General features: G+C 69.4%; 50 protein-coding genes (2 of these 50 only partly in view). 25 read left to right on the top strand and 25 right to left on the bottom strand.

The features are described 5' to 3' along the window. Positions 1-1418 carry the 5' portion of an ATP-binding protein gene (locus ABFX45_RS35305; protein WP_346134809.1) on the bottom strand. Its footprint begins 982 nt before the window's first position, so the window shows 1418 of its 2400 coding nt (coding positions 1-1418); it begins with the start codon at positions 1416-1418; its stop codon lies off the left edge, out of view. Positions 1419-1497: 79 nt separating this feature from the next. On the opposite strand from ABFX45_RS35305, the gene ABFX45_RS35310 reads away from it, so the two are divergent. Together ABFX45_RS35310 and ABFX45_RS35315 are read left to right on the top strand one after the other, a co-directional pair. After that, complete coding sequence (locus tag ABFX45_RS35310; RefSeq protein ID WP_109641596.1) at positions 1498-2259, top strand: IclR family transcriptional regulator; 762 nt, start codon at positions 1498-1500, stop codon at positions 2257-2259. Between the two features lie 30 nt (positions 2260-2289). After that, positions 2290-3735, top strand: a complete 1446-nt coding sequence (locus ABFX45_RS35315; protein ID WP_346134812.1) for an aldehyde dehydrogenase family protein — start codon at positions 2290-2292, stop codon at positions 3733-3735. On the opposite strand, the gene ABFX45_RS35320 is transcribed toward ABFX45_RS35315, so the two are convergent. The 7 genes from ABFX45_RS35320 to ABFX45_RS35350 all read right to left on the bottom strand — a co-directional run bounded on the left by ABFX45_RS35320 (position 3698) and on the right by ABFX45_RS35350 (position 10589). After that, on the bottom strand, positions 3698-4363 hold the full coding sequence (locus ABFX45_RS35320) for a response regulator (RefSeq protein ID WP_112225709.1): 666 nt from the start codon (positions 4361-4363) through the stop codon (positions 3698-3700). The genes ABFX45_RS35315 and ABFX45_RS35320 overlap by 38 nt on opposite strands. Further along, positions 4360-5232 carry a sensor histidine kinase gene (locus tag ABFX45_RS35325; protein WP_346134814.1) on the bottom strand — a complete coding sequence of 291 codons (873 nt, stop codon included), beginning with the start codon at positions 5230-5232 and terminating at the stop codon, positions 4360-4362. Before ABFX45_RS35325 ends, ABFX45_RS35320 begins: the two co-directional genes overlap by 4 nt. Next, the gene (locus ABFX45_RS35330; protein ID WP_346134816.1) at positions 5220-6473 is read right to left on the bottom strand and encodes a serine hydrolase domain-containing protein; all 1254 of its coding nucleotides are present in this window, start codon (positions 6471-6473) and stop codon (positions 5220-5222) included. Before ABFX45_RS35330 ends, ABFX45_RS35325 begins: the two co-directional genes overlap by 13 nt. A 98-nt stretch (positions 6474-6571) precedes the next feature. Next, positions 6572-8122, bottom strand: a complete 1551-nt coding sequence (locus ABFX45_RS35335) for an MDR family MFS transporter (RefSeq protein WP_346134818.1) — start codon at positions 8120-8122, stop codon at positions 6572-6574. Further along, positions 8119-8748 carry a TetR/AcrR family transcriptional regulator gene (locus tag ABFX45_RS35340; RefSeq protein WP_346134820.1) on the bottom strand — a complete coding sequence of 210 codons (630 nt, stop codon included), beginning with the start codon at positions 8746-8748 and terminating at the stop codon, positions 8119-8121. The genes ABFX45_RS35335 and ABFX45_RS35340 overlap by 4 nt, the downstream gene beginning before the upstream one ends. Positions 8749-8810: 62 nt before the next feature. Beyond that, positions 8811-9566, bottom strand: coding sequence for a DUF427 domain-containing protein (locus ABFX45_RS35345; RefSeq protein WP_346134822.1), 756 nt, complete (start codon positions 9564-9566; stop codon positions 8811-8813). A gap of 39 nt (positions 9567-9605) precedes the next feature. Beyond that, positions 9606-10589 (bottom strand): ribose-phosphate diphosphokinase, encoded by a 984-nt coding sequence (locus tag ABFX45_RS35350; protein ID WP_109641604.1) that lies wholly within the window; start codon positions 10587-10589, stop codon positions 9606-9608. 269 nt (positions 10590-10858) lie between these two features. On the opposite strand from ABFX45_RS35350, the gene ABFX45_RS35355 reads away from it, so the two are divergent. From ABFX45_RS35355 to ABFX45_RS35365, 3 genes are read left to right on the top strand one after another with little or no spacing between them, the layout of a single operon-like run. Further along, on the top strand, positions 10859-10993 hold the full coding sequence (locus tag ABFX45_RS35355) for a hypothetical protein (protein WP_267899832.1): 135 nt from the start codon (positions 10859-10861) through the stop codon (positions 10991-10993). Positions 10994-11012: 19 nt separating this feature from the next. After that, positions 11013-12497, top strand: coding sequence for an alpha/beta hydrolase (locus tag ABFX45_RS35360; RefSeq protein WP_346134824.1), 1485 nt, complete (start codon positions 11013-11015; stop codon positions 12495-12497). Between the two features lie 36 nt (positions 12498-12533). Further along, a complete protein-coding gene (locus ABFX45_RS35365) occupies positions 12534-14015 on the top strand; it encodes an alpha/beta hydrolase (protein WP_346134826.1) in 1482 nt (493 codons plus the stop codon). 65 nt (positions 14016-14080) lie between these two features. On the opposite strand, the gene ABFX45_RS35370 is transcribed toward ABFX45_RS35365, so the two are convergent. Next, positions 14081-16840 carry a DEAD/DEAH box helicase gene (locus ABFX45_RS35370; RefSeq protein WP_346134828.1) on the bottom strand — a complete coding sequence of 920 codons (2760 nt, stop codon included), beginning with the start codon at positions 16838-16840 and terminating at the stop codon, positions 14081-14083. A 43-nt stretch (positions 16841-16883) separates the two neighbouring features. Between ABFX45_RS35370 and ABFX45_RS35375 the strand changes: the two genes are divergently transcribed. Continuing rightward, positions 16884-17798: a phosphotransferase enzyme family protein gene (locus ABFX45_RS35375; RefSeq protein WP_346134897.1), complete on the top strand. Its 915-nt coding sequence runs from the start codon at positions 16884-16886 to the stop codon at positions 17796-17798. 1 nt (position 17799) lies between these two features. Here ABFX45_RS35375 and ABFX45_RS35380 read toward each other — a convergent pair whose 3' ends face one another. From ABFX45_RS35380 to ABFX45_RS35390, 3 genes are all read right to left on the bottom strand, one after another. Continuing rightward, positions 17800-19614 (bottom strand): S8 family peptidase, encoded by a 1815-nt coding sequence (locus ABFX45_RS35380; RefSeq protein ID WP_346134830.1) that lies wholly within the window; start codon positions 19612-19614, stop codon positions 17800-17802. Between the two features lie 163 nt (positions 19615-19777). Next, positions 19778-20716 (bottom strand): sigma-70 family RNA polymerase sigma factor, encoded by a 939-nt coding sequence (locus ABFX45_RS35385; RefSeq protein ID WP_211337735.1) that lies wholly within the window; start codon positions 20714-20716, stop codon positions 19778-19780. A gap of 201 nt (positions 20717-20917) precedes the next feature. After that, the gene (locus ABFX45_RS35390) at positions 20918-22201 is read right to left on the bottom strand and encodes a hemolysin family protein (RefSeq protein ID WP_109641610.1); all 1284 of its coding nucleotides are present in this window, start codon (positions 22199-22201) and stop codon (positions 20918-20920) included. A gap of 93 nt (positions 22202-22294) precedes the next feature. Between ABFX45_RS35390 and ABFX45_RS35395 the strand changes: the two genes are divergently transcribed. From ABFX45_RS35395 to ABFX45_RS35415, 5 genes are all read left to right on the top strand, one after another. Beyond that, positions 22295-22690, top strand: coding sequence for an ATP-binding protein (locus ABFX45_RS35395; RefSeq protein ID WP_346134833.1), 396 nt, complete (start codon positions 22295-22297; stop codon positions 22688-22690). 79 nt (positions 22691-22769) lie between these two features. Then, a complete protein-coding gene (locus ABFX45_RS35400) occupies positions 22770-23174 on the top strand; it encodes a hypothetical protein (RefSeq protein ID WP_346134835.1) in 405 nt (134 codons plus the stop codon). Between the two features lie 10 nt (positions 23175-23184). Further along, the gene (locus ABFX45_RS35405) at positions 23185-24246 is read left to right on the top strand and encodes a sensor histidine kinase (protein WP_346134837.1); all 1062 of its coding nucleotides are present in this window, start codon (positions 23185-23187) and stop codon (positions 24244-24246) included. Further along, positions 24243-24848: a response regulator transcription factor gene (locus tag ABFX45_RS35410; protein WP_346134839.1), complete on the top strand. Its 606-nt coding sequence runs from the start codon at positions 24243-24245 to the stop codon at positions 24846-24848. The genes ABFX45_RS35405 and ABFX45_RS35410 overlap by 4 nt, the downstream gene beginning before the upstream one ends. 9 nt (positions 24849-24857) lie before the next feature. Further along, positions 24858-25364 (top strand): hypothetical protein, encoded by a 507-nt coding sequence (locus ABFX45_RS35415; RefSeq protein ID WP_346134841.1) that lies wholly within the window; start codon positions 24858-24860, stop codon positions 25362-25364. A gap of 34 nt (positions 25365-25398) precedes the next feature. On the opposite strand, the gene ABFX45_RS35420 is transcribed toward ABFX45_RS35415, so the two are convergent. Continuing rightward, positions 25399-26055: a GntR family transcriptional regulator gene (locus tag ABFX45_RS35420; RefSeq protein WP_346134843.1), complete on the bottom strand. Its 657-nt coding sequence runs from the start codon at positions 26053-26055 to the stop codon at positions 25399-25401. A gap of 57 nt (positions 26056-26112) precedes the next feature. Here ABFX45_RS35420 and ABFX45_RS35425 point away from each other — a divergent pair, with 57 nt between their 5' ends. Together ABFX45_RS35425 and ABFX45_RS35430 are read left to right on the top strand one after the other, a co-directional pair. After that, complete coding sequence (locus ABFX45_RS35425) at positions 26113-26529, top strand: VOC family protein (protein ID WP_109641617.1); 417 nt, start codon at positions 26113-26115, stop codon at positions 26527-26529. Positions 26530-26643: 114 nt separating this feature from the next. Further along, positions 26644-27885: a cytochrome P450 gene (locus ABFX45_RS35430; RefSeq protein WP_346134845.1), complete on the top strand. Its 1242-nt coding sequence runs from the start codon at positions 26644-26646 to the stop codon at positions 27883-27885. Here the strand turns inward: ABFX45_RS35430 and ABFX45_RS35435 are convergent. Next, positions 27875-28465, bottom strand: a complete 591-nt coding sequence (locus tag ABFX45_RS35435) for a TetR/AcrR family transcriptional regulator (RefSeq protein WP_109641619.1) — start codon at positions 28463-28465, stop codon at positions 27875-27877. The genes ABFX45_RS35430 and ABFX45_RS35435 overlap by 11 nt on opposite strands. 138 nt (positions 28466-28603) lie before the next feature. Between ABFX45_RS35435 and ABFX45_RS35440 the strand changes: the two genes are divergently transcribed. After that, positions 28604-31672: a S8 family peptidase gene (locus ABFX45_RS35440; protein WP_346134848.1), complete on the top strand. Its 3069-nt coding sequence runs from the start codon at positions 28604-28606 to the stop codon at positions 31670-31672. Here ABFX45_RS35440 and ABFX45_RS35445 read toward each other — a convergent pair. Beyond that, positions 31657-32481, bottom strand: coding sequence for an NmrA family NAD(P)-binding protein (locus tag ABFX45_RS35445; protein ID WP_346134850.1), 825 nt, complete (start codon positions 32479-32481; stop codon positions 31657-31659). The genes ABFX45_RS35440 and ABFX45_RS35445 overlap by 16 nt on opposite strands. A 454-nt stretch (positions 32482-32935) precedes the next feature. Here ABFX45_RS35445 and ABFX45_RS35450 point away from each other — a divergent pair, with 454 nt between their 5' ends. Genes ABFX45_RS35450 through ABFX45_RS35470 form a run of 5 tightly spaced genes read left to right on the top strand, consistent with a single transcriptional unit; the run spans position 32936 to position 41863 of the window. Continuing rightward, on the top strand, positions 32936-36667 hold the full coding sequence (locus ABFX45_RS35450) for a discoidin domain-containing protein (RefSeq protein WP_346134852.1): 3732 nt from the start codon (positions 32936-32938) through the stop codon (positions 36665-36667). 25 nt (positions 36668-36692) lie between these two features. Further along, positions 36693-40022: a CARDB domain-containing protein gene (locus ABFX45_RS35455; protein WP_346134854.1), complete on the top strand. Its 3330-nt coding sequence runs from the start codon at positions 36693-36695 to the stop codon at positions 40020-40022. Positions 40023-40076: 54 nt separating this feature from the next. Further along, on the top strand, positions 40077-40928 hold the full coding sequence (locus ABFX45_RS35460; protein ID WP_112225730.1) for a universal stress protein: 852 nt from the start codon (positions 40077-40079) through the stop codon (positions 40926-40928). 6 nt (positions 40929-40934) lie between these two features. Further along, positions 40935-41327, top strand: coding sequence for a hypothetical protein (locus ABFX45_RS35465; protein WP_346134856.1), 393 nt, complete (start codon positions 40935-40937; stop codon positions 41325-41327). Beyond that, complete coding sequence (locus tag ABFX45_RS35470) at positions 41324-41863, top strand: hypothetical protein (protein WP_211337739.1); 540 nt, start codon at positions 41324-41326, stop codon at positions 41861-41863. Before ABFX45_RS35465 ends, ABFX45_RS35470 begins: the two co-directional genes overlap by 4 nt. 1 nt (position 41864) lies before the next feature. Here ABFX45_RS35470 and ABFX45_RS35475 read toward each other — a convergent pair whose 3' ends face one another. From ABFX45_RS35475 to ABFX45_RS35485, 3 genes are all read right to left on the bottom strand, one after another. Continuing rightward, positions 41865-42797, bottom strand: coding sequence for an alpha/beta hydrolase (locus tag ABFX45_RS35475; RefSeq protein WP_346134859.1), 933 nt, complete (start codon positions 42795-42797; stop codon positions 41865-41867). Between the two features lie 90 nt (positions 42798-42887). Then, on the bottom strand, positions 42888-44888 hold the full coding sequence (locus ABFX45_RS35480) for a neutral/alkaline ceramidase (RefSeq protein WP_346134861.1): 2001 nt from the start codon (positions 44886-44888) through the stop codon (positions 42888-42890). A gap of 25 nt (positions 44889-44913) precedes the next feature. Beyond that, a complete protein-coding gene (locus tag ABFX45_RS35485; protein WP_346134862.1) occupies positions 44914-45774 on the bottom strand; it encodes an EamA family transporter in 861 nt (286 codons plus the stop codon). A 69-nt stretch (positions 45775-45843) separates the two neighbouring features. Here ABFX45_RS35485 and ABFX45_RS35490 point away from each other — a divergent pair, with 69 nt between their 5' ends. Beyond that, positions 45844-46692 (top strand): LysR family transcriptional regulator, encoded by an 849-nt coding sequence (locus ABFX45_RS35490; RefSeq protein ID WP_346134864.1) that lies wholly within the window; start codon positions 45844-45846, stop codon positions 46690-46692. 21 nt (positions 46693-46713) lie between these two features. Here ABFX45_RS35490 and ABFX45_RS35495 read toward each other — a convergent pair whose 3' ends face one another. From ABFX45_RS35495 to ABFX45_RS35505, 3 genes are all read right to left on the bottom strand, one after another. After that, complete coding sequence (locus tag ABFX45_RS35495; RefSeq protein ID WP_346134866.1) at positions 46714-47442, bottom strand: DUF1963 domain-containing protein; 729 nt, start codon at positions 47440-47442, stop codon at positions 46714-46716. 668 nt (positions 47443-48110) lie between these two features. After that, entirely contained in the window at positions 48111-49556 is a 1446-nt protein-coding gene (gene argG / locus ABFX45_RS35500; RefSeq protein WP_109641628.1) for an argininosuccinate synthase, read from the bottom strand. A gap of 8 nt (positions 49557-49564) precedes the next feature. Next, a complete protein-coding gene (locus ABFX45_RS35505; RefSeq protein WP_109641629.1) occupies positions 49565-50071 on the bottom strand; it encodes a polysaccharide deacetylase family protein in 507 nt (168 codons plus the stop codon). A 58-nt stretch (positions 50072-50129) separates the two neighbouring features. Between ABFX45_RS35505 and ABFX45_RS35510 the strand changes: the two genes are divergently transcribed. Continuing rightward, positions 50130-50486 carry a MerR family transcriptional regulator gene (locus ABFX45_RS35510; RefSeq protein ID WP_346134870.1) on the top strand — a complete coding sequence of 119 codons (357 nt, stop codon included), beginning with the start codon at positions 50130-50132 and terminating at the stop codon, positions 50484-50486. A gap of 9 nt (positions 50487-50495) precedes the next feature. Here ABFX45_RS35510 and ABFX45_RS35515 read toward each other — a convergent pair whose 3' ends face one another. Next, positions 50496-50975: a hypothetical protein gene (locus ABFX45_RS35515; RefSeq protein WP_346134872.1), complete on the bottom strand. Its 480-nt coding sequence runs from the start codon at positions 50973-50975 to the stop codon at positions 50496-50498. 78 nt (positions 50976-51053) lie between these two features. Between ABFX45_RS35515 and ABFX45_RS35520 the strand changes: the two genes are divergently transcribed. Further along, the gene (locus tag ABFX45_RS35520; RefSeq protein ID WP_211337740.1) at positions 51054-51875 is read left to right on the top strand and encodes a siderophore-interacting protein; all 822 of its coding nucleotides are present in this window, start codon (positions 51054-51056) and stop codon (positions 51873-51875) included. Here ABFX45_RS35520 and ABFX45_RS35525 read toward each other — a convergent pair. Next, positions 51845-52201, bottom strand: a complete 357-nt coding sequence (locus tag ABFX45_RS35525) for a hypothetical protein (protein ID WP_346134875.1) — start codon at positions 52199-52201, stop codon at positions 51845-51847. The genes ABFX45_RS35520 and ABFX45_RS35525 overlap by 31 nt on opposite strands. A 306-nt stretch (positions 52202-52507) precedes the next feature. Between ABFX45_RS35525 and ABFX45_RS35530 the strand changes: the two genes are divergently transcribed. Beyond that, positions 52508-53254, top strand: coding sequence for an NPP1 family protein (locus tag ABFX45_RS35530; protein ID WP_233440211.1), 747 nt, complete (start codon positions 52508-52510; stop codon positions 53252-53254). A 163-nt stretch (positions 53255-53417) separates the two neighbouring features. Here ABFX45_RS35530 and ABFX45_RS35535 read toward each other — a convergent pair whose 3' ends face one another. After that, positions 53418-54089, bottom strand: a complete 672-nt coding sequence (locus ABFX45_RS35535; protein WP_109643018.1) for a TetR/AcrR family transcriptional regulator — start codon at positions 54087-54089, stop codon at positions 53418-53420. Between the two features lie 93 nt (positions 54090-54182). On the opposite strand from ABFX45_RS35535, the gene ABFX45_RS35540 reads away from it, so the two are divergent. Together ABFX45_RS35540 and ABFX45_RS35545 are read left to right on the top strand one after the other, a co-directional pair. Next, the gene (locus ABFX45_RS35540; RefSeq protein WP_346134877.1) at positions 54183-54908 is read left to right on the top strand and encodes an SDR family oxidoreductase; all 726 of its coding nucleotides are present in this window, start codon (positions 54183-54185) and stop codon (positions 54906-54908) included. Then, a complete protein-coding gene (locus tag ABFX45_RS35545; RefSeq protein ID WP_346134879.1) occupies positions 54908-55780 on the top strand; it encodes an SDR family oxidoreductase in 873 nt (290 codons plus the stop codon). Before ABFX45_RS35540 ends, ABFX45_RS35545 begins: the two co-directional genes overlap by 1 nt. Before the next feature lies 1 nt (position 55781). Here ABFX45_RS35545 and ABFX45_RS35550 read toward each other — a convergent pair whose 3' ends face one another. Continuing rightward, positions 55782-56346 carry the 3' portion of a polysaccharide deacetylase family protein gene (locus ABFX45_RS35550; protein ID WP_346134881.1) on the bottom strand. Its footprint extends 155 nt past the window's final position, so the window shows 565 of its 720 coding nt (coding positions 156-720); the start codon falls outside the window, past its right edge; the stop codon is at positions 55782-55784.

A 56346-nucleotide genomic window follows, 5' to 3' on the forward strand; every position in this document is an offset into this window, starting at 1 on the left:
AACACTACCGCCTTGTCAATCTCGAACCGGCCGATGTGCAGGTAGATCCGCAGGGCGTCGGCGAGCTGCTGCGCGTACGGCGACGGCGCGGCAACGACCGCCGCGACCAGGTTGGAGTGCTCCTCCTCCAGCCACGCCCCCGCGTCGTCCCGGTCGGCGAAGGTGAGGCTCGGCCCGTCCAGGTCGGGTTCGGTCAGCAGGCTCGTCTCGGGCACGATCTTGCTGACGGCATTGAAGGCGGTCCTCAAGTACCACGCGTACATGTCGAGCAGCCCGGCCTGGTCGTCGTCGTCCGCGGCGTCGCCGGCGAACAGCCTGATGAGGTCGTGCAGCTGATAGCGAACGCCAACGTGGTCGACGAGCCCGGCCCGCACCAGCTCGTCGAGCTGCACCTCGGGATCGCGCCCCGCGAGCGCCGTGGCCGCGTCGAGCCCGATGTCCGCGCCAGGCGTCAGCCCGAGCCGCCGGAACACGCGCTTCGCCTCGTCGCTGAGCGCCCGGTAGGACAGCTCGAACGTGGCCCGCACGGCGGCGTCGCCGTCGATCTCCAGCACGTCCAGCCGATCGCCGCGCAGCTCGTCCAGGTAGTCCTCGATGTGCCCGTGCGCCACGTTCGCCCCCGCGATGCGCAACGCGAGCGGCAGGTGCGCGCACAACCGCACGAGCTCGGTGCGTTCCTCGGCCGTGCCTCCCACGCGCATGCTGACCAGCAGGTCGTGCGCGGCGTCGTCCGCCAGCACGTCGAGCCGCAGCTGACCGGGCAGGTCGTGCCGGCTCGTGACGATCGCGAGGCACCCCGGCCGATCCGGCACGAGCGGTTCGATCACGTCCTCGACGGCGTTGTCGAGCACGACCAGCACCCGCTTGCCGTCGAGCTTCTCCCGGTACAGGCCGACCTGCGCGTCAAGACTCGCCGGAATCGCCGCCTGCGGCACCCCGAGCGCCCGCAGAAACCCGCTCAACGCCTGCTCCGGCGTCACCGGTGGCCCGGACGCGAACGCCCGCAGGTTGACGTACAGCTGCCCGTCGAAGTACCGCTCCCGCAACCGGTGCGCGAGCCGCACCGCGAGCGCCGTCTTGCCCACACCGGGCGGCCCGGTGATCGCGACCACGCCCTCCTGCCGTTCGAGGCTTTCCAGTTCGTGCTCGCGGCCCACGAAGTCCGGCAGGTCGGCGGGCAGCTGGCACGGGCCCGGTGTGCGTACCTTCAGGCGGTATCCGGACGCGTCGGTGACCACTTCGTCCGGAATGGACCGGCGGAGCCGCTTCACCAGCGTGCGCAGGGCCGGCAGCGGGCCTGTGGGTGGGTTGTCGCCCCACACCTCCCGGATCAGGTCCGCGAACAGCACTGGTTCGTCGGGATGCGCGGCGAGTGCCCGGTGCAGCGCACGGAGTTTTCCTTCTTGAGTTCCGGCCACCAGCCGATACTAAGTGCGGGTCAGCGCTCCCCCGGCGTCGTCAGCAGCCGTTCCCAGGCGAACGGGGCAGAATTCGCGAATGGCCGCCACCGTCTCCGCCAAACTGCTCTCGCTGCTCGGCACGTTCGACACCCGCCACCGCCGCCAGACCCTGAGCGGCATCGCGCGCCGCAGCGGCCTGCCGATCAGCACCGCGCACCGGCTCCTGGCCGAGCTGGTCGCGTGGGGTGCGGTGCGCAGGCTGGAGTCCGGCGAGTACGTCATCGGCCGGCGGATCTGGCGGCTCGGGTTGCTCGCGGCGGGCGAGGTCGACCTCAGCCGGGTGGCCGAGCCGTTTCTGCACGACCTGCACGCCGCGACGCGGGCCGTGGTGCATCTGGCCGTACGCGAGGGGACGGAGGTGCTGTACCTCGACAGGGTGTCGGGGCACGCTTCGGTGCCGATCGTCAGCTCCACCGGCAGCAGGTTGCCGTTGCACTCGACCGGTGTGGGGAAGGTGTTGCTCGCGCACGCGCCCCCTGAGGTGCAGGAGGAGGTGCTGCAGCACCGCCTGACGCGGCTCACGGCCTACACGGTCACCGAGCCGGGGCGGATGCGGGCGCAGTTGCAGCGGATCCGGCGGGACGGGTACGCGCAGACGTTCGAGGAGATGACGCTCGGGGCGTGCAGCGTGGCGGTGCCGGTCGAGGTGGACGGGCACGTCGTGGCGGCGCTCGGGATCGTGGTGCCCGACCTGCGCAACGTGCGGGCTCGGCTGGTGGCGGCGTTGCAGGTGGCGGCCAGCGGGATCGGGCGGACGTTGGAACCCGGTTTCCATCCACCGGAAGCCGGGCTTGGATGAACCACGTCACTACCGGTTGAATCTTCAACCGTGGCAAGCGAAACACGTCAGCTCTTCATCGGCGGCGAAAGTGTTCCCGCACTGGACGGCCGCACCACTGATGACCTCAACCCTTACACGGGTGAGGTGCACGCCGTTGTCGCCGCTGCTGGGAAAGCGGACGTCACGCGTGCTGTCGACGCGGCGCAGGAGGCGTTCGCGGAGTGGTCGGCGACCTCGCCGTCCACCCGGCGCCGGATCCTGTTGCGCGCGGCAGACTGCATGGAGGCCCGCACGTCCGAGGCGATCGCGCTCATGGCCGGGGAGGTTGGCGGCGTCGGCGGGTGGGCCGGGTTCAACATCATGCTGGCGGCCAACATCCTGCGTGAGGCAGCCGCGGCGGTCTCGCAGCCCGTGGGCGAGGTGCTGACCACGGAGACGCCGGGGCAGCTGTCGCTCGCGGTGCGGGAGCCGCTCGGGGTCGTGGCGGCGTTCGCGCCGTGGAACGCGCCGATCATCCTCGGCACGCGGGCGGTTGCGGCGCCGATCGCCGCGGGCAACACCGTGGTGCTCAAGCCGAGCGAGGACGCGCCGATCGCGTCGGGGCTGTTCATCGCCGACGTGCTGCAGGAGGCCGGGCTGCCGGCGGGTGTGGTCAACGTCGTGACGAACGCGCCGGACGACGCGGCCGAGGTCGCGCAGGTGCTGATCGGCGACCCGCGGGTGCGGGCGGTGAACTTCACCGGGTCGACCGAGGTCGGGCGGATCATCGGAACCCTTGCCGCGCAACACCTCAAGCCCGCCGTGCTGGAGCTCGGCGGCAAGAACTCGTTGCTGGTGCTCGATGACGCCGATCTTGATCATGCGGTCGACGCGGCGACGTTCGGCTCCTTCCACAACGCGGGCCAGATCTGCATGTCGACCGACCGGATTCTCGTGCACCGGGCAGTGGCAGAGGAGTTCACGGCGAAGCTCGCCGCCAAGGTCGCCTCGCTGCCCCACGGTGACCCGGCCGACCCCGGCACGGTGATCGGGCCGGTGATCAGCCCGCGCGCCGCCGAACGCGTGGCCGCGCTGGTCTCCGAGGCGGTCGGCGCCGGCGCGCGGATCCGGACCGGTGGTGACGGTGCGGCGACCGTGCTGGACGGCGTGACCCCGGACATGCGGATCTTCCAGGAGGAGATCTTCGGGCCGGCCGTCGTCGTGACGGCGGTCGCGGACGACGACGAGGCGGTCGCCATCGCGAACGACACCGAACACGGCCTCAGCACGGGCATCCTCACCGAGGACTCGCGGCGCGGCCTCGCCCTCGCGCGCCGGATCCGCACGGGCATCGCCCACGTCGGCAACCAGACGGTGGACGACGAGCCGCAGGCACCGTTCGGCGGCGTGAAGGCCAGTGGCTACGGCAGGTTCGGTGGCCGGTGGGGCATCGAGGCGTTCTCCGCCACGCGCTGGGTCACGGTCGCCGGAGGTCCTGGCCACTTCCCGTACTGATCAGCCCGGCCTCGTGCGCCACGATCGCCGCCTGCACCCGGTTCTGCGCCCCGAGCCGGGTCAGGATGGCGCTCACGTGCCCCTTCACGGTGCCCTCGACGAGGTCCAGCCGCCGCGCGATCTGCGCGTTCGACAGGCCTTCGCCGAGCAACGCGAGCACGTCCCGTTCCCGCGAGGTCAGCGACTCCACGCGGGAACGGGCCTCTCCGACCCGTCCCCCGCGGAACCGTGTGATCATCCGGGCAGCGACCTTCGGCGCCAGGTAGGCACCGCCGGACGCCAGCGCGTGCACGCCCGCGATCAGCTCGCGCGGATCCCCTGACTTCAGCAGGAAGCCGCGCGCACCGCCGTCCAGGGCCTGTTCGAGGTAGCCGTCGTCGTTGAACGTCGTCAGCATCGCCACGCCGAAACCCAGGCGCGCCAGCTCACGTGCGGCTTCGAGCCCGTCGAGCCTGGGCATCCGGATGTCCAGCAGCACGACGTCCGGCCGGTGCCTGAGCGCCAGGTCGATCGCCTCGCGACCGTCCGACGCCTCCGCGACCACCTCCAGTGCCTGATCCGAACCGAGGATGGCGCGCACACCCGCGCGCACCATCGCCTCGTCGTCGGCCAGCAGAACGCGAATCACAGCTCCCCCGAGTGCGGAAGCGTGGCGACCAGCTCGAACCTGCCGTCACCACGGCTGGTCCGGAGCGTACCTCCCGCGAGCCGCACCCGTTCCCGCAGCGCGATCAACCCCAGCCGGCTGCCCGCGCCACGCCGCAGCCCGGCGTCGTTGCCCGCCTCGACCACCGTCGTGGCATCGGCCGTCGACACCTTCAGCAGCACCACGGACTTCGGCGCGTGCTTCGCGGCGTTCGTCAACGCTTCCTGCACCACCCGATGCACGGTCCGTTCCACAGTGGACGGAATCCGACCCTCCACCGTGAACTCGACCCGCATCCCGGACGCCATCGCGCGGTCCACGAGGTCCTGCAGGTCCGCCACCGCGGGCGGGTCGCCGTCGCGCAGCAGGAACACGAGGTCCGCCAGGCGTTCCGTGGCCGCGGCCGCCGTCATCCGGAGCTGAGCGGCATCCGCCTGGTGCTCGGGCGGCAGGTTCATCTCCAGCGCACCCGCCTGCAGGGCCAGCAGGCTGAACTCGTGGCCCAGCGTGTCGTGGACCTCGTGCGCGATCCGCGTACGTTCCCGCAGGTGGGCGGCCTCGACCCCGGTCGCGGCCAGCGCGGCCTGCTGGTACGCCACCCGGCCGAGGAACCACGGCAGCGCCACCGCCAGCCCCACGACGATGAGCGCTGTGAGCTCCAGGAGACCTCCCGCCAGGAACAGGAACGTGGGCCAGCCGGGTTCCATCCGGCGCCCGAGCAGGAACGCGGCCACGAACGCCACGGCGCACACCGCGATCGTCCACGGCGGCACGTTCTCCCGCATGAAGTACGACACCGCAACGGCAGCGGCGACGCACGCCGCGAGCGCCACGACCCTCAGCGCTGCCATTTCACGACTCCTACCCCGAGGTTCATCACGCCGGACACGCCCAACCACACCACAAGCGGCAGCGCGTAGTGCACCAGTTGGAAGAACGAGATGTCCCGCCCGCCGTACAGCAGCCCGAGCAACGCCGGCAACGCCACCAGCACGCCCAACGGCACCAGCCTGAACACCTGCCACGCCTTGTGCAGCTTGCGCGGCCGCCGCAACGCCCGCGCCCCCAGCACCAACGACAACACCGTGAGCCCGGCCAGCACGAGGTCGACGACCAGCCGGTACGACGAGGGTGAGGCGGGCGTCCTGCCGTCGAGGACGTCGGCGATGCCGTTCTCCAGCGCGTACGTGCCCTCGTTGCCGAGCCCGATGCCGCTGTTGACCATCACCGCGATCCCGTAGCCGGACGGCGTCAGCAGCTGCCCGGCCGTGCTCGTGAACCAGATCCCGTTGTGCCGCAACACCCCCTGCGAGTCGGTCTCCCAGCCCATCCCGTCCTGCGGTGCCAGCTTCGGCTGTGCGGCCAGCCACTTGGCCATGTCCGCCGCGGTGCTGATCACACCGTCCGAACCCGTGAGGAACCGATGTGGCTCGGTCACCGCGACCGAGAACCCGTAGGCGTAGCCGTGGCCGCGCCGGTAGTCCGGCGGCAGGTCGCGCGGCGCCACGTCGATCGCGACCGTGTCCCGCATGCCCAGAGGTTCGAAGACGTGCTTGCGCAGATACGAGTTGAAGTTCTCCCCGGAAGCCAGCTCGACCAGCCGCGCGGCCAGGTGGTAGTTGGTGTTGGTGTAGCGGAACCGGCCGTCGGGCTCGGCTGAGCGCAGGACTTCCCGCGCCCGCTCCACCGCCTCCTCGGTCGTGTTCGGCTGCGGCAGGCTCTTCTCCGGCAACGTGCGGTCGCTGAGGCCGGACGTGTGGCTGAGCAGCTGGCGCGGCGTGACCCGCGAGTCGAACACCGGCCGGTCCAGGTCGATCTTCCCGGCGTCGGCGAGCTGGCGGACCGCCAGCGCCGTGAACGACTTGCTGACCGACGCGATGGCCATCTTCGAGTCGGGGGTGATCGGCGCACCGGCCGAGTCGTGTCCGTAGCCCCTCGCCGCGATCACCCGGTCCCCCTTGGTGACCGCGACGGCGACGCCGGGATAGGAGGCCGAGTCCATGAACGACCGCACATAGCCGTCCACAGAAGACAGATCGGTCGGCGTCACGCTGAACACCAGCGCGATCACCGCACCCCAGATGCTTTTCATGAGCGGAAACCTAGGGACCGGGCGAACAGAAGACCCGACCTGAAAGACAGACCGGACCCCCGACGAAAGTCAGGGGTCCGGTCAGCGCAACGAGGTGATCAGTGGCTCGCGGCCATCTCCGCCGCAAGCCGGTCGTCACCGCTCTGCTCCTTGAGCGGCTTCTCCTTGATGAACAGCACCGCGAGCAGCGCCAGCACCGCGAACGGCGCTCCCACCAGGAAGATCTCCGCCGTGGCGGTCGCGTAGATGTCGGCGACCACGGCCTTGATCTCGGGCGGCAGCACCGAGACGTCCGGTACCTGGTCACCGCCGGAGGTACCGCCCATCGGGCCGAACTTCTCCGCCGCCAGCGAGGAGACCCTGCTGGCCAGCACAGCGCCCAGCGCAGAGACACCGATCGCACCGCCCAGCGAGCGGAAGAACGTCAGCGTCGACGTCGTGGCACCCAGGTCCTTGGCCGGCACGTCGTTCTGCGCCGCCAGCACCAGGTTCTGCATCAGCAGGCCAACGCCGACGCCGAGCACGAACATGTGCACCGACACCATGAACACCGTGGTCTGCGCCGTGATCGTGGACAGCAGCAGCAGGCCGGCGACCATGGTCACGCCACCGGCGACCAGGTACGCCTTCCACCTGCCGTACTTCGTGATCAGCTGACCCGCCACGGTCGACGAGACGAGCAGGCCGAGGATCAGCGGCAGACCCAGCAGACCGGCCTGGGTCGGCGTCTTGCCGAGCGACAGCTGGAAGTACTGCGAGAGGAAGACCGTGCCGCCGAACATCGCGACACCCACCAGGGCGCTGGCGATGGTCGTCAGGGACACCGTGCGGTTGCGGAAGATCGACAGCGGCACGATCGGGTCGTGCGCGGTGGCCTCGACGCGGACGGCCGCCACCAGCAGCAGGACGCCCAGCGACACGAGGCCCGCGGTCCAGCCCGACCACCAGTCGAACTTCTGACCGGCGAGCGACGACCAGATCAGCAGCGTCGACACACCGGACACGATCAGGAACGCGCCCAGGTAGTCGATCTTCGTGTCCTCCTTGCGCACGACCGGCAGGTGCAGGGTGCGCTGGAGCAGCCAGATCGCGGCGATGGTGAACGGCACGCCGATGAAGAAGCACCAGCGCCAGCCGAGCCACGAGGTGTCGACCAGCACGCCACCGATCAGCGGGCCGGCGACGGTGCCGACGCCGAACACGGCGCCGAACAGGCCGGAGTACCTGCCGAGCTCCCGCGGCGGGATCATCGCGGCCATCACGATCGTCGCGAGCGCGGTGACGCCGCCGGCGCCCAGGCCCTGCACGATGCGGCTGGCGATCAGCATCTCGATGTTCTGCGAGAAGCCGGCGATCAGCGAGCCTACGACGAACAGGCTGAGCGACGCCTGGATCAGCAACTTGCGGCTGTAGAGGTCGGCGAGCTTGCCCCACAGCGGCACGGTCGCCGTCATCGCGAGCAGCTCGACCGTGACGATCCAGGCGAAGATCGACTGCGAGCCCTTGAGCTCGGCGACGATGCGCGGCAACGCGTTCGACACGACGGTGCCGGCCAGGATCGCGACGAACATGCCGAGCATCAGGCCCGACATGGCCTGCACGACGTCGCGTCTGCTGTGGACTGGTGTCACTTCGGTTTCGGTGCTCATGACGATCCCCCTTCGTGGTGGTGCGGCGGTACGTGAGCCAGCCCGGTGCCGAAGAGGTCCAATGCATCCCTGACCAGGTCCCCCAGCGCGACGCTGTCGTCGAGCGCCCAGCGCGTCACCGCACAGCGGAACGCGGCGCTTCCGGCGGCGACGAGCAGCCGCGGGTACAGGTCGGACTCGGGCAGCCCCGCCCGCCGTCCCACCGCGTTCGCGAGCAGCTGCTCGGACTCCGCGCTGTTGGCGAACGCCCTGACCAGCAGGTCCGGCCGCTGCATCAGGACCTCCTTGCGCAGCAGCCACAGGTCGCGGGCGTTGTTCAGCTCGTCGGTGATCTCCGCGAGCACCGAGTCCCGGTACGCCTGGAACGGCGTGACGTCGTCGGGCGCGGCCAGGATGCGCTCGGCCATGCGCGGCCCCGTCTCCGGGTCCGCGCCGATCAGCGCCTCGTCCTTGCTCACGAAGTAGTTGAAGAACGTGCGCACCGAGACGTCGGCCTCGGCGGCGATCTCCTCAACGGTGACGTGGTCGTAGCCCCTCTCGGCGGCGAGACGCACGGTCGCCCGCTCGAGCGCGGCACGCGTGCGGCGCTTCTTGCGGTCGCGCAGGCTCTCCCCCAGCTGGTTCACGAGGCAAGAGTACAGGATCGTTTTGCAGTGACTGCAACTTTGCAGAGTGTGAAATGAGTCGCTTACGACCAGGGGGTTTTCGGCTTCGGCTGGAGCTCACCGTCGAGGAAGAGATCGACTTTCTCGGTGTAGAAGCACGCCAGCCCCGCGACTTTCTGACTCTCCGGCAGCGGCGTCCGGTAGATCCAGACGAGGTCCTCGTGCACCTTCCCGCCGACCTCGACCGACCAGTAGGTGGCGGTTCCCTTGTACGGGCACTGCGACTGCGTGTCCGACGGCCTCAGCAGGTCGAAGCGGACGTCGCTCAGCGGCAGGTAGTAGCGCGGTGGCAGACCCGTCTCGAACAGGATCCGCGGCTGCGAGGACGCCGCCAGCGTCACCCCGTCCAGTGCGATCCGGACGTGCCGCGAGCTGCCCAGCACGTCGACGCGCTTGTACGGGTCGCGCGGGTGGACGTAGATCGGCTCGTCCTCCTCGAGCCACTCGTCCATCGCCGCGAACTCGACCCGGACGAGGTCCCGCAGCTCCTCGATCGGAGAGTCGGTGTAGATCAACGCCGCGCCCTCGGCCGTGCCACGGGCCGTGACGACGTCGTGGACGACTCCCTCGCCCCTGCTCGGCGAGTGACTGGTCTCCCCCGTCGGCTTCAGCTCGGCGCGCACGGAGGAAAGCGGCAGGTAGTAGGCCGGGTAGTACGGGATCTCCCAGACCAGGCGCGGCGAGGTCGTGTCCGCGACCAGATCGCCACCGAAGAACGCACGGACGCGCTTCGCCGAGTGCTCAACCCGCACGCGGCCACGCTGCTGCTCGTTGCCCATGTCACATACCAACACGGACCGGGCAGGAGTGCTTCCCGGTCAGGCGTTCCCGTCGAACAGGCTGGTCACGGAGCCGTCCTCGAACACTTCCTGGATGGCGCGGGCCAGCAGCGGCGCGATGCTCAGCACGGTCAGACCCGGGAACCGCTTCTCGTGCGGGATCGGCAGCGTGTCCGTCAGGATCACCTCGCGCGCCTTGCTGGCGACGAGCCGCTCGTACGCGTCAGCGGACAGCACACCGTGCGTGGCGACGAGGACGACGTCCTTCGCGCCCTGCTCCAGCAGCTGCCGGGCCGCGCCCGTGCTCGTCAGCGCGGTGTCGATCATGTCGTCGACCACGACGCAGGTGCGTCCCTCGACGTCACCGACGACGCGGTTCGCCATGACCTCGTTGGGGCGCAACGGATCGCGGGTCTTGTGGATGAACGCGATGGGGCACCCGCCGAGCAGGTCGGCCCACTTCTCGGCGAGTCTGGTGCGGCCGGCGTCCGGGGAGACGATCGCCAGGTCCTCGCCCTGGTACCTGGCACGGACGTGGTCGGTCAGCAGCCACATCGCGTGCAGGTGGTCGACGGGGCCGTCGAAGAAGCCCTGCGCCTGCGCGGTGTGCAGGTCGACGGTGACGATCCGGTCCGCGCCGGCGGTCTTGAACATGTTCGCGACGAGCCGCGCCGAAATCGGTTCACGTCCGGCGTACTTGCGGTCCTGGCGCGCGTACGGGAACGAGGGGACGACCGCGGTGATCCGCTTGGCCGAGGCGCGCTTGAGGGCGTCGACCATGAGCAGCTGTTCGATCAGCCAGTCGTTGATGGGCGCGCTGTGGCTCTGCATGACGAACGCGTCGGCGCCGCGCACCGACTCCTCGAAGCGGACGAAGATCTCCCCGTTCGCGAAGTCGTAGGCGGCCTGCGGGGTGATCGCGGCGCCGAGGTGCTTGGCGACCGCCTCCGCGAGCTCGGGGTGGGCCCTGCCGGAGAGCAGGATGAGCTGCCGTTTGGCGATGCCGGGCTTGCCGCTGACCATCGTCACGCTCCACGTCCGTCCGGCGATGAGCCCGATGGTTCAGCATTGCCGCGAGATCACGCAAACGGGCCGTCCGGCGGGTGAGATTCCACGTTGCAGCGCATGATGGATTCCCTCCATCGGGCACACCCACAGGTGGCCCTCTAGCACGCCACGACCCCCACCCTGGGTATAGATCGGCTGATTCAGATTCACCTCTTGGGGTACGTCCAGTGTGATTTCTTGATCAGCGTGCTTGATGGGTCAACGGCCGTCTCTACCCTCGACCCATGCCTGCAGACCAGGACACCTCCGGACCGACAGCGTCGGCACCACCACCGAACCCGATCGTGATGAGCACCCCCATCCACGACCAGATCGCCGACCGCCTGGGAGTTCGCCAAAAGCATCGACGGCTCGACTGACCGTCGCTATGAATGGCCCATGCGTCTCATCGTGCTCGGCGCCGTGGTGGCGCTCGTGGTCGTACCCGCACCCGTCGCCCAGGCCGAGGTTCCACCGATCGAGTGGACCGCGTGCGGGCCGGAGCACCCCGGCTTCGAGTGCGCGACCGTCACGGTTCCGCTGGACCACGACCACCCGCGCGGAGCGGCCACCACCGTCGCGTTGACGCGCAAGCCCGCCACCGACAAGGCACGGCGCATCGGGTCGTTGCTGTTCAACCCCGGTGGCCCCGGTGCGTCCGGCATCGAGTACACCTGGGCCTGGGGCGCGAAGATGTCCGCCGGCACCGAGGGCCGGTTCGACATCGTCGGCTTCGACCCGCGCGGCATCGGGCGGTCGAACCCGTTGCGCTGCTTCGCGAGCGAGCAGGAGCGCGCCGAGTTCCTCGCCGCCGGACCGATCTTCCCGTACGCGCCGCAGCAGGAGCGGCCGTTCTTCGACAGGTACCGCTCGCTCGCCTCCCGCTGCGACCAGCCGATCGCGCGGCACATGAGCACCGCCGACGTGGCACGCGACATGGACCTGCTGCGCCGCGCACTGGGCGACCGCAAGATCACCTACTTCGGCACGTCGTACGGCTCCTACCTCGGCACCACGTACGCGAACATGTTCCCCGGCAACATCCGTGCGCTGGCCATCGACGGCGTGCTCAACCCAGAACTGTGGTCGAGCGGACGCCAGATCGAGTCGGACCGCGTCGCCGCGCGCGAGGTGCTCGACGAGTTCTTCCGGCTGTGCGACGAGGCCGCCTGCGCGTTCGGCCCTGACTCGAAGCGACGGTGGGAGGCGTTGCTGGCGTCGGTGCGGGTCAAGCCCATCCAGCTCGGTGGCGAGGTGTGGACCTACGACCGCGTGATCGAGCGGGCGCTCTTCGCCGGGTACGCGTCGGAAGCCTGGACGGACATCGCCGCGACGCTCGACCAGCTTTCCGACGCGTCCGCAGGGGTTTCCACCGCCGCCGCGGTCTACGACAACTTCTTCGACGCCAACCTCGGAAACATGTGCGCGGACATCGAGTTCCCGCGCACGTTCGGCGCCTACCGGGCGGTGTCCCGTTACGCCGCAGCGGGTTCGGAGTTCGGGCCGTACTGGTGGTGGAGCACCAGCGCGTGCGCGGACTGGCCGGTCAACTCCGACCGCTACACCGGGCCCTGGCGTGCGGTCACCTCCGCGCCGGTTCTGGTGGTGGGCAACCACTTCGACGGCTCGACGGACTTCCGCGGCGCGCAAGCCGTCGCCCGGCAGCTCCCGAACAGCAGGCTGCTGGCGTACGCGGGATGGGGGCACATCGCGTACCGGCGCAGCCAATGCGCGATCGACCACATCCACGCGTACCTGCTCAACGGCACGCTGCCCGCGGCCGGGACGGTGTGCCCGGCGAACCCGAACCCGTTCCTCGATCCCGCACATCAGTTGGGCGATCAAGACTTTCGTCGGTCGACGTGGCCGGTGGCGGGAAGGTAGGAATGGCCCCTCTGCGGACAAGAGGGGAGCTTGCCGATGCGTATCACCGTGCTCGCCGCGGCGGCCGCACTCCTGGTCACCGGCGCGCCCGTCGCGCTGGCGGACACCGGAGTGCCGCGGATCGACTGGCAGGCGTGCGGACCGGAACACCCCGGCTTCGACTGCGCCTCGGTGAAGGTGCCACTGGACTACGACAAACCGCGCGGGGCGACCACTTCCGTCGCGCTGGCGCGCAAACCCGCGACGGACAAGGCTCGCCGGATCGGGTCGCTGTTCCTCAACCCCGGCGGACCGGGCGGGTCCGGCGTCGACTTCGCGCTCGGGGCCGGCAACGCGCTGTCGGCCAACCTGCAGGGCCGGTTCGACATCGTGGGCTTCGACCCGCGCGGCATCGGCCGGTCGGATCCCCTGCACTGCTTCGCCAGCACCGAGGAGCTCGACAAGTTTTTCGAGGGCATGCCCGGTTTCCCGTACCAGGCGGCGCAGGAACGGCCGTACTTCGAGCGGTACCGCTCGCTCGGCCCGGAGTGCCGCGACGACCAGGCGATCGCGCGGCACATGAGCACCGCCGACGTCGCACGGGACATGGACCTGCTGCGCCGCGCCGTCGGTGACCGCAAGATCTCGTACCTGGGCTTCTCGTACGGCTCGTACCTGGGCGCGACCTACGCGAACCTGTTCCCGAACAACATCCGCGCCCTGGTGGTCGACGGAGTGCTCAACCCCGAGCTGTGGTCGAGCGGGCGGCAGATCGAGTCGGACCGGATCGCGACGAAGGAGGAGTTCCGCGAGTTCCTCCGCAACTGCGACGAGGCGGCGTGCGTCTTCGGCCCGAACTCGGAGAAGCGCTGGAACGCGTTGCTGGCCTCCGTGCGTGCCAAGCCGATCCAGCTGGGCGACCAGCTGTACACCTACGACGCGGTCATCGGCGCGGCGATCGGCGCGATGTACAACCCGCGCGACTGGCCGGACACCGCCACGTTGTTCGACCAGCTGTCCGACGCGGCCACGTTGAGCGTCGCCGCGGAACCGGACTACCCCAACGGTTTCGACGCCTACAACGGCAACGTGTGCGCGGACATCGAGTTCCCGCGCGCCTTCGAGGCCTACCGGGCGACGGCCCGTTACGCCGAGGCGGGTTCGGAGTTCGGCCCGGCGTGGTGGTGGGGCAACGCGGCGTGCGCGAACTGGCCCGTCAACCACGACCGCTACACCGGACCGTGGCGCACCCGCACCAACGCCCCGGTTCTGGTGGTGGGCAACCATTTCGACGGCGTCACGGACTTCCGCGGCGCCCAGGCCGTGAACCGGCAGCTCGCGGGTAGCCGGTTGCTCGCTTACGCGGGTTGGGGACACACGGCGTACGGGCTGAGCAAGTGCGCGACCGACCACACCAACGCGTACCTGCTCAACGGAACGCTGCCGCCGGTCGGGACCGTGTGCCCGGCCAACCCGAACCCGTTCCTGCCCGCGACCGCGGCCCTCTCAGAGCCGCTGTTCCAGCCGACCCACCGCTGACGGGCCTGCGTTTTCGGCGTCTGCAAGTACTGCCGCCGCTGAGTTGGTGGTACTTGCAGACGCCATCAGCGACGGAGCTCGTGAGCCAGCTCGACCGCCGCGCGGGCGGCATCGTGGTCGAAGCGGCTGCCGAACGCGTCGTGCACCCGCCACCCCGCGTGGGTGAGCGCCCGCCATCGGGCGAGGTGCGCCTGCGGCCCCTCCGGGTGCGGCCGTGTCTCCAGCGCCACCGCGTCGCTCCTCTCCCCCACCACGAGGTCGACCCGCCACTGCCCCACCGGATAGCCCGTCCGCACGGTCAGCCCCGCGGCAGCGAGCTCCTCCGCCAGACGCGCGGTCCACTCGTCAGAAGGCGCGACGCCGGCGGTCTCCGTCGGCGGCACGTCCGCGTGCGCCAGGTACTCGCCGATCAGCCCGGGCGGCGACGCGGCCGACGTGATCACGTGCACCAGCCGCCGCGCCCGCGTGGTCAGCACCGCCAGCAGGTTGCGGTCGTTCACGAACCGCCACGCGCCCGGCTTCTCGTCGGCCGCGAGGCTGATCACGACCTCGTCGAACTCGCTGCCCTGCACACCGTGCACGGTGCCGACGCGGACACCACCCGTGGTGATCTCGTCCAGCGTCAGCTCACCCAGCAGCGCTTCCTCCAGCGCGTCGGCCTGCGGGCGGAACGGGGTCACCACGCCGATCGACCGCACGCCCGCGGCGACCCGCTTGCGCACGTGGGCGAGCACGGCGTCGACCTCGACCCGGTTGACGCCCTTCGCGGTGCGCTCACCGGCGACGCGCTCGGTGTCGATGCAGTCGACGTCCGCGATCGACGGGTGCGTGGTGAGCAGCGCGATCTTGCCGTCGTAGAACTTCGACGCGGCGAACCCGATCAGGTGCGGCGCGCAGCGGTGGTGCTCGTCGAGCCAGTGCACGCCCGCGGTCGCCGCCGCCGCGTCGAACAGGCTCACCTTCGGCACGTCCAGGCGGTCGCGCAGGTCCTGCGTGCCCTCCGCCTCGACCGCCGCCCGCACAGCCTCGTCACTCACGAACGACACGTGCCGCAGCTGACGGGGATCGCCACCGATCACCGCGGATCGTCCCCGCAGCAACGCCGGTCCGGCCAGCGGCTGGTCGACGTGACTCGCCTCGTCGATGATCACCAGGTCGAACATGCCCGCCACCGGCGGCAGGATGTCCTCCACATCGGACAACGTCCCGACCCACAACGGCAGTGCCGCCACCAGGTCCGCGCTGTCGATCTCCGCGAGACCGCGCCGCCGGGCGGCCCTGCCGGACCGCAACGCCTTCGCCAGCGCCGCCACCGCCCGGCGCGCACCCGAGCCGCGGCGACTGACCGCGTACTCCTTGAGCCACGCGGCAGTGGCCTGACGCGACACGGCGTCCTGCTCGGCCAGCAACGGCCGCAGCTCGCCGAACGTCGTGCCGCCACCGGCACCGAGCCGCACGAGCGCCGCAGTCTGCTCGGCGGCCTGCACAGCGGCCCCGAGGTCCTCGGCCGACACGTCACCGGCACCGGTCCGCTTGCGCGCCTTCGACAGCGCCCACCCGGTGCGCAGTCCACTCAGGAACCCCGTGCGCGGCCGCAGAAGCCCGTGCAGCTCGGCGAAATCCACGCCCGCACCGAACGCCTTGGGCGCCACCTCCCGATGCGCCGGCATCAACGCCTGGTGCCGCCGTGCCTCGGCGGCCAGCTGCTCGTCCGTCAAAGCAGCGGCGACGGCACGCTCGACCCGCGCCACCGCCGCGGCACCCGCGCGCCGCGCCCGGTCGAGCTCCTGCAGCTGGTCGGGACTGCTCGTCGCGGACAGTCCGTCCGACAGCTCCCGCGCCATCTCCTGGCGCAGCTCCGAGTCGCCGAACAGCACCGGCACCGGTCCGCCCGCCCGGCGCAGCGCGGCTCCGAGCACGTCGGCGGCGTTGCGCGTGCGGCTCGCGAGCAGCACCGACCGTCCCGCCGCCACGGCGTCCAGCGCCAACGCCGCGAGGGTGTGCGTCTTGCCGGCCCCCGGCGGCCCGCCGACGACGGTGATCCGCGCGCGGCGGGCGTGCTCGACCGCTCGCATCTGGCTGTGGCTCAGCGGCAACGCCGAACTGATCGGCTCGTCGTGGTCGTCGAGCGCCTCACCAGCCCCGTAGAGCGCCGCGAACGCGGTCTCCGCCACGCGCGGCTTGCGAGCCCACTCGTACAGCGCGGCGCCCTGCTCGGTTTTCACGACTGGCTCACCCGCGTGCAACCCGGCGCCCATCGCCACCACGAGCTCGCTGCCGGAGATCAACCTGTTGGGGTCGTCGCGCACGATCGGCACGTTCTCGAACCCGGCCTGCCGCAACGTCTCGGTGATCCACGCACTGGTCGGCTCGAGCGCGGCCTCCCGTTCCGCGGTCTTGGCCCAGTCGTCGATCAACGGGAACACGCCAGCGTCACCGGCGACGTGGAAGGCGTAGGTCAGGCCCAAGCCGTGATGCAGCCGCACGGGCCGTGAGATCAACGGCAGGCACACGCGCCGGCGCTGGCCACCGATCTCGGCCGGTCCCGCCAGGAACGCCCAGCCCAGCCGCAGCAGCCGGTCCTCCTGGTGCAACGCGTCGTAGGCGGCGAGGTGCTGCACCTGGTCACGGCCGTACTTCGGAGCGGTCCAGGTGATCGGTGTCCACTCCTGGCCCTGCTGCGTCGCCGTGATCGCCCGCCACGACGGCTCGTGCTCGCCGAGCCACAGCAGGCCCGCCGTCTTCGACAGGTCGAGCTGGACCTTCTGCGGCTGCTCGGCGGCACTCAGCCGGGCCAGGGTGCGCAGGACGGCGGGCACGTTCACGCCGCACATCGTGCCATTCGAGGCGGTAGCTTCGTGCGCTGTGATGGATCTTCCCGCGGGCTTGTCCGACCGCGACCTCACCGAGGGCCTCGCACGGTTCGGCATCTCCGGGCCCGTGCAGTACGCGCCCCTCGGGTTCGGCGACTACCACTGGACGGTGGCGGGCCGCTGGTTCACGTCCGTCGCCGACCTCACGAACAAGGCCCACTGCGGACCCGATGCGCTCGCCGGGTTGCGCAACGCGATGGACACGGCTTCGGCACTGCAGCTCCCGTTCGTCGTCGCACCACTGCGGACGGACGACGGCGAGACAGTCGTGCCGCTCGACGACCGGTACGCGCTGAGCGTCTTCCCCCTCCTCACCGGGAAGTCTGGAAGCTTCGACGACCGGTTCAGCGACGAGGAGCGCGACGAGGTCCTCACGTTGCTGGCGGAACTGCACAGCCACGAACCGCCCGCGGGAACTCCAGTCGCACCGGTCGATTCGGACGGGCGCGATGCTCTCGAAGAGTTGCTCGACGAGCCCGGTGAGTGGGCGGGCGGACCGTACTCGGTCGACGCGCGGGAGGTGTTCGTGGCGAACACACAACGGATCCGCGATCTGCTGGCCGAGTTCGACCGGCTGGCCGCGCAGGTACCGCCACGACGCGTGGTGACGCACGGCGAACCGCATCCCGGCAACCTGATCCGCACACCGGACGGCTACCGCCTGGTCGACTGGGACACGGTGGGCCTGGCCCCGCCGGAACGCGACCTGGCCCTGCTGGACGGTGATCTCTCGAAGTACACGGAGCTGACCGGCCACGAACCCGTCGCGGCCGGTCTCGCCCTCTACCGGTTGCGCTGGCGGCTCAACGACATCGGGGAGTTCGCGGTGTGGCTGAAAGGACCGCACGAGCGAACCCCGGACACCGAGGTGGCGTGGCGAGGGTTCCGGGAAACCCTCGCCACGCCTTAGCTCACAGCGTCAGGCTCCACGTGTCGATCGTGCCGACGTCGGCGGTCGCCGCGTCACGGACCCGAAGCTGCCAGGTGCCGTTGCGGGTCTCCGACGACAGGTTGACCGTGAAGATCTGGTCGATGTTGTCCGCGCTGCCGCCAGAGCGGTTGCTCAGCGAGTAGGCCGAGCCGTCCGGCGCGATCAGGTCGACCACCAGGTCACCGCGGTAGGTGTGCTTGATGTGCACCTCGACCTTGCTGGACGCCGACGCGGTGCCGGTGCAGCCCGTCACGGTGATCGACGACGACACCGTCGAGTTGTCCGGGATGGCCACGTCGGTGCCGTTGGTCTGCGTGGCACACGTCGACGAGCCGACCGTCCACGTGAACGAGGTGCTGCCCGAACCACCGGCCGTCGCGGTGGCCGTGGCGGTCACGTTGTACGTCCCGGCAGTGGTGGCCGTGCCGCTGATGAGACCGGACGAGCTGATCGACAGGCCGGTAGGCAGACCGGTCGCCGACCACGTGTACGGCGCGGTGCCGCCGGACGCCGACAGCTGCAGGTTCGCCGTGCCGTTCAGCGCGGTGGCCTGGTTGCCGGGGTTGGTGACGGAGACGCCGGGAACACCACCGGAGTTGGTGCGCAGCAACAGGTTCGCCGAGTTGGCACCGGGGTTGGTGACCTTGTTCGGCGTCGCGGACGCGAGGATCGCGGCGTGCACCTCGGCCGGCGTCTTGGACGGGTTGTCCGCCAGGTACAGCGCGGCCGCGCCCGCGACGTGCGGCGAGGCCATCGACGTGCCGCTCATCGTGGCGGAGCCGGTGTTGTTGCTGTAGGACGCGGAAACGATGTCCTGACCCGGTGCGAACAGGTCACTGCACGTGCCGTAGGAGGAGAACGACGCACGGGCATCGGTGCGAGCGGACGCCATGACGTTGATCGTCTCGGTGACGCGCTGCGGCGAGTACTTGCACGAGTCGTCGTTGAAGTTGCCCGCCGCCACGACGTACGAGACGCCGGCGCGGATCGACGCGCGGACGGCGTCGTCGAGCACGCGGCTCGGCTCGTTCGCGGTGCCGGTGTAGAGGCTCATGTTCGCGACCGCCGGCAGGACGGCGTTCGCGGTGACCCAGTCGACGCCCGCCGCCTCGGTGGAGACGGAGCCGCCACCCTGGCAGTTGAGCACGCGGACGGCCTTGAGCTTGACGTTCTTCGCCACGCCGTAGGTCGAGCCGCCGACCGTGCCCGCCACGTGCGTGCCGTGGCCCTGGCAGTCCTTGCCGTTGCGGCCGTCGGTGAACGCGTCGAACCCGAACGACGCGCGCCCGCCGAAGTCGGCGTGGTCGTAGTTGATGCCGGTGTCGATCACGTACGCGGTGACGTTGGAGGCACCGGTGCTGTAGCTGTACTTGCTGTTCAGCGGCAGATCCGCCTGGTCGACGCGGTCGAGACCCCACGACGGCGGGTTGAGCTGGTCGGCCAGGACCTGGACGGTCCGGTCCTGCTCGACGTAGAGCACGGCCGGGTCGGCGGCGAGGCGCTTGGCCTGCTTGGCCGACATGGTGGCGGAGAATCCCTTGAACGCGGCACGGTAGGTGAACCCGACCTTGCCGCCGTACCGCGCGGCCAGACCGTCGGCGCGACCGCTGACCTCGGTGCGCGCCATGCTGTTGTCCTTCAGAACCACGATGTAGCTGTCCTGGACCGCGTTCGGCGCGTTCTCCGCGACGACGGGTCCTTCCGGCTGCGCGGCTGCGGCCGGTTGGACCAACAAAGCCGTACCAACGGCGGCGATTGCCGCCACCCCGAGCGTGCGCAGGGTGCGTTGTCTCATCACTGCTCCTCATTCGCAGGGGAACCACGTGCGAACGCGGGCTGGCCCTCGACAGCCCAAGCAGGTGCGTTCACACGCGGTTGCGAAACAGCGGTAGTCCGTCAGCGGACGTGATGAATCTTTAGTTGAGACAACGATGAGAACAAGCGACTTTCGTCTGTTGTCAGCCGGCCAGCGCGAAAAGATCCTCTGGGCGGCCAGACGACTTGAGCACCGCGAGCGACTGCTTCTCCAGCTGGCGGATCCGCTCACGGGTCAGGCCGAGCTCCTCTGCGACCTCCTGGAGGGTGCGCTCACGCCCGTCCTCCAGCCCGTAGCGCAGGCGCATGATCCGGCTCTGCCGCTCGGGCAGAACGTCCAACAGGGACCGGACACCCTCCTCGAACTGCTGGCGCTCCACGAGCTCCGGCGCCGACACGCCGTCGGTGTCCTGGATCAGGTCCCCCAGCACGGAGCCGCCGTCGTCGCCGACCGGCGTCTCCAGCGAAACGCAGGTGCGCGAGGCGTCGAGCAGGTCCCGCACGCGCGTGGCCGAGGTCTTGGCCTCCGCCGCGATCTCCTCCACAGTGGCCTCACGGCCGAGCGCCGCGGAGAGCTTCTGGCCGACGCGCTTGAGCTTGTTGACCTCCTCCACGACGTGCACCGGCAGCCGGACCGTGCGGGTCTGGTCGGCCAGACCGCGTTCGATCGCCTGACGGATCCACCACATCGCGTAGGTGGAGAACTTGTAGCCCTTGGCGTAGTCGAACTTCTCGACCGCGCGGATCAGGCCGAGGTTGCCCTCCTGCACCACGTCCAGGAACGGCAGGCCCCGGAACGAGTGCTTCTTCGCGACCGACACGACCAGTCGCAGGTTCGCGCGGATCATGTGGTCCTTGGCGCGCTCGCCCTGCGCGACGATCCTCTTGAGCGCGCGGCGATCACGCGTGGTGTCGCCGGTCTCCAGGAGGTGCGCGGCGTAGACACCCGCCTCGATGCGCTTGGCGAGGTCGACCTCCTCGGACGCGGTCAGCAGCGGAGTGCCGCCGACGTCGCGCAGGTACTGGCCGACCAGGTCCGCGTCCTGCTGTCCGGTCGCGCGGTTCTTCAGATCTGCGGGCATGACGAATCCCCCCGTTTCCGTTGGCAGGTAGGTGTGGCGGCCGGACGCGAGTTTCGCGTCGGTCGTCCGGTCGCCCCTTCGGGTCAACCGCCGCAGGCGATTCGGCGCGAAGCGGTGGCCGGACGACCGACTCCCCGGCGAAACTCGCCGCCGTCTGCGGAGCAGCGGCAATCGAACACCGCCGCACTTGTGTGTAACGGTTCAGAGGCCCTGGTCATTCCGCGGTTTCGGCTGTGACTTCAGCCTCACCAGCGTGATCGCGTGGTGCTCCACTTCCAGCACCTCGATCCGCCACCCGGAGACGTGGACCACGTCGCCAGGCTCCTCGGGGATCCGCCCGAGCAGCACCAGCACGAGGCCCGCGATCGTCGCGTACGGGCCGGGCGGCGCGTCCCGCAGCTCGACGCCGACGTCCACCAGGTCGTGGACGGGGAACGTGCCCGGCAGCTCGATCGACCCGTCCGGTTCGGTCCGCACCGCCACCACGTCCGAGTCGGTCTCGTCGTAGATCTCGCCGACGATCTCCTCGAGCAGGTCCTCCAGCGTGACGATGCCGTCGACCGCGCCGTGCTCGTCCACGACCAGCGCCATTTGCTCGTGCTCCGCCTTCATGCGGCGCAACGCGTCCGTGACGCGCAGCGAGTCCGGAAGCACCATCGGCACCCGCACGACGTCGACCAGCTTCACCGAGTCGTCGAGCAGATCGCGCAGGTTCACCACGCCGATCACGTCGTCCAGGTGACCGTCCTTGGTCACCGGAGCCCGGGAATGTCCTGACCTCGCCATGATTTCCCGCGCGGTCGGGGTGTCCAAACCTTCTTCGAGCACGGTCACCAGCCGCCGCGGCACCAGGACCGAGCGCAGCCGCCGTTCGTGGATCTCGAGTGCGCCGGTCATGATCGTGCGTTGTTCTTGGTTGAGATGTTGTTGCACCTCAACGAGATCACGCAGCTCCTCCGGCGACATCTGTCCCTCTTCGACGTCCGGGTCACCGCCGAAGATCCGCACCACGAGGTCGGTCGCCTTGCTGAGCAACCAGACCGCCGGCCGCGACACCGAGGACAGCAGGTCGAGCGGGCGGGCGACGATCTTCGACCACCGCAGCGCGTACTGCATCGCCAGCCGCTTGGGCGCCAGTTCCCCGAACACCAGCGTGAAAAACGTGAGAACGATCGTGACGAGCGCGATCGCGACCCCGTTGGCGGCGCCGCCGAGGAACCCCAGCAGCGGCATCAGCGGCTGCGCCAGCGAGACGGCCGCGGTCGCCGAGGCCAGGAACCCCGACAGCGTGATGCCGATCTGGATGGTCGCGAAGTACCTGTTCGGATCACGTGCGAGGCGGACGAGCGTGCGGTGCCCGTCGCGTTCGAGCGACCGGAGCTGGCCTTCGCGCAACGACACCAGAGCCATCTCGCTGCCCGCGAACGCCGCGTTGAGCAACACCAGCACCGCGACCAGTATGAGGTTGAAGCCGTACCCGTCCACACGTTTGGGGTAGCACGCACGGTGGTATTTCGCGACCTGACGGCCATCTTGAGCAGCCAGGAGGGCCTGAAACAGATTGAGGTGGGGATGGAAATGGACACTCCCGAGGTGCTCAGCGCCTCCGTGAGAACCGTGCACACCCTGCCGGAGGAAAGGCCGGACCTCGTCGCGATGCGCACCTGGGTCTCGTCACTGTTGGGGAACGTGTCCGAGGACGTCCGGCTCGACGTCCTGCTGGTGTGCACCGAACTGGCGAGCAACGCCTACGAACACGCTGACGGGCCGCGGGTTCTGCGGGTCGAACGCCTCGACGACTTCATCAGGATCGAGGTCGACGACGGCACGCCGGCCGTGCTTCCGCACCTGGGCGAGTCGCGGCTCGGTGATTCGCGGGGCCGTGGACTGCTGCTGATCGCCCAGCTCGCCCGTTGCTGGGGCACTCGCGACATGGCGGGCGGCAAGACCGTCTGGGCGGAGATCAACACATAGGTCGTCTGTGTGTTTCGCACAGAAAGGTCATGACATCGCACGGATGGGTTCTGCGGGGCGTTCCTTCGACTCTTGATGCATGACGACGACAACACGAACCCTCAAGACGATCCCGCTGGTGCGGGCGTTCATCGACCGTTGGCCGATGGTGATCGCGTTGGCGATCTCGTGGGACTTCTGGCAGACGCCGCTCGTGCCTCCCGTCTGGACGCTGGTGTTGTGCCAAGCGGCGTATCTGATGTGGGGCTGGCGGACGCCACGGGTGCAGCTCCTGGTCTTCAGCCTGTACACCGTGCTGGCGGCGGCCGTGATCATGGTGTCACCGCACACCGGCGTCCTGCTGATCGCGCTCGGCTGGGGCGCGCACGCCGTCTGGGACCTCGTCCACCACATCCGGAACGCGGTCGTGCCGCGCTGGTGGTCCGAGTTCTGCGGAGTGTTCGACCTGGTCATCTGCGTCACCATCCTGCTGAAGTGGTTCTAGGCTGATGGCGATGAACGATCTTCCGCTCGCCGCGCTGCGCGGGGCTCTCCACGTGCTGTGGGCGGGGACCCTCGTGGTGCCGCTGATCGCGGTGCTGCGCGAGCCGTCCGCCGGTCGCTGGTTCGGAATCCTGGGCCTGCTGATCCTGGCCGTGGCCTACGTGGTGGCGCTGCGGGAGGCCAGGCTCTGGGTGCTCGTGGCCGCCACCCTGATCTCGATTCCGCTGGTGGCGCCGTTCGGGCCCGACGAGCTGTCGACCTGGGCGTGGATCGGCGGTGGTGCCGCCGGTTTCGCGCCGCTGCTGCTCTCCGGTGTGTGGCGGTGGATGGCCGCCATCGGCGCGGTCGTGCTCGCCGGGCTGGTCGCGCCGTTCGTCGGCCACTATCACACGACGTACCAGATGATCGCGGCCGCGGTCGGCCTGACGATCATCGCGATGGCCGGGCTGCCGATGTGGTTCGCCGGGTTGCTGGCGCAGGCACGGGCGGGCCGGGAGGCGCGGGCGGAGCTGGCGGTGAGCGAGGAACGGCTGCGGTTCGCCCGCGACGTGCACGACCTGCTCGGGCACCGGCTGACCGTGATCGCGTTGAAGGCGGAGCTGGCGGGACGGCTCGCGGAATCCGATCCCGAGCGGTCGGCGGCGGAGGCGTTCGAGGCCCAGCGCCTGGCGTCCTCGGCGTTGGAGGAAGTGCGCGACGCGGTGCGCGGCTACCGGGCGGTGAACCTTCCCGAGCAGCTGGAGGCGGTGCGGAACGTGCTGCGGGAGGCCGGTATCCGCTGCACTGTCACGGACGTGCCGGTGCACGGCGAGAACGCCACGCAGCTGGCGTTGGCGTTGCGGGAGGCGTGCACCAACGTGCTGCGGCACAGCCACGCGACGTGGTGCATGATCGACGTCGCCGAGGAGGACGGGGAGGTGCGGATGACCGTCACGAACGACGGCACCGACAAGCCGGCCGCCGAGGGCAACGGGATCAGGGGCATGAACGAGCGACTGGCGGCCGTCGGTGGTCACGTGTCCGTCGAACGCTCCGCCGACGTCTTCACGTTGCAGGTGGTGGTGCCGGCGTGATCAGAGTGCTGCTGGCCGACGACGAGGAGCTGATCCGCGACGCGCTGGCGGCGCTGCTCGACCTGGAGCCGGATCTCGAGGTGGTGGCCCGCGCCGGCGACGGCAGGGCCGCCGTCGAGGCAGCCAGGGCCCACCGTCCGGACGTGGCCGTGCTGGACCTGCAGATGCCGGAGCTGGACGGCCTGGAGGTGACCGAGGAGCTCGCGCGGGTCATGCCGTCGTGCGCCGTCGTGATCCTGACCGGCCGCGGCCGTCCGCCGCACCTGCAGCAGGCCCTGCACGCGGGCGCGAAGGGGTTCCTGCCCAAGGGATCGCCCGGCGGCACGCTGGCCGACGTGATCCGCCGCGTGCACGGCGGGTCGCGCTGGGTCGACCCGGCGCTGGCGGCCGACGCGCTGGCCGCTCCGCCGTGCCCGCTGACGCAGCGCGAGCTGGAAGTCCTGCGGCTGACGGAGTTCGGCACACCGGTCGCGGAGATCGCCGCCCGCACGTCGCTGTCCGCCGGGACGGTGCGCAACCACCTGTCGGCCGCGGTCGCGAAACTCGGGGTGGCGAACCAGGCGGAGGCGTTCCAGCTGGCGCACGACCACGGGTGGTTGTGACAGCAGATCATGAGTGAGTACGCGATCAAGCTGGTCGAGATCTCGCTGACCGCCGCTCAGGCACGGCAGCGCGCGCCCGTGGTCACGTCGTGGCTGCTCGACCGCGGCGTGATCACGCCGAACCTCGCACGCGACGAGATCATGGCGCCGAGCGAGTTCCGTGCCGGCACGCGTTGTTCGGCCGCGGCGCCGGAAGCGGACCGCTGGGTCGGCGGCGGCCACACAGGCATCGACGTCGTTGCGGCACGAACCGTCCACCACGCCACCGGGAACTACGAGCCGCCGACGGGTCCTCACTGCGGTTGCGGCGCGATCAACGACGACGACCACCACGCGTTCATCGAACCGTGGCTCTACGACCGCGTCGAGCCATCCGTGCGGTGTGTCGTGTGTGGACGTTCAACGCTCGCCGGTGACTGGAGGGACGCTGGTCGTTCCACATCGGCGATCTCGCGGTGGTGTTCCACAACTGGCCGCCGCTGCACGACGGGTTCGTCGCCGAGCTGGGTGCCGTGATGGGGCCGCGGACCCGCGTGGTCCTCGCACGCCACTAACCGGTGAGCACGTCGAACGCGTGCTTGCGGTGCTCCGCGAACAACTTCAGCGCACCGTCCACGTTGCCCAGCCGCAGCGCCGCCACCAGGTCGCGGTGCTCCTGCCGGATCTGCTCCAGGTAGCCGTCCGTGCTCACGTTCACCCGCGTGATCAGGAACAGGTGCACCTGCGACCGGATCGCCTCCCACGCCTGCGCCAGCCGTGAGTGGTTCGCGGCGGCGTACACGGCGTCGTGGAACGCGATGTCGCACCGGACCATCTCGTGCGGCGTGTCGGCGCGGTCCATCGCGGCTGCGGCCTTCTCGATCAACGCCAGATCCGCCTCGGACGCCTGGTCCACCACCCGGCGCACGGCCAGCACCTCGAGTGCGGCACGGAGGCTGTCCAGCTCGGCGACGTCCTGCAGGGACAACGCCGTCACGGTGGCGCCGCGGTGCCATTCGGTGCGCACGAGGCCCTCACGTTCAAGCTTCTGCAGCCCCTCGCGGATCGGGCCGCGGCTGACCTCCAGCGCCTCCGACAGCTCCACCTCGCGCAGGGCGGTACCGGGGGCGTAGCGACCGTCGAAGATCGCCTCGCGGATCGCGTCGGCCACCTCGGTGCTCAGGCCGCGGCGGCGCGCTGGGCCCATCTTCGTGCCCATCTCAGTCATGAAGCGATGTTAACAAGGCAACAACCAGACACCTTGTCTGAATGTTAACATTCAGACATGCCGAACATCCCACGCTTTCACCTGGCCATGCCGGTCGACGACCTCGACGCCGCCCGCCGCTTCTACGGCGAGACGCTCGGCCTGGAGCAGGGGCGCAGCTCCGACACGTGGATCGACTGGAACCTGCACGGGCACCAGTTCGTCACGCACCTCGCGCCGAGGACCGAGCGCGTGCACAACCCCGTCGACGGCCACGACGTGCCGGTCCCCCACTTCGGGCTGGTCCTGACCATCCCCGAGTTCGAGACGCTGGCCGACAAGCTCAGGAGCGCCGGCACGAAGTTCGTCATCGAGCCGTACGTGCGGTTCAAGGGCGAGCGCGGCGAGCAGTGGACGATGTTCCTGCTGGACCCGGCGGGCAACGCGCTGGAGTTCAAGGCCTTCGCGGACGACTCCCAGGTGTTCGCGGCGTGACGCGCATCCCAAGCCGCCTTTAGGAATCTTGCACAACGCGCAAGTTTCGGTAGCGTGGATGGTGACCCCGAGCCACGACCTGGTCACACCAGGTCAGACAGGGAGAAGGCCACCATGACCACGGCAGAGCGGCAGCGCAACGCGCAGGAGCTCATCCGTCCGCAGTTGCCCGCCGATCTCCTGCAGCGCGGTGAGTGCCCGTTCGACCCGGCCGGTGGGCTGACCGAGTTGAGCGGGCAGGGGCGGATTCACCGGATCGAACACCACGGCGAGACCGTCTGGCTTGTCACCGGGCACGACGAGGCACGGGCCGTGCTCGCCGACCCGCGGATGAGCGCGGACCGGATCAACCGCCCGCGCGCCCGCAAGCTGATCTCGCCCGAGCTGCACGCGGAGATGTTCCCGCCGGAGCGGCGGGCCGGGTCGTTCATCTTCATGGACGCCCCCGAGCACACCCGCTACCGCAGGCTGCTGACCGGGCAGTTCACCGTCCGGCGGATGCGCGACCTGACGCCGCGCATCCACGAGATCGTCAACGCCCGGCTCGACGCGATGATCGAGAAGGGACCGCCGGCCGACCTCGTGCAGGACTTCGCGCTGCCGGTGCCGTCGCTGGTGATCTGCGAGCTGCTGGGCGTCGACTACGGCGACCGCGAGGAGTTCCAGCGCCGCACGGCCAAGCTGCTCAGCCTGCACACGACGGTCGACGAGCAGATCAAGGTCAACACGGACCTGCGGCGCTTCATGCACGGACTCGTCCGCGACAAGCAGCGCGACCCCGGCGACGACCTGCTGTCCGGGCTGGTCCGCGACACCGACCTCAACACCGACGAGCTCGCCGGCATCGCGAACCTGCTGCTCATCGCGGGTCACGAGACCACGGCGAACATGCTCGCGCTCGGCACGTTCGCGTTGCTCGAACACCCGGACCAGCTGGCGAAGCTGCGGGAGCATCCCGAGCTGGTCGAGAACGCGGTCGAGGAGCTGTTGCGCTACCTCTCGATCATCAGCATGGGCGTCTCGCGGCACGCCAAGGAGGACGTGACGATCGGTGCCGCCACCATCCGCGAGGGCGAGACCGTCGTCGTGTCGGTACCCGCGGTGAACCGCGACGAGACCCAGTACGACGATCCGCACGAGCTGCGAGTCGACCGCCCTCGCGGTCACCACGTGGCGTTCGGGCACGGTATCCACCAGTGCCTCGGCCAGCAGCTGGCCCGCGTGGAGATGGCCGTCGGCTTCACCGAGCTGCTGCGCAGGCTGCCGGCGCTGCGGCTCGCCGTGCCCGCCGATGAGGTGCCGCTGCGGACCGACATGTCGATCTACGGCGTGCACGCGCTCCCGGTCACCTGGTGAACCCGGCGCCGAGCTGGTCGATCATCTTGCCGACCAGCTCGGTCGCCGTGAACCGCTCGGAGGCGGACGGCGTGTCCAGCCACCACTGCACCACCGCGCGCAACGACGCGAGGATCGTCGACGCCGCCACGGCCGGGTAGGGGTCGGCAGCGGGGTCGACTCCGCACCGGTCCGCGATCGCCGCGGTCAGCTCCTGTTCACGGGCGGCGTAGGCGGCGAGCACGTGCGGGAGCATCGCCGGGTGGCGGCGCAGCTCCCGCAGCTGGCGAAGGCGCTCCAGGTCGACGCGCGCCGGGTACATCGCGTGCAACGCCTCGCGCAACGCGACCAGCACCGGCTCGTCCGCGGGCCTGTTTTCGAACTCCCGCACGAACATCTCGGCCATCAGCGTGTCGCCGGCCATGACTGCTTCCTCTTTCGAGGAGAAGTAGTTGAAGAACGTCCGCAACGACACCCCGGCGGCCCGCGCGATCTGCTCGACCGTCACGCCGTCGTAGCCGTGTTCGACGCACAGGCTCCACGCGGCGTCACCCAGCGCCACCCTGGTGGCGGCCTTCTTGCGTTCACGCAGGCCCGTCATGGCGCAAAGGTTAGTGCGCGAACAGGAAAGCTTCGTGCTGAGACGCACCTGTACCGGGAATTGGTGTAGACCTTGCTAGGGAGGTGACCGCCTCACTACGGTCCGTGAGAACGCTCTCACAGACCTGCGGAGGACTGGGTGCGCCTACTCGGAGTCGTCGTCCTGGCCGGTGCCCTGCTCACCGCCGGCCAGGCACATGCCTCGCCCCCACGAGCAGCGAACGCGTCAACCGTCACCTTGATCACGGGTGACCAGGTGCTCACCGGCCAGCGCGCGGTCAGACCGGCGCCGGGCCGCGAGCACATCATGTTCACGACCTACACCGCGCAGGGCCACGAGTACGTCGTGCCCTCGGACGCGATGCCGATGATCGCGAGCGGCCACCTCGACGAGCGCCTCTTCGACGTCACCGAGCTCGCGACGTACGGCGGCGCCCTGCCCGTGATCGTCACCTATCCCGAGGGCACGCTCAGCGCCCAGTCCGGCCTTCAGCTGCGCAGCATCAACGGCGTGGCCTTCGACGCCGCCAGAACTCCGCTCGCAGGTGGCCTGTCGGCGTCCGGGGCGAAGAAGATCTGGCTCGACGCCAGGCGCAGGGCCAACCTGGACCGCAGCGTCGCCCAGATCAACGCCCCTGCCGCGTACAGCGCGGGTTTCACCGGCAAGGGCACCACGGTCGCCGTCCTCGACACCGGGGTCGACCAGACCCATCCGGACCTGAAGGACCGCGAGGTCGGCGAGCGCAACTTCACGTCCTCCCCCGACACGGGTGACCACCACGGCCACGGCACGCACGTGGCGTCGATCATCGCGGGCACCGGAGCGAAGAGCGGTGGCAAGTACCGCGGCGTGGCACCGGACGCCGGCATCCTCGACGTGAAAGTGCTGGGCGACAACGGTTCCGGCCAGGACAGCGGCATCATCGCCGGCATGGAGTGGGCGGTCGAGCAGGGCGCCCAGATCGTCAACATGAGCCTCGGCGGCCACGACACCCCGGAGATCGAGCCCCTCGAGGAGGCGGTCAACCGCCTCAGCGCCGAGAAGGGCACGCTGTTCGTGATCGCCGCGGGCAACAGCGGCCCGAACAGCAGCACCGTCGGCTCACCCGGCACCGCCGACGCCGCCCTCACCGTCGGCGCCGTCGACGACCGGAACCAGATCGCGGAGTTCTCGAGCCGAGGCCCGACCAAGGCCGGCGCGCTCAAGCCCGACCTCACCGCGCCGGGCGTCGGCATCGTCGCCGCGCTGCACTCCGACGGCAGGATCGGCCCGCCCGTAGCCGACGGCTACACCTCGCTCGACGGCACGTCGATGGCCACCCCGCACGTCGCGGGCGCGGCGGCCCTCCTGCGCCAGCAACATCCCGGGCTCACCGGCACCGCGCTCAAGGCCCGCCTCACCGCGAGCACCACGCCCACCGCGACGCTGACCCCGTTCGACCAGGGCTCCGGCCGCGTCGACGTCGCCAAGCTGATCAAGCAGAACGTGACATCGGCCCCGACCAGTCTCAGCTTCGGCTCCCACCGGTGGCCGCACACCGGCGAACCCGCGCTGACCAAGGAGATCACCTACACCAACGCGGGCTCCGAGCCGATCACCCTCGACCTCACCACCGAGACGACCGGCGCGCTCTTCAGCGTCTCCCCCGCCAAGCTCACCGTGCCCGCCAGCGGCTCCGCGACCGCCACGGTCACCGCCGACATCGCGAAGCAGCCGGACGGCGGTGTGCTGGGCGGCGCGATCATCGCGAGTGGCGTGCGCACGGCAGTCGTCGTCGACCTGGAGAAAGAGAGCTACGACGTCACGATCACCGCGACCCAGCGGTCCGGCGTCAAGTCGTCGCCGTCCTACGCGTTCCTGGTCAACGTGGACACCGGCGCCCGTGTCTGGCCGAACGCGGGGGTGGCCCGTCTGGCCAAAGGCCGCTACCTCCTGAACGGCGGCGTCATGGCCTCGGACGGCGCCCACACCCACGACGTGATCAACTACCCGAACCTGACCGTCACCGGCACCACGACGATCGACCTCGACGCCAGGCAAGCCAGGCCGGTCCAGGTGACGCTCCCCGTCACCGCGCAACTCTCGTTGCTGCAGACCGGTTTCGAACGAACCGTCAACGGCACCAGCTACACCATCGGCAACTTCTCGGTGGGCGGCGACATCTCCCACCTCGGCATGGCGAGCCTGGGCCCCGACTCGATCGAGGTGACCGGCAAGATCGCGACGTTCTGGAACGCGGGCCCCGACTTCTACGGCCTCGCCTGGTACCGGAAGGGCCACGCGCCGAACGGCCTGACCAGGACGGTCGTCCGCAAGGACCTCGCCACCGTCGAGGTGGACATGCCGCCGTTGAAGGCGGGCCAGAACGCCACCATCGGCCACACCTCGTCGCCAGAAAACCGTGCCGACTGGGGCTACGGCTCGCTCGACAACCTGGCCCCCGGCCCGCGCACCGAGCACTACGGCGGCGAGGGCGGCGACTGGTCGCGCAGGTTCACCCTGTTCGACGAGAACGGCTACGTCGGCGCCCTGGCAACCCCGCTCCGGCACTACAAGCCGGGCCGCTCGTACCTGGAACCGTTCAACCGCGCGGTGTTCGGCCCGGCCCTGCCTGCCGCTCGCGACGTTCCGCACACGTTCCGCACCGGTGATCTGATGCGCGTCACGGTCCCTCTGTTCGGCGACAACGCGGGCAACGAGGGCTACGCCCCGGTCACCGAGGCCAGGACCACGGTGTACCGCGACAACGCCAAGGTTTGTGAGACCGCCGAGGCGGGCTGGTGCCTGACCGACGTGCAGCCGGGCGCCGCGGACTACCGCGTCGAGACCACGGCGACCCGCTCGGGCCCGCTGAGCACCGTGGTGTCCGGCGTCTGGACGTTCCGCAGCGACACCACGGCGACGCGGACTCCGTTGCCGCTCAGCGTCATCCGCTTCACCCCGCAGCTGGACGACGACGGCCACGCCCGGGCGGGCCGCATGCTGTCGGTGCCGATCTCGACCCAGTCGCAGACCGGCTCGGTGCGCATCACGTCCGTCGAGGTCTCTTACGACGGCGGCACGACGTGGCGGTCCACGCCCATCACCAGTGGCCGTGTGCTGCTCGCCCACCCGAGGGACGCCAAGTCGGTCTCCTTGCGCGCCAAGGCATCCGGCTACGGCCAGACCGTCGAGCAGACGATCGTCAACGCCTACCTGCTGCGCTGACGGAAGTCGCCCGCGTGCTCCTTCGCCCACTCGGCGAACGAGCGCGCGGGCCTTCCCAGCACGTCCTCCACGGTCGGCACGACCGTGTACCCCTCCGCGGGCATGTCCCGCTTCCACCCGAGCAGCACGTCGACGATCTCGGCGGGCCTCCCCGCGGCCAGCATCTCCGCGCGTGCCTCGTCCTCCGACTGCTCGACGTAACGGATCTCCTGCCCGGTCGCCGCGCTGATCGCCGCCACCTGCTGCGGCACCGTCAACGCTTCCGGCCCCGTCAACGTGTACGTGCGGCCGCCGTGCCCACCCCTCACGAGCACGGCGGCCGCCACCGCGCCGATGTCGCCCTCGTGCACGAGCGCGCTCCTCGCACCGGCAAACGGCTCACGCACCTCCCCCTTCTCGCGCACCGACTCGGCCCAGACCAGCGCGTTCGACATGAAGTCCATCGGCCGCAGCACCGTCCACTCCAGCGAACTCGCCGTGACCGCCTCCTCCATCGGACTCCGGTAACCGCTCCACAGCACGGTGATCCGCCGCACCCCGGCCTTCTCCGCACGACGGACCAGCTCGGGCCCGCTGAGCAGCTCGGCGTAGTCGGTGCCCGCGTTCGACAGCAGGTGCACGCCGGTCACGCCGTCGAACGGAATCGTCTCCGGCCTGGTCAGGTCCCCCTCGACGACCTCGACCTGCTCGGGCAGCCGCGCCAGAGCGGCGTTCCTGGTCACAGCACGTACCTGCTGGCCCAGTGCCAGCAGCTCTCCCACCACCTGCCGACCGGCGTTACCTGTAGCCCCCGCAACGAGAATCGTCATGGCAGCGACCGTAGAACCTCCAGTGCGGTGGAGATCAAGGCTGCCGGCGATCGCGCGAGTTCCGAGACTTGCGCAAGGCTTACGCAACCTCCGCAAACCCAGAGCAAGCCAACGCAAGTGAGCCCATCGAGATCGAATCAATTTCTGGGTGACGTTCGGGTGCGAACTTCCGGCAGCAGTGCTCAACCCGCTGCTGGTGATCGGCCGTGCGGCGACCACGACGCCGTTCAGGCACCCGAACAACACCCCGTCTTTCCTGTTCAGAGCGGTCTGTCGCAAATTTGCGCAATCACGTCGACATATTGCGGCAATCTGCTGGGCACTTCTACGGTGAGGCGCGCCACACCCCCTCGCGTCCCCACCGAGAAGGGCCAAGCACGCCATGCCATCGACGACACGCGCTCGCTCACGCCTAGCGCCCCTGCTGGCATCAGCACTCACCGCCGCAACGCTCATGATCTCGCCGCCCGCGCAGGCCGCGCCGGTGAGCCTGGATCTGCAGAAGCAGACCCGCATCGACCAGGTCACGCTCAAGGCGTCGCGCAACGGCACGGAGACCTTCGCCGTGCAGACGAGCCTCGACGGCAGAGGCTGGTCGACGCTCGTCGCGGAACGACCACACACGTTCGAGAACGGCCAAGTCACGTTCCGGGTCGACCCGACGCTGGTCCGGCACGTCCGCGCCACCAGGACCACCGCGAAGCTCGAGGTGCACGAGGCGGCCGCGAGCGTGAAGCTGCGGGCGAGCTACAGCGCCAGCAGCACGACGCAGAACTACCAGGCGTCCAACGTCGGTGACGGCGATCAGTCGTCGTACTGGGAGAGCGCGAACAACGCGTTCCCGCAATGGGTTCAGGCCGATCTCGGGTCCGCCGTCAAGGCCGACCGGGTCGTGCTGAAGCTGCCCGCCGCGAACTGGGGCACCCGCACGCAGACGATCGCCGTCCAGGGCAGCACGGACGGCACCGCCTTCACGGATCTGGTGCCCGCCAAGGGATACGAGTTCAACCCGGCGAGCAGCAACACCGTCACCATCGACTTCACCGCTGCCACCACGCGGTACGTGCGGCTGCGGATCACCGCGAACACCGGCTGGCCCGCGGGGCAGCTCAGCGAGTTCGAGGTCCACGGACCGGCCAGCGGTGACACGCGGGCCCCCACCGCGCCGGGCAACCTCGCCTTCACCCAGCCGCAGGCCGGGCAGATCCGGCTCACCTGGAACGCGAGCACGGACGACGTGGGCGTCACCGGCTACGACGTCTACGCCAACGGGTCACTCCGCACGACCGTCACCGGCACGACGTACACCGACGGCCAGCCGGACGGGTTGCGGGTCAGCTACCACGTGATCGCGAAGGACGCGGCGGGCAACCAGTCCCCCGCCAGCAACACCGTGACCAGAGAAGGCGCCGCCGGCGAGAACCTGGGGCAGGGCAAGCCCGTTGTCGCGAACAACCACGTGCACAACTTCGTCGCCGCCAACGCCAACGACGGCAACGTGGGCACTTACTGGGAGTCCAACGGGTTTCCCGGCACGCTGACCGTCCAACTGGGATCGAACGCGGAACTGAGTTCGATCGCGGTCAAGCTCAACCCCGACGCGATCTGGGGTGCGCGTTCGCAGCACGTCGAGGTGCTGGGCCGAGAGCAGAGCGCCACCGCGTTCACCAGCCTGGTCGCCGGACGCGACTACCGCTGGGACCCGGCGAGCGGCAACAGCGTCACGATCGGTGTGTCCGCGCGGGTCGCCGACGTCCAGCTCAGGTTCACGTCCAACACCGGCGCGCCCGGTGCCCAGGTGGCGGAGATCCAGGTGTTCGGCACCCCTGCCCCGAACCCCGACCTCACCGTCACCGGCACGTCGTTCAGCCCCACGAGCCCCGTCGAGACCGACCAGATCACGCTCAACGCGACGGTGAGCAACGCCGGCAGCGCCGCGAGCAGCGCGACCGACGTGACGTTCTTCCTCGGCACGACCGCGGTCGGCACTGCTCAGGTCGGCGCGCTCGCGGCGGGTGCGCAGGCGAACGTCGGCACCACCGTCGCGGCCCGGCCGGAGGGCTCCTACCAGTACACCGCGAAGGTCGACGAGACCAAGAAGGTCGCGGAGCAGAACGAGGCCAACAACTCGCGCCTGCACCCCGATCTTCTTGTGGTGACGCCGGTGCCGAGCTCCGACCTGGTCGCGGTGCCGGCGTGGTCGCCGGGCAACCCGGGCAACGGCCAGAACACCACCTTCACCGTCGCCATCAAGAACCAGGGCACCATCAACAGTGCCGCTGGAGCGCACGGCATCACGGTCACGATCCTGAGCAACGGCCAGACCGTGCGCACGTTCACCGCCGGCCACAACGGCACGATCAACGCCGGCGCCACGACCGCTCCGGTCACCCTCGGCACGTGGACTGCGGCGAACGGCCGGTACACGATCCGCACGACGATCGCCAACGACGGCAACGAGATCCCTGCCAAGCAGGGCAACAACACCAGCGAGCAGTCGCTGTTCATCGGCCGCGGCGCCGGCGTTCCGTGGCAGCACGTCGAAGCCGAGGACGCGGTCATCGGCGGCGGCGCGCAGACGCTCAGTCCGAACCGGACGATCGGAGACCTCGCCGGCGAGGCGTCCGGCCGCCGTGCCGTCACCCTGAACAACACGGGCGCCTCGGTCGAGTTCACGACGAGCGCACCCACGAACACCCTGGTCACCCGCTTCTCCATCCCGGACAGCGCCGGCGGCGGGGGCATCACGTCCAACCTCAACGTCTACGTCAACGGCCAGTTCCACAAGGCCATCGACCTGACTTCGAAGTACATGTGGCTCTACGGCAACGAAGCCTCGCCGCAGAACTCGCCGGGAGCCGGCGGCCCTCGCCACATCTACGACGAGGCGAACGTGATGCTCAACTCGACGTTCCCGGCGGGCACGAAGATCAAGCTGCAGAAGGACGCCGCCAACACCACGAACTACGCGATCGACTTCGTGAACTTCGAACAGGTGTCGGCGGCGGGCAATCCCGACGCCGCGCGCTATGCCGTGCCCGCCGGGTTCTCCCACCAGGACGTGCAGAACGCGCTCGACCGGGTGCGGATGGACACCACCGGCACGCTGATCGGCGTCTACCTGCCCGCCGGCACCTACCAGACCGCGCAGAAGTTCACCGTCTACGGCAAGGCGGTCCGCGTGGTCGGCGCCGGTCCGTGGTTCACCCGGTTCCAGGCTCCGGCGAACCAGGAGAACACCGACATCGGCTTCGACGCGCAGTCGTCCGCGAGCGGCTCGACGTTCAGCGGGTTCGCCGTGTTCGGCAACTACACCCAGCGCATCGACGGGCCGGGCAAGGTGTTCAACTTCGCCGGCGTGCAGAACATGACCATCGAGAACATCTGGGTCGAGCACATGATGTGCATGTTCTGGGGCACCAACGTCGACAACAACGTCATCAGGGACAGCCGGGTACGCGACCTCTACGCGGACGCGATCAACATGACGAACGGGTCGGCGGGCAACCGGGTCGCGAACATCGAGGCGCGCTCGACCGGTGACGACGCGTTCGCGTTGTTCGCCGCCACCGACGCCGGCGGAAGCGGTCAGCGGGACAACGTCTTCGAGAACCTGACGGCGCTGACCCCGTGGCGTGCGGCCGGTGTCGCGGTGTACGGCGGCAAGCTCAACACGTTCCGCAACATCTACGTGGCGGACACGCTCACCTACTCCGCGGTGACGATCAGCTCGCTGGACTTCGGTTACCCGATGGAGGACTTCGGGCCGGAGCCGACGACGCTGAGCGGCCTCACGCTGGTGCGTTCCGGTGGTCACTTCTGGGGCGCGCAGACGTTCGGCGCGATCTGGATGTTCTCGGCTTCCAAGAAGTACACCGGGATCCGGGTGAGCGACGTCGAGATCATCGACCCGACGTACAGCGGAATCATGTTCCAGACCAAGTACAACGGCGCCCACGAGAACATCTTCCAGGACACCGTGCTGTCCAACGTGAGCATCTCGGGTGCGCGCAAGAGCGGCGACGAGTTCGACGCCAAGTCCGGCTTCGGCCTGTGGGCCAACGAGATGCCGGAGCCCGGCCAGGGTCCCGCCGTCGGCGCGGTGACGATCAACGGCATCCGGTTCAGCGACAACTTCCAGGACATCAGGAACACCACGACCACCTTCAAGATCAATATCAGTTGATTTCCCTGCCGTGAAGGACAATTCGATGAAGAACACGCTCTTGAGGCGTGCGGTGAGCGCTGCACTCGTCACCGCACTGGCACTCTTCGGACTGACACCAACGGCGGGAGCGGCGGTCGTCAGGCTCTCCGCCACCCTGACCGCGTCGAGCAACAACGGCCCGTACGGCGCCGGTAACGCCGGTGACGGCAACCAGGGCAGTTACTGGGAGAGCACGAACAACGTGTTCCCGCAGTGGATCCAGGCCGATCTCGGCGCCGCGAGGGACGTCAGCAAGGTCGTGCTGAGGCTGCCCTCGAACTGGGAGCAGCGCACGCAAACCCTTGCCGTGCAGGGAAGCTCGAACGGCGCACAGTTCAGCGACCTCGTGGGCTCGCGCGAGCAGGTGTTCTCGCCCGGCTCGGGCAACACCGTGACGCTGGACTTCGCGGCGACCGGCATCAGGTACGTCCGGGTGACGATCAGCGCGAACACCGGCTGGCCGGCGGGCCAGCTCAGCGAGTTCGAGGTGCACGGCGAGTCCGGCCCCGTCGACCCGCCGCCGACCGGGGACAACCTCGCCCAGGGCAAGCCGGTCGAGGAGTCCGGCCATGTGCACGACTTCGTGGCCGCCAACGCCGTCGACGGCAACACCGGCACGTACTGGGAGTCCAACGGCTTCCCCGGTCACCTCACCGCGAAGCTCGGCGCGAACGCGGACCTCTCCTCGATCGTCGTGAAGCTCAACCCCGACCCGATCTGGGGTGCGCGCACGCAGAACTTCGAGGTGCTGGGCAGGGACTCGGCCGCCACGGCGTTCGCGACCCTGAAGGCGCGGGCGGACCACCGGTTCGACCCGGCCACCGGCAACACCGTGACGATCCCGGTCACCGGCAGGGCGACGGACGTGCGGCTGCACTTCTACTCCAACACCGGCGCACCCGGCGGCCAGGTCGCCGAGTTCCAGGTGTTCGGCTCCGCCGCACCGGCTCCCGACCTGACCGTCACGAACCTGACGTGGACCCCTGCCAGCCCGAGCGAGGCCGACGCGATCAGGCTCACCGCGACCGTGCGCAACGCCGGCACCGTGGCGTCGAGCGCGACGACTCTCAACGTCACCCTCGGCGGCACCTCAGCCGGCACCGCGCAGGTCGGCGGGCTCCCCCCTGGTGCCACCGCCGGCGTCAGCGTGGACGCCGGTCGGCGGGGTGCCGGGTCCTACGCGGCCGCGGCCACCGTGGACCCGGCCAACCAGGTCGCGGAGACCAACGAGGGCAACAACACCTTCACCTCCGGCACTCCCCTGGTCGTCGGCCAGGCACCGGGACCGGACCTGCGGATCACCGGCATCACGCCGAACCCGTCGAGCCCGGCGGCCGGCCAGCAGGTGACGTTCGCGGTGCAGGTGAACAACCGCGGCACCGCGCAGGCCGGTGCGTCGGTGACACGAGTGGCCGTCGGTAGCAGCACGTTGAGCGCCAACACTTCCGCGATCGACGCCGGTCAGACCGTGACGGTCAACGTCGGCACCTGGACCGCCACCAACGGCGGCGCCACTGCCACCGCGACCGCCGACGCGACCGGCCAGGTCGCGGAGACCAACGAGAACAACAACACCGCGACCCGGTCCATTGTGGTCGGACGCGGCGCTTCGGTTCCGTTCACGTCGTACGAGGCGGAGAGCGGCCGGTACCAGGGGCAGCTGCTGGAGGCGGACGCGAAGCGCACGTTCGGGCACACCAACTTCGGCAGCGAGTCCTCCGGCCGCAAGTCGGTGCGGCTCGACTCGCAGGGCCAGTTCGTGGAGATCACCTCGACGGTCAGCACGAACTCGATCGTGGTGCGCAACTCGATCCCGGACGCGGCTGGTGGCGGCGGCCAGGAAGCGACGATCAGCGTGTACGCCAATGACCAGTTCGTGCAGAAGCTCACCCTCTCGTCGCGGCACAGCTGGCTCTACGGCACCTGCGACGACCCGGAGTGCCTCACCAACCGGCCGGGTGGCGACGCCCGCAGGTTGTTCGACGAGTCGTCGTCGTTGCTCGCCAACACGTATCCGGCGGGCACCCGCTTCAAGCTTCAGCGCGACGGGGGTGACAGCGCGCAGTTCTACGTCATCGACCTGATCGACCTGGAGCAGGTCGCACCGGCGGCGCAGCAACCGGCGGAGTGCGTGTCGATCACGCAGTACGGCGCCACCGCGAACGACCAGACGGACGACGCGGACGCCATCCAGCGCGCGGTCACGGCCGACCAGAACGGCGAAATCCCGTGCGTCTGGATTCCGGCCGGCAGGTTCCGCCAGGAGAAGAAGATCCTGACCCGGTTCAACAGCGGCGGCTACAACCAGGTCGGCATCCGCAACGCCACGATCCGCGGCGCGGGCATGTGGCACTCGCAGCTGTTCTCGCTGACCCAGCCGCAGGACGCCGGCACGATCAACCACCCGCACGAGGGCAACTTCGGGTTCGACATCGACGACAACGTGCAGCTTTCCGACATCGCGATCTTCGGCTCCGGCCGGATCCGCGGCGGCGACGGCAACGCCGAGGGCGGTGTCGGGCTCAACGGCCGGTTCGGCAAGAACACCAAGGTCACCAACGTGTGGATCGAGCACGCCAACGTCGGTGTCTGGGTCGGCCGCGACTACACCAACCTGCCCGACCGCTGGAACCCCGGCGACGGACTGCAGTTCAGCGGCATGCGCATCCGTGACACCTACGCCGACGGCATCAACTTCACCAACGGCACGCGCAACTCCACGGTGTTCAACTCGTCGTTCCGCACCACGGGCGACGACGCACTCGCGGTGTGGGCGAGCAAGTACGTGAAGGACCAGTCGGTGGACGTCGGCAGCGGCAACGCGTTCCTCAACAACACGATCGCGTTGCCGTGGCGTGCCAACGGAATCGCCATCTACGGAGGTGCGAACAACCGCGCGGAGAACAACATCATCTCCGACACGGCGAACTACCCGGGCATCATGCTGGCGACCGACCACGACCCGCTGCCGTTCTCGGGCACGACGCTGCTCGCCAACAACGCCCTGTACCGCACCGGCGGCGCGTTCTGGGGTGAGGCGCAGGAGTTCGGCGCCATCACGCTGTTCTCGCAGAACCTGCCGATTCCCGGTGTCACGATCCGCGACACCGAGATCCTCGACTCCACCTACGACGGAATCCAGTTCAAGGGTGGCGGCAGCGGGATGCCGGACGTCGCGATCACCAACGTGCGCATCGACAAGTCCAACAACGGGTCCGGCATCCTCGCGATGGCCCAGGCCCGCGGTTCGGCACGGCTGACGAACGTCACGATCACCAACTCCCGGGACGGCGACATCACCGTGGAACCCGGATCGCAGTTCGTCATCAACTAGCTCACCTTTAGAACCACCTCCGGTCGGGTATCCCCTGGCCGGAGGTGGTCTCTCATGCCGACTGTCGTAGTCGGGTTCGACGGTTCCGACCTCGCCCGCCGAGCCGCTCTGTGGGCCGCCGAGGAGGCTTCCCGCTGCGGCGCGACCCTGCAGGTCGTCCAGGCCGTCCGCTCACCTCTGCCCGAGCCGGTCTTCACCCCCATGTCCACGCCCGTGCCGGAGTTCGTCACCGAGGAGACGATGAGGCGCGCCGCCGAGGACCACCTCGCCGAGCTGGCCGCCGAGATCAAGCGGGACTGGCCCGACCTCCGGCTCGCCACGCGCGTGGGCCTCGGCCGCCCGGTCGACGTGCTCGCCATGGAGGAGGGTGAACTCCTCGTGCTCGGTTCGTCCGGCCGCACCGGCATCGCGGAGATGTTCCTCGGTTCCACCGCCGCCGAACTGGTGTCGATCGGCGGGCGTCCCGTCGTGGTGACCCGCTCCGGCCCCCTGGACGGCCGCGTGGTCGTCGGCATCGACGGCTCCGACACCTCCGCGGACGCGATCGCCTTCGCCTTCGCGTTCGCCTCCCGGCACGGCCGCGAGCTGCTGGCCATCCACGCGTGGAACGACGTCGGCTGGGCCGAGCTGCCGGAGCAGGACTGGGACCACATCCGCGTGGACCTCGCCAAACTGCTCGAGGACCAGCTCGCGGACCACCGCGCGCGGTACCCCGAGGTTCATGTCGCGCAAGAGGTCGCGTTCGACGCACCCGCCCGCGCGTTGCTCCAGGCGGCCGACGGCGCGGCCCTCGTCGTGGTCGGCAGTCACGGCCGCGGCGCGGTGAAGCGTGCAATTCTGGGCTCGGTGAGCCACGCTGTGCTGCACCACGCGCCGTGCCCGGTCGCCGTGGTCCATCGGAGGTGACGCGAGATGCGCGGGTCAGCGACCGTGCTGTTGTGCTTCATGCTGACTTCCTGCGCCGGTCAGCAGCCACCGCCCCAGGCTCCCGCGTCGAGCACGCCGACCGACACGTCGACGCCGAGCATCCCGGCCCCGCTGCCGCCGTCGTCCGCGCCGCTGACCACTCCGTCACGCGCGCTGGACGGCATCACGGTGCGGGGCACGGTGACGGCGGGCGTCGAGGCCGGCTGCCTGATCCTGGACACCGGCACAGCGCAGTACCTGCTGCTCGGCGCGGATCCGGCGATCGCGGTGGCCGGTGCCGAGGTGGAGGTGACCGGGAAGGCCGAGCCTGGGGCGATGACGACCTGTCAGCAGGGCACGCCGTTCCAGGTGACGAAGACCCAGCGGGTGTCGGGTTGACCTCGGCCGCGCCTTCGGATCCGGCCTCGTACGTTCCGCCCGAGTACTTCACGGCCGCCGACAGTCCGAAGTGGGCGCTGAAGCACTGGCTGAACGTGCCTGGGCCGTTCTACACGGGTGAGACCGACACCTGCTGGACCGGTCGCCAGTCCGCACCGCGCCACGTCCTCTACGGCGGCGAGTACCAGAACGAGTTCGTCTACCGCCAGCCCAAGACCAAGGCCGAGGTCGAGTGCCTGCTGTCGGCCGCCGACGACGACCCGTTCGACGGCTACGCCTACGACGGCGACTCGCGGTGGACACCGGACGCCGTCCGCGCCTGGTGGGACCAGCGAGGCCAGGTCGAGGAGCACCTCGCGGCGCTGATCGACGAGTGGACCGCGGACGGGAACTCGTACGCGCTCGATGCTGCCGAGGGCGCACGCGACTTCCTCGCCTACCTGGCAGGCGACCTCAGGACCGATCTGCGGGCCTACCTGTTCCGCCTGGAACAAGGCCGCTACCCGGGAGCCGGCGACCAGCTCCCGGATCTCTGAGTCAACGCAGCGCCTCGCGCAGGAACGCGGCCGCCTGGTTGATCGCTGCCTCGGCGGCGTGCGTACCGCGCAACGCGTTGAGCATCACGAAGTCGTGGATCGCGCCGGCGTACCGGACCGCGGTGACGGGCACACCGGCCTCGCGCAGCTTGTCCGCGTAGGCCTCACCCTCGTCGCGCAGCACGTCCGCCTCAGCCGTGATCACCAGCGCCTGCGGCAGGCCCTCCAGCTGTTCCCTGGTGGCCCGCAACGGGGACGCGGTGATCTCGGCGCGCTCCACCGGGTTCGTCGTGTACTGGTCCCAGAACCACTGCATGGCGTCGCGGCGCAGGAAGTAGCCCTCGGCGAACTGCAGGTACGAGTCGGTGTCGAAGGACGCGTCGGTCACCGGGTAGAAGAGGACCTGGGCCTTGAGCTCGACGTCGCCGCGTTCCTTGGCCTGCAACGTGAGCGCGGCCGCCATGTTGCCGCCGACCGAGTCACCGGCGACCGCGATCCGCGTCGCGTCGAGGCCGTGGTCGGCGCCATTGCTCAGAATCCACTGCGCAGTGGCGTAGTTCTGGTTGATCGCGACCGGGTAGCGGGCCTCCGGCGAGAGCGAGTAGTCGGGGAAGACGACGGCGGCACCCGCGCCCACGGCGAGTTCGCGGACCAGGCGGTCGTGGGTGTGGGCGTTGCCGAACACCCAGCCCGCGCCGTGGATGTAGAGGATGACCGGGAGCTCACCGGTAGCGCCGGCCGGCTTGATCACGCGGACCTTGAAGCCGTCGAGCTCGACCCATTGCTCGTCGACCTCCGGTTTGTCGACGGCACCCGACTGGACCTCGTCGACGGCCTTGCGGCCCTCGGCGGGCGGGATCTCGAACAGGAACGGCGGCTGGGCGGTGGCGGCGGCGAACTCGGCGGCGGCGAGCTCGAGAACTGGGCGCTTCATGGCTGCTCCTTCAGGTCGGATGCCATAAAGCTAGTGCGCGATTAAATCGCGCACAACGTAACTGTCGCCTCACCGCCGCCGGGAATAACCTCAGCCCACCGTGAAGGACGCGGTCGCGCCGGTGAAGCCGGTGATCTTGCCGGTCCAGCCGCTCTTCTCGTCGCCGTGGTGCAGGATCCGGTAGGTGCCCGCGGGCGTGTCCGCCGGGATCTGCCAGGTGATCGTGGCGTTCGAGAACGCGATGCCGACCCGTTCCCACTTGTAGCGCGTGGACCAGTCACCGTCGTCGGCCACGCGCGTCCACTGGCCGTTCACCTGCCGCTGCACCTCCAGGAAGGTGTGGTTGCGGTGCAGGTTGTTCTTCGGGTGCCCTGTGACGAACACGGCCGTCACGGTCTCGCCGCGCGCGTAGGACGACTTCGGAGAGCTCAGGACGTCGCCGTACTTCTTGTCGGCGGGCTTGTCGTCGAGCACGACACCGGTCTGGAGGTTGATGTCGGTGAAGGGCGGCTTGCCCGGCGTCGGACCGGCGGGCAGCGTTGTGCCGTTCTTCATCGACGCCGCGAGCTTGCCGAACTCCTGCTGGTACGCGGGTGTGGTGTTGCGGCCGAACAGCGTGGAGCCGCCCTCGTACTGCTGCGAGTCGTACTCCTCCGGCGTGGTGACGTACTGGCTGTAGTCGTTGGCGTAGCCCTGGATCAGCACGTGCTGCACGGGCACACCGAGTTCGGCGGCGACCGTCTTGCGGATGCGCAGGCCCGCGGTGATCGTGACCTCACCGGGCACCGCGACGAGGTGCAACTGTCCGATTCGGACGATCTGCAGCGGCAGAACGTTCGGCGTCGCGGCGACCAGACCCGTCGGCACCAAAGAGGCCTTCGGGTACTGGCACGACTTCAGCCACTCCGGCACCTCCATGTTGAGCGGCTCGAACAGCTTCTTCAGCGGCGACTGCATGCCCTCGGAGAAGCCGGGGATCGCCGGGCCGTCCTCGATGCTGCCCGCGATCGTCGACGCGCCGACGACTCCCGAGCACGTCGTGCCGGGCTGGCCGGTGGTGGTGAAGCGGCCTTCGACCTGCACGGTCGACATGTCCACGAACCGCATGCGGTAGTCGACGCCGCTGTTCACGGCCTGCTGAGGACCGCGGTAGATCTCCTGCGCCTTGCGGTTCTGGCGCTCACCGATGATGCGGGCGTTCTCCCACTCGTTCTCGGTGGGGCCGGAACCGGGCTTCAGGTTGAGGTTGGGCGACATGTCGCCGGCGTTGGTGTTCGGGAACGCCGCCACGAAGCCCGCGGTGTTGTCCAGGTACCGCACGCCCTCGTCGTCGTGCTCCCACTGGTAGGCCGCGTAACCCTTGTTGTCCGGGCTGATCAGCGTGTTGGCGTTCGTCACCGACGTGTTGTGCGTGGCGAACCAGCTGATCGCGCCGACGTCGTCGCCGGACTGCTTGAACTTCAGCACGGTCATCTGCGGGTCGATGCCCTGCGGGAAGAAACCCTTGTCGGGGTTGCGGTCGAACGCGACGCGCGACCGGTTGACGCTCGCGTTGGTCAGTTCGCCGATGCCGAGGCTGATCGAACCGGGCTTGAGGTCGTCGTGCGCCTCGACGATCGACTCGGTGATGCCGTCGACCACCGCCGCCAGAGCCTGCGGCTGCATGCCGAGGATCGAGAGGTTGTAGGCGAGGTTGTGCGAGTAGCCGCCGGGGCCGCTGTGCGTGTGCGTGGCCGACAGCAACAGGTTCTCGCGCGTGTAGGTGCTGCCGTACTTGGCCTGCAGCTTGCCGAGCACGCCCTCCTGCACCGCACGGAAGATCATCGCGAGGTCGGCGTTGACGTACGCGACGCGCTTGTTCGTCGCCCGGTCGACCACGACGTAGGCCCGCGAACGCAGCCGTTGGTGGATGCCCGTCGTCTTCTGGTCGAACTTGGAGTAGCCCATCATGCCGTTCTCGGCGGCCGGACCGGTGACGTCGGAGATGCCCCTGCCGACGAGGTAGGGCTCGGGCTCGGCCCACGCGAACGGGCCGCTGACCAGGGCCGCACCCGCAAGTGCGGCGACAACCGTCATGACTGCAGTCCGCATGGACACCCCACTAAGTGAAGGTGATTCACATTTCCCGTTGAACGGTAGGTGATCCAGGCCACTTCGAGCAAGTGACTGCGAGTGCATTGGCCGTGACGACCAGCAAGATCCCGGCCCAGTGGTGGACGTCGAGCCGCTCCCTCAGCAGGATCAGCCCGGCGAGCGCGGCGAGCACCGGGTGAACGCTCATCGCCAGCCCGAACAGGCGCGCGGGCACTTTTCTGAGAGCGATCACATCGACCGCGTACGGCACCACGCTGCAGAAGAGTCCCGCGCCGATCGCGTACACGATCGACATCCCGGTCAGTTTCCCGTGCAGCACCAGCAGCACCGCGACCGGGACGTAGAGCGTCGCCGACATCGCGGTCGCGGCGGCGGGCGCCTGCAGTCCGGGCAACCGGGCCCCGACCAGGCTGTTGAGCAGGATGTACGCGGCCCAGCACGCCGCCGCGAGCAGTCCGGCGCCGATACCGAGGTAGTCGCTGCTCGGGCCTGGCAGCACCAGCACGTACACGCCGACGGCCGCGATCAGCACGAACAGGGCGTCCCTCCTGGTGCGCGAGCCTCCCAGCGCGACGGCGAGCGGCCCGAGCACCTCCAGCGTGACCGCGAGACCCAGGCCGATCCGGTCGACCGCCGTGTAGAGGCTGAGGTTCATGGTGGCGAACACCAGGCCGAGCGCGATCGTCGGCCACCACTGCGCCCAGGTGAAGCTGCGCAGGTTCGGCCGGGCCATCGGGAGCAGTACCGCGGCGGCCACGAGCTGACGCACCGCCACGACACCTGCGGGCCCGATCGTGGCGAACGCGTGGGCACCCACCGCAGCGCCGAACTGGCTGCTGGCCGCGCTGGCGGTCATCGTGGCGAATCCACCGAGGCTCCTCATACCGGTCAGCCTGCGGCTTCCGCGTTGATACGGGAAATGCATGAGCCGTTCCAGCTATACGCTGAACGCATGGATCTGCGACACCTGCGGGCGTTCGTCGCGGTCGTGGACGCGGGCACGTTCACCGACGCGGCAAGGGAACTCGGCCTCACCCAGGCGTCGGTGTCGCGAGCCGTCGCCGCGCTGGAGGCCTCGCTGGGCGTGCGGCTCCTGCAACGGTCGACGCGGCACGTGGCGTTGACGGTGACCGGCACGCAGGTGCTGGCCGGCGCACGGCGGGTGCTGGACGAGGTCGCGCACCTGCACCGGATCGCGTCCCAGCCGCAGACCGAGCTGCGGATCGGCTACGCCTGGGCGGCGCTGGGCAAGCACACCCGGCGCGTCCAGAAGGCCTGGGCCGCCGAACATCCCGGCCTGCCGCTGGTGTTCGTCCAAGCGAACTCGCTGACCGCGGGTCTCGCCGAGGGCACCGCCGACGTGGCGGTGGTGCGCAAGGCCCTCGACGATCCGCGCTTCGAAACAGCGTTGCTCGGCACCGAGCGCCGCTACGGCGTGGTCGCGACGGACAACCCGTTGGCGCGCAAGCGCTCGCTCAAGCTGGCCGACTTCGCGCGGTACGGCATCGCGGTCGACGACCGGACCGGCACGACCACTTTGGACCTGTGGCAGCCGGGTGCCGCACCTGCCGTCGTCCGCAACACGCACGGTGTCGACGAGTGGCTGACGCTGATCGCCGCGGGCCAGGCCGTCGGCCTGACGTCGGAGGCCACCGCGAGCCTGAACCCGCGGCCCGGCGTGGCTTATCGCGCGGTGCAGGACGCGCCGCCGATCCCGGTGTGGCTCGCGTGGTGGAAGGACCAGCCGCCGCAGCACCTGAACGACCTGGTCACGCTGGCGTGCGAGGCCTATCGGAGGTGAGGGCGCAGCAGCGCCGGTCCCTCAGTCGATCCACAGCCGGATCGGGTGCTGAACGTCCTGCGGGCAGGTGAGGATGTTCAGGTTCCCGTCGCGGCCGAACGACCACTCGACGTCCTCTCCAGACGGCTCCCTCGTGGCCAGCGCCAGCATCTGCCGTTGCACCGAGCCGCACTCCGGGCAGGTGAACTCGATCGGACCGGACTGCCACCAGCACGTCCAGCCGCCGATCTTCGTGCCCGCCGACGTCTCCGGCCAGTCCTCGTCCCGCAACTCCTCCGGCCGGTCGAACGAGTGCGCGTACTCGGTGAACCGGATCGGCTCGAGCACGTTGACCGTGGGGGTGTAGATCTCCTCCCGCACCGGTGGTTCCGGCTCCTCCTCGATCAGCTCGACCACCGAGGTGGAGTCACGCCACACCAGGCGCACGTCCGGGCCGTAACAGTCGTCGAGGGTGTGTTCCAGCGTGCACAGGAACACCTGCAGCACATCCGTCCCCTCCGGGAACGGCAGCTCCGGGAAGTCGCGCCGGTAGAGCTGCACGGCGCCGACGAACGGCATCCCGATGCCGGCGATGTCCGCGCCGGGAACACCCGGCGACTCCGGGTCGTGCCGCTCGCCGTCGCACCACGGCCACGGCTCGTCGATCGGCCACAGCATCGGGCCGCCGATGTGGCTGTCGGCGTCGGTCGGCTCCCCCGCCAGCGGGTTCAGCAGCACGGCCGGCCGCGTGAAATCCTCCTTCGACGCCATCAGTCGACGTGCAGCTTGATCGGGTGCCGGACGTCCTGTGTGCACGCGAACACGTTCAATGCGCCCTCCTGGCCGAACTCCAACCCGGCGACCGCCCGTTCGGCGACCTCGCAGGAGCACAGCTCCTTCTCGGGTTCCTCGTGGGTGTGAAGAACTAGCAGAAGGCGGCGGTCCGCACCGCAGGCGGGGCACTCCAGCCCGAACGGCGAAGTCTGCCACCAGAACGCCCACCCGCCGACCTTGCTGCCGTTCGCGACCGGCGGCCAGTCCCCGCGCCCACGGGCTGTTCGTCGCGGGTTCGGGAACGACGGCGAGAACGTCCGTGACAGCGGATGATCGCCAGAAGAGCCGCACGCACGGTCCGAAGTGGTCGGTCTCCTCGGCGACGTGCTCCAGCGGGCACATGAGGACCTGGAGCAGGTCGGTGCCGCCGGGGAAGGGCAGCTCGGGGAAGTCCCGCGCGAACAACTGCAGTGCGCCGGTCAGCGCGACGGGGACGCCGAAACTGTCGGCGGGCCACAGCATCGGCCCGCCGATGTGGCTGTCGCGCACTCCCGGCGAGCCCGCTGCCGGATGCAGACGAACAGCGGGCCGTGCCCACCCCCCATGATCGACACGAAGGAGCAGGCTAGCTCCCGGCCCCGGTGAAGGGGCCGGAAGCGGGGAAATCAGTCCGTTCCCGACTCCATCGCCGCCGAGTCGAGCAGCTCGTCGGCCGCCGAGACGGTGCCGCGCGAGGCGATGGCCTCGGCGCCGCCGTCCGGCACCTCGCCGATCAGCTTCGTCGGCTCGGCCTGGGCGGAGATGAGCGCCGACTGGCGGGTGCCGACCATGCCGAGGGCCGCGAAGAGTTCCAGCTTGGCGCGCGAGTCCGCGATGTCGAGGTTGCGCATGGTCAGCTGGCCGATGCGGTCGACGGGGCCGAACGCCGAGTCCTCGGTGCGCTCCATCGACAGCTTGTCCGGGTGGTAGCTGAACGCCGGGCCGGCCGTGTCGAGGATCGAGTAGTCGTCGCCGCGCCGCAGCCGCAGCGTGACCTCACCGGTGACCGCGGAGCCGACCCAGCGCTGCAGCGACTCGCGCATCATCAGCGCCTGCGGGTCGAGCCAGCGGCCCTCGTACAGCAACCGGCCGAGCTTGCGGCCCTCGTTGTGGTACGCGGCCACGGTGTCCTCGTTGTGGATCGCGTTCACGAGCCGGTCGTAGGCGATGTAGAGCAACGCCATGCCGGGCGCCTCGTAGATGCCGCGGCTCTTCGCCTCGATGATGCGGTTCTCGATCTGGTCGGACATGCCCAGACCGTGGCGGCCGCCGATGGCGTTGGCCTCCAGCACGAGGTCGACGGGGCTGCCGAACTCCTTGCCGTTGATGGTGACCGGGCGGCCCTGGTCGAAGCCGATCGTCACGTCCTCGGTCGCGATCTCGACCGACGGGTCCCAGAACTTGACGCCCATGATCGGCTCGACGATCTCGATGCCCTCGTTGAGCAGCTCGAGCGACTTCGCCTCGTGCGTCGCGCCCCAGATGTTCGCGTCGGTCGAGTACGCCTTCTCGGTCGAAGCCCGGTACGGCAGGTCGCGCTGCAGCAGCCACTCGGACATCTCCTTGCGGCCGCCGAGCTCGGTCACGAACTCCGCGTCGAGCCACGGCTTGTAGATCCGCAGCGACGGGTTCGCGAGCAGGCCGTAGCGGTAGAACCGCTCGATGTCGTTGCCCTTGTAGGTCGAGCCGTCGCCCCAGATCTGGACGTCGTCGTCGAGCATGGCGCGCACGAGCATGGTGCCCGTGACCGCGCGCCCGAGCGGAGTGGTGTTGAAGTACGCGCGGCCACCGGAGCGGATGTGGAACGCGCCGCACGCGAGCGCCGCGAGACCCTCCTCGACGAGCGCCGAGCGGCAGTCCACGAGCCGCGCGATCTCGGCACCGTAGGTGCCTGCGCGGCCGGGGACCGTCTCGATCTCAGGCTCGTCGTACTGACCGATGTCCGCGGTGTACGTGCACGGCACCGCACCCTTCTCACGCATCCACGCGACCGCGACGGAGGTGTCGAGACCACCGGAGAAGGCGATGCCGACGCGTTCGCCGGCGGGAAGTGAAGTGAGCACCTTGGACACGTTGAGAATTATGCACGACGATGTATGGACATGCACGTCGGGGTGTCTGTTAGTTGCGCCTCAGCGATGTCGTCGCAGGTGGTGAGCCACAGATCGGGTTCGGCCGCGAGGCGGGCGAGGGCCTGGCCGAGGTGCTTGTAGCGCAGCGGCCAGCCCGGCGTGAACGGCCGCAGCACAACAGGCCGGGCGTCCAGGCAGCCGACGTCGTAGGTGAGCGGGGAAGGCACCGGCGACTGCCCGCACCAACCGCGTGGCGGCGTGCCGGTCGCACGCTCGATGGCACCGACCGCCTCGATCTCGCTCGCCAGCCACACCCAGTTGCGCGCTTCACCGGCCGTGATGAGCTGCGGGTACTGCTCGACGGCCGCGCGGGTCACCGGGACGCTGGCGCGGATGCCGTTGTGGTCGAGCGCGTCGATGGTGTGCCAGATGCCGACACGGGCGCTGTAGTCACGCCAGCCGTGGTCGTTCGTGATGTCGAGCAGGATGTACACCGCCTGCTTGTCCCTCGTCATGGCCGGACGGTAAAACCTGACATGCGTGTCAGGTTCAAGCTCTGCCGTGGGGGCAACGATGAAGATCGGCGAACTCGCGCGACGCACGGGCGTCCGCGAACGGTCCTTGCGCTACTACGAACAGCAGGACCTGCTGACGTCCACCCGCACGGCCGGCGGCCAGCGCGAGTACTCAGAGCGGGCGGTGGACCGGGTGATCAGGATCCAGGAGCTCTTCGCGGCCGGGCTGTCCAGCAAGAAGATCGCGCTGATGCTGCCGTTCCTTCGCGACCGCGACGGCCGGCCGTGCGAGATCCCCATCCCCGCGCTGGTCGCGGACCTGAGGAAGGAACGCGAGCGGATCGACCGGATGATCGCCGACCTGCAGAACACCCGCTCCGTGCTCGACGACGTGATCGAAGCCGCGGAGGGTTAGCACAGCACGCTAGTCCTGGTCGAGCTCGTTCACCTTGTCCTGCATGCGCTGGAGGCCGCCCTCGTGCTCGTCTGCGCGCATCGCGGTGATGGCCGCGAACAAGTGCGCGCCGGTGTACGGATCCTGTTCCTTGCGCTCGTAGATCTCGCCGAGCGTCACGTTGTACATGGCGTGCGACATCGCCGCGAGCAGCGCGCGCGTCCGCAGCCCCACACCCTTGGGCGCGACGGCGTCGATGATCGGCGTGACGCGTTCCCAGACCTCGTCCGGCGGGCCGGGCGGGTAGACCTGGTTGAGCGCGAGCAGGCCGTTCTCCAGCGAGCCCATCACCAGGCGGATCTCGTCGTCGTCCTCGGGCAGCAGCCGTTGGACGCTTTCGGCGTCCCGTTCGTGATAGGCGATCGCGAGCCGCAGGCCGATCGCCTGACTCCGGCTCTTCTCCTCCGGCGAGGCGAACCACCACTGTTGCTGAGCGGTCCTCGGAAACATGACAGGCAGTCTGCCGGTCATCCCCCGTTTCCGCCCGAGGGTTTAGGCAAGCCTAACCAAAGGTGTACGTTGCTCGGCATGTCGCGCTACTCCGCCCTCGACAGGTTCGCGCTCAAGGCTGCCACCAAGGCCTCCGAGCTGGTGATGGCCCCCGCGAACCGCCGCGAGGTCTTCGAACAGTTCGTCATGACCGTGACGGCGGTGACGGAGCTGAGCGCACACATGAGGCGCGTGACGTTCCACGCGCCGGAGTTCGCCTCGTTCGAGCTGACGGGCCCCGACGAGTACTTCGGCCTGATGGTGGCGACCGGCCGCGAACTGGTCATGCCAGCCGACGACCGGATCAACGTCCGCTCGGCGCTGCGCGCCATGCCGGAGGACGTGCGGCCCGACCTGCGCTGGTACACGATCCGCGCACACCGGCCCGCCGTCGCCGAGATCGACGTCGACTTCGTGCTGCACGGTGACGCGGGGCCGGGCACGCGGTGGGCTCGCCGGGCCATCGCGGGCGACAAGGCGGGCTTCCGCGCGGGCGGGTCGGCGTACCGGCCACCTGCCGATGGCTCGGTGTTGCTCGTGGCCGACGAAACCGCGTTGCCGGCGTTGTCCGCGATTCTCGAGAACGGGACGCGGCCGGTGCAGGTCTTCGTCGAGGTGCCCGACGAGTCCTACCGGGTTGATCTGGACGTGGAGTGGGTGTTCCGCGGTGCGGACGAGCCGGGGTCCGCGGTGCTGAAGGCGATCGCGGGCAAGGCGCTGTCCACGGTGGACTACGGGTGGGCGTGCGGTGAGTCGGGGCTCGCGACCGGGATGCGGCGGCATCTGGTGAAGGACCGCGGGGTGGACCGGAAGGCGGTCATGTTCAGCGGCTACTGGAAGGTCGGGTCCGCCCGGCTGTAGGACGGGCCGCTCAGCCGCAGCGTCTCGGCCACGACGGGGTCGGTGGCCGCCATGCCGTACCGGTGCTCGCACACCGCCAGGACGATCCGTTCCGCGTCCTCGGCGGCCGGCGGGGTGTTCGCCACGTAGTCGGCGGCCATCAGCAGCATCGGGTGGCTGGCGCTCCCTTGCGGCGGCAGGTGGCCGTGGACGGGCGGCACCACAGCGCCGAGCCGCTGGTAGAAGGCGATGCACCGGTGCCTGACCAGTTCCTCCGCGGGGCCGATGCCGGGCTGGGCCGGGTCCTCGACGTCGTAGATGATCCGGGTGTGCCCCGCGGCCGTCATCTCGTCACGCAGGTGCGTCCACAGGCGCGCGCCGAGGCCGCGGCCCTTCTCCCCACGGTGAAGTAGCGCAGGTAGACCCAGCCGGTGTCGGCGAGCACCCGCAGCACCGCCAGGCCCAGCGGCTTCGTCGTTCGGAGCGACGTTCTTGATCGAGTTCAGGCGTGTACGGGACGTCGCCGGACCATGAATGAATTTCCCGGTACGGCAAAGATTCGGCGAACCATCTAGACGTGAACGCTGTTCATGTACCACCTTCTGCCTCGCAAGCCTCTCCGCTACCCCTGCTCACCGGAATCGAGGCCCCTGTTGAGGAAGTTCCTGCCCGCGCTGACCGGCGCGCTCCTGATCACCGCCCTGCTGCCCGCCGTCGCGTGGGCTGATCCGCCCCAGGCGATCCCTGCCAACCACGCGGCAGAGGACGGCAAGTGGCAGCCGGCGTTCGACTACGACGGCGACGGCTGCTACCCGACCCCGGCGATCTCGCCGACCGGTCAGGTGGCGACGGGCCTGAAGAACTCGGGCGCGCTGAACGGCAACTGCCACGACCGGTCCGACCTGGACAACACCAACTCCTACAGCCGCTCCAAGTGCAACAACGGCTGGTGCGCCTACCTGTACGACCTGTACTTCGAGAAGGACCAGGCCGTGCCGGGCTGGGACTGCTGCGGCCACCGGCACGACATCGAACACGTGATCATCTGGGTGCAGAACGACGTGGCCCAGTACGTCTCGACGTCGGCGCACGGCAAGTACAGCACCTACTCGCGCGACAAGGTGGCGTGGGAAGGTACCCACGCCAAGATCATCTACCACAAGGACGGCGCCGGCACGCACTGCTTCCGGCTCGCGGGCTTCAACGAGCAGGCCGAGAACCACTACGGCGTCTACCAGTACCCCGACCTGGTCAGCTGGGACCGTTTCCCGGCCGGGGTGCGCGACATCCTGGTGAACGCCAACTTCGGCAGCGCGTCGCTCGCGATCAAGGACGGCGCGTTCAACCACAACCTCGGCATCGCCAAGCCGGCCGGGATCCCGTTCGACCCGAACGCCTAGTGGTGTGACCCGGAAGGTTGCCGGGGAATTCGCGGTCAGACGGGTGCATCGTGGTGGCGCCCCCCGCGTCCTCGTACTGGTTGTACGGGGGCGCGGGGGCGGTGCCGCGAGGCGCGCTGCTGAGCGTGAATCACCTCGTCAACGTTCCGGGACGCGCAACTGGTTACTTCGCTACGCGGTCGAGCCATTCGGCCAGGAGGGCCCGTTCCGCTGGAGACAGCATCAGGGGCGGGTCCTCCTCCAAGGCGACGCGCAACGCGATCGCGCGACTGGGGATGTCCGTCGGCTCGTCCGGTGAGACGTCCGTCGTGATCGCCCTGATCACCTGCTCCCGCGAGAACGTGATCAGCTCCAGGTCGCGTTCGGGTTCCGGCGTCGCGATGAGCGACAGCACGACGCCCATGCCCGCCGCGTGCACGAACTGCGCGGCCTGCTCGACCGGGACCGTCAACCGGCCCACCGCCGCGATGCGGCTGATGATCTCGCGGAGCATCGCGTCCGCCTCCATCCGCGCCTCGCGCTTGCGCGGTTCGCCGTACATCAGCAGGTAGAACGCGGGCCGCGCCAGGCCGAACCCGATGTGCAGCTCCCACCCGCGACGCAGGTCGTCGACAGGGTTGTCGCTGGCGCCCATGGCGTGCTTGGTCGCGAGGTAGTCGGAGAAGCCGTAGGCCGCGACGGCGTCGAGCAGGCCGTCCTTGTCCCCGAACAGCCGGTACAGCGTCGGCGCCTGCACACCCGCCGCCGACGCCACCGCGCGCGTGGAGACAGCTTCCTTGCCGCCCTCGATCAGCAGGTCGGCCGCAGCCTTCACCAACCGCTCTCTCGTGTCCATGTAACGACGATAACACGCAAGAGGTAGCGTCGATTCGATATCGGTGATACGTTGTTGGTGTTAGCAACGGAAACGCCAGCTGGGAGCACTGCTATGACTCGGGTTGCGATCGTCACCGGCGGGTCGAGGGGCATCGGACGGGCAGCGGCCGAGCGTCTCGCCGCGGACGGCATGGCCGTCGTCATCGTCTACGCCGGCAACAAGGTGGAGGCAGACAAGGCGGTCGAGGAGATCAAGGCGGCAGGTGGTCAGGCCATCGCCGCACAGGCCGACGTCGCGGACGAGATCGCCGTGGCCGCCGCGTTCGACCTGGCCGCGGAGACGTTCGGCGGCGTGGACGTCGTCGTGAACTCCGCCGGAATCATGCCGCTGGGCACGGTCGCGGACATGGACCTGGAGGTCTTCGACCGCATCCAGCGCACCAACGGCCGCGGCACGTTCGTCGTGTCCCAGCAGGCGGCCCGCAAGCTGCGCAACGGCGGCGCGATCATCAACGTCTCGTCGTCGGTCGTGGGCCTGCGGTTCCCTCAGTACGGCGCCTACGCCATGACGAAGGGCGGTGTCGAGGCGCTGACGCTGATCCTGGCCCGCGAGCTGCGCGGCCGTGACATCACCGTGAACGCCGTCGCCCCCGGCCCCACCGCCACCGCCCTGTTCCTGGAGGGCAAGGACGAGGCGACGATCGACAACCTCGCGAAGCAGGCACCGCTCGAGCGCATCGGCACGCCGGAGGACATCGCCGAGGTCATCTCCTTCCTGGCGGGCCCCGCCCGCTGGATCAACGGTCAGGTCGTTCGTGCGAACGGAGGCATCATCTGATGGGCAAGGTCATCGTTGTCACGGGAGCATCCAGCGGTTTCGGCGCGTTGACGGTGCGGGCACTGGCTCGCGCGGGCCACACCGTCTACGCCGGCATGCGGGAGACCACGGGCCGCAACGCGCCGGCCGTCGCCGAGCTCGGGGCGTTCGGCGCCGAGAACAACGCCGACGTGCACGCCGTCGAGCTCGACGTGCAGTCTCAGGCCTCGGCCGACGCGGCGATCGAGCTGATCATCGCCGAGCAGGGCCACCTCGACGTGGTCGTGCACAACGCCGGCCACATGGTCACCGGCCCGGCCGAGGCCTTCACCCCGGAGCAGTACGCGGCCCTGTACGACGTCAACGTCCTCGGCACACAGCGGGTCAACCGCGCCGCACTGCCGCACCTGCGCGGTCGGCGTTCCGGGCGCGTCGTGTGGGTGGGTTCCAGCTCGACACGTGGCGGCACTCCCCCGTACCTGGCGCCGTACTTCGCGGCCAAGGCGGCGATGGACGCGGTCGCGGTGTCGTACCGCGCCGAGCTCCTCCGGTTCGGCATCGAAACCACGATCGTCGTGCCGGGCGCGTTCACCCACGGCACCAACCACTTCGCGCACAGCGGCACGCCCGCCGACGGTGACGTGGCCAAGGCCTACGAGGAGCTCTACCCCGGCCTGATGGACCAGGTGGGTGCTCGCCTCGCCGAGCTGGAGCCGCCGTGGGCGTCCGTCTCGGCCGTCGCTGACGCGATCGTGGACGTCGTCGACGCGAAGAAGCCACCGTTCCGCGTGCACATCGATCCGTCCGACGACGGCGCCGAGGTCGTGAACAAGGTGGCGGACCGGGTCCGCAGCGAGTTCCTCCGCCGGGTGGAGCTGGCCGACCTGATCTGAGTCAGGCTTGGTCGAGGAGCGCGGACACGGTGACGAACCGGAAACCGCGCTCCTTCAGTTTGGCGATGATCGGCTTGAGGGCCTGCCTGGTGTCGTTGCGCGTCACGTACATGGGGTGGAGAAGGATGATCGAGCCCGGCTTGGTGCGGTCGAGGGTCTCCCGCTCGATCTGTTGCGCGGTGGGCGTGCCCGCGGAGTCCGGTTCCACGTCCCACATGATCGTCTTGCGGTTGTGCTCGCTCAGGTAGTGCGGCAACGCGAAGAGCTTCTTGCCGTTGGGCGGGCGGAAGTGGATGTCGCCCTGATAGCCGGTCTTGCGGATCTCGGCATCGGTGTCCTCGACCTCTTTGACCACGGTGCTGGGCAGCACACCGACCATCCGCTGGTGGTTGTAGGTGTGGTTGCCGATCTCGTGCCCGGCTGCCGCGATCTTCCTGCCGAGATCGGGGTACTTCGCGAGGTCGCGGCCCATGAGGAAGAACGTGGCCTGGACCTGTTCCCCGGCGAGCGCGTCCAGGACGTACTGGGTGCCGGCGGGGTCCGGGCCGTCGTCGAACGTGAGCGCC

This window comes from Lentzea roselyniae, assembly GCF_039537795.1.
GTDB classification, from domain to species: Bacteria; Actinomycetota; Actinomycetes; order Mycobacteriales; family Pseudonocardiaceae; genus Lentzea; species Lentzea atacamensis.

Excerpts from the sequence above, each read along its gene's own strand:
- ABFX45_RS35505 (WP_109641629.1), bottom strand. The coding sequence starts at position 50,071 with ATGACGAGGGACAAGCAGGCGGTGTACATCCTGCTCGACATCACGAAC.
- ABFX45_RS35490 (WP_346134864.1), top strand. The coding sequence starts at position 45,844 with ATGGATCTGCGACACCTGCGGGCGTTCGTCGCGGTCGTGGACGCGGGC.
- ABFX45_RS35310 (WP_109641596.1), top strand. The coding sequence starts at position 1,498 with ATGGCCGCCACCGTCTCCGCCAAACTGCTCTCGCTGCTCGGCACGTTC.
- ABFX45_RS35335 (WP_346134818.1), bottom strand. The coding sequence starts at position 8,122 with ATGAGCACCGAAACCGAAGTGACACCAGTCCACAGCAGACGCGACGTC.
- ABFX45_RS35455 (WP_346134854.1), top strand. The coding sequence starts at position 36,693 with ATGAAGAACACGCTCTTGAGGCGTGCGGTGAGCGCTGCACTCGTCACC.
- ABFX45_RS35430 (WP_346134845.1), top strand. The coding sequence starts at position 26,644 with ATGACCACGGCAGAGCGGCAGCGCAACGCGCAGGAGCTCATCCGTCCG.
- ABFX45_RS35380 (WP_346134830.1), bottom strand. The coding sequence starts at position 19,614 with ATGAGACAACGCACCCTGCGCACGCTCGGGGTGGCGGCAATCGCCGCC.
- ABFX45_RS35325 (WP_346134814.1), bottom strand. The coding sequence starts at position 5,232 with ATGGCAGCGCTGAGGGTCGTGGCGCTCGCGGCGTGCGTCGCCGCTGCC.
- ABFX45_RS35330 (WP_346134816.1), bottom strand. The coding sequence starts at position 6,473 with ATGAAAAGCATCTGGGGTGCGGTGATCGCGCTGGTGTTCAGCGTGACG.
- ABFX45_RS35385 (WP_211337735.1), bottom strand. The coding sequence starts at position 20,716 with ATGCCCGCAGATCTGAAGAACCGCGCGACCGGACAGCAGGACGCGGAC.
- ABFX45_RS35355 (WP_267899832.1), top strand. The coding sequence starts at position 10,859 with ATGCCTGCAGACCAGGACACCTCCGGACCGACAGCGTCGGCACCACCA.
- ABFX45_RS35540 (WP_346134877.1), top strand. The coding sequence starts at position 54,183 with ATGACTCGGGTTGCGATCGTCACCGGCGGGTCGAGGGGCATCGGACGG.
- ABFX45_RS35405 (WP_346134837.1), top strand. The coding sequence starts at position 23,185 with ATGAACGATCTTCCGCTCGCCGCGCTGCGCGGGGCTCTCCACGTGCTG.
- ABFX45_RS35495 (WP_346134866.1), bottom strand. The coding sequence starts at position 47,442 with ATGGCGTCGAAGGAGGATTTCACGCGGCCGGCCGTGCTGCTGAACCCG.
- ABFX45_RS35425 (WP_109641617.1), top strand. The coding sequence starts at position 26,113 with ATGCCGAACATCCCACGCTTTCACCTGGCCATGCCGGTCGACGACCTC.
- ABFX45_RS35345 (WP_346134822.1), bottom strand. The coding sequence starts at position 9,566 with ATGGGCAACGAGCAGCAGCGTGGCCGCGTGCGGGTTGAGCACTCGGCG.
- ABFX45_RS35415 (WP_346134841.1), top strand. The coding sequence starts at position 24,858 with ATGAGTGAGTACGCGATCAAGCTGGTCGAGATCTCGCTGACCGCCGCT.
- ABFX45_RS35365 (WP_346134826.1), top strand. The coding sequence starts at position 12,534 with ATGCGTATCACCGTGCTCGCCGCGGCGGCCGCACTCCTGGTCACCGGC.
- ABFX45_RS35360 (WP_346134824.1), top strand. The coding sequence starts at position 11,013 with ATGCGTCTCATCGTGCTCGGCGCCGTGGTGGCGCTCGTGGTCGTACCC.
- ABFX45_RS35460 (WP_112225730.1), top strand. The coding sequence starts at position 40,077 with ATGCCGACTGTCGTAGTCGGGTTCGACGGTTCCGACCTCGCCCGCCGA.
- ABFX45_RS35525 (WP_346134875.1), bottom strand. The coding sequence starts at position 52,201 with ATGACGGCCGCGGGGCACACCCGGATCATCTACGACGTCGAGGACCCG.
- ABFX45_RS35515 (WP_346134872.1), bottom strand. The coding sequence starts at position 50,975 with ATGTTTCCGAGGACCGCTCAGCAACAGTGGTGGTTCGCCTCGCCGGAG.
- ABFX45_RS35535 (WP_109643018.1), bottom strand. The coding sequence starts at position 54,089 with ATGGACACGAGAGAGCGGTTGGTGAAGGCTGCGGCCGACCTGCTGATC.
- ABFX45_RS35420 (WP_346134843.1), bottom strand. The coding sequence starts at position 26,055 with ATGACTGAGATGGGCACGAAGATGGGCCCAGCGCGCCGCCGCGGCCTG.
- ABFX45_RS35465 (WP_346134856.1), top strand. The coding sequence starts at position 40,935 with ATGCGCGGGTCAGCGACCGTGCTGTTGTGCTTCATGCTGACTTCCTGC.
- ABFX45_RS35400 (WP_346134835.1), top strand. The coding sequence starts at position 22,770 with ATGACGACGACAACACGAACCCTCAAGACGATCCCGCTGGTGCGGGCG.
- ABFX45_RS35350 (WP_109641604.1), bottom strand. The coding sequence starts at position 10,589 with ATGGTCAGCGGCAAGCCCGGCATCGCCAAACGGCAGCTCATCCTGCTC.
- ABFX45_RS35435 (WP_109641619.1), bottom strand. The coding sequence starts at position 28,465 with ATGACGGGCCTGCGTGAACGCAAGAAGGCCGCCACCAGGGTGGCGCTG.
- ABFX45_RS35510 (WP_346134870.1), top strand. The coding sequence starts at position 50,130 with ATGAAGATCGGCGAACTCGCGCGACGCACGGGCGTCCGCGAACGGTCC.
- ABFX45_RS35480 (WP_346134861.1), bottom strand. The coding sequence starts at position 44,888 with ATGCGGACTGCAGTCATGACGGTTGTCGCCGCACTTGCGGGTGCGGCC.
- ABFX45_RS35545 (WP_346134879.1), top strand. The coding sequence starts at position 54,908 with ATGGGCAAGGTCATCGTTGTCACGGGAGCATCCAGCGGTTTCGGCGCG.
- ABFX45_RS35520 (WP_211337740.1), top strand. The coding sequence starts at position 51,054 with ATGTCGCGCTACTCCGCCCTCGACAGGTTCGCGCTCAAGGCTGCCACC.
- ABFX45_RS35485 (WP_346134862.1), bottom strand. The coding sequence starts at position 45,774 with ATGAGGAGCCTCGGTGGATTCGCCACGATGACCGCCAGCGCGGCCAGC.
- ABFX45_RS35395 (WP_346134833.1), top strand. The coding sequence starts at position 22,295 with ATGGACACTCCCGAGGTGCTCAGCGCCTCCGTGAGAACCGTGCACACC.
- ABFX45_RS35450 (WP_346134852.1), top strand. The coding sequence starts at position 32,936 with ATGATCTCGCCGCCCGCGCAGGCCGCGCCGGTGAGCCTGGATCTGCAG.
- ABFX45_RS35375 (WP_346134897.1), top strand. The coding sequence starts at position 16,884 with ATGGATCTTCCCGCGGGCTTGTCCGACCGCGACCTCACCGAGGGCCTC.
- ABFX45_RS35475 (WP_346134859.1), bottom strand. The coding sequence starts at position 42,797 with ATGAAGCGCCCAGTTCTCGAGCTCGCCGCCGCCGAGTTCGCCGCCGCC.
- ABFX45_RS35445 (WP_346134850.1), bottom strand. The coding sequence starts at position 32,481 with ATGACGATTCTCGTTGCGGGGGCTACAGGTAACGCCGGTCGGCAGGTG.